The sequence below is a fragment of the Nostoc sp. DedQUE07 genome, assembly GCF_034530975.2.
In the GTDB taxonomy this organism is placed as follows: domain Bacteria; phylum Cyanobacteriota; class Cyanobacteriia; order Cyanobacteriales; family Nostocaceae; genus Nostoc.
In genome coordinates this window covers 1-57671 of the sequence record NZ_JAVRCC020000018.1, presented here as the reverse complement: position 1 = coordinate 57671, position 57671 = coordinate 1, and the positions used below count along the sequence as shown (strand labels likewise).

Annotated in this window: 49 protein-coding genes (1 of these 49 running past the window's edge); 20 read left to right on the top strand and 29 right to left on the bottom strand. The window is 40.7% G+C overall.

Annotated features, from left to right (window positions below; genetic code table 11):
- The 14 genes from RMZ95_RS15955 to RMZ95_RS15890 form a co-directional block, all read right to left on the bottom strand.
- Positions 1-1229 carry the 5' portion of a polysaccharide biosynthesis tyrosine autokinase gene (locus tag RMZ95_RS15955; RefSeq protein WP_322673810.1) on the bottom strand. 1000 nt of this gene lie to the left of the window's left edge, so 1229 of the gene's 2229 nt are visible here — the first part of the coding sequence; the start codon lies at positions 1227-1229; its stop codon lies beyond the left edge, outside the window.
- Between the two features lie 121 nt (positions 1230-1350).
- Entirely contained in the window at positions 1351-2451 is a 1101-nt protein-coding gene (locus tag RMZ95_RS15950) for a glycosyltransferase (protein ID WP_322683737.1), read from the bottom strand.
- A 337-nt stretch (positions 2452-2788) separates the two neighbouring features.
- The gene (locus RMZ95_RS15945) at positions 2789-4102 is read right to left on the bottom strand and encodes an NAD(P)H-dependent oxidoreductase (RefSeq protein WP_322683736.1); all 1314 of its coding nucleotides are present in this window, start codon (positions 4100-4102) and stop codon (positions 2789-2791) included.
- 337 nt (positions 4103-4439) lie between these two features.
- Positions 4440-4997, bottom strand: coding sequence for a dTDP-4-dehydrorhamnose 3,5-epimerase (gene rfbC, locus RMZ95_RS15940; RefSeq protein ID WP_322683735.1), 558 nt, complete (start codon positions 4995-4997; stop codon positions 4440-4442).
- 91 nt (positions 4998-5088) lie between these two features.
- Positions 5089-5934 carry a phytanoyl-CoA dioxygenase family protein gene (locus tag RMZ95_RS15935; protein WP_322683734.1) on the bottom strand — a complete coding sequence of 282 codons (846 nt, stop codon included), beginning with the start codon at positions 5932-5934 and terminating at the stop codon, positions 5089-5091.
- Positions 5935-5955: 21 nt separating this feature from the next.
- A complete protein-coding gene (locus tag RMZ95_RS15930; protein WP_322683733.1) occupies positions 5956-6798 on the bottom strand; it encodes a phytanoyl-CoA dioxygenase in 843 nt (280 codons plus the stop codon).
- A 50-nt stretch (positions 6799-6848) separates the two neighbouring features.
- The gene (locus tag RMZ95_RS15925; RefSeq protein WP_322683732.1) at positions 6849-7856 is read right to left on the bottom strand and encodes a glycosyltransferase; all 1008 of its coding nucleotides are present in this window, start codon (positions 7854-7856) and stop codon (positions 6849-6851) included.
- A 37-nt stretch (positions 7857-7893) separates the two neighbouring features.
- The gene (locus RMZ95_RS15920) at positions 7894-8847 is read right to left on the bottom strand and encodes a glycosyltransferase family 2 protein (protein ID WP_322683731.1); all 954 of its coding nucleotides are present in this window, start codon (positions 8845-8847) and stop codon (positions 7894-7896) included.
- A 221-nt stretch (positions 8848-9068) separates the two neighbouring features.
- Positions 9069-10097 (bottom strand): SDR family oxidoreductase, encoded by a 1029-nt coding sequence (locus tag RMZ95_RS15915; RefSeq protein WP_322683730.1) that lies wholly within the window; start codon positions 10095-10097, stop codon positions 9069-9071.
- A gap of 539 nt (positions 10098-10636) precedes the next feature.
- Positions 10637-11851: an L-2-hydroxyglutarate oxidase gene (lhgO, locus tag RMZ95_RS15910; RefSeq protein ID WP_322683729.1), complete on the bottom strand. Its 1215-nt coding sequence runs from the start codon at positions 11849-11851 to the stop codon at positions 10637-10639.
- A gap of 149 nt (positions 11852-12000) precedes the next feature.
- Positions 12001-12774: a glucose-1-phosphate cytidylyltransferase gene (gene rfbF, locus RMZ95_RS15905; RefSeq protein ID WP_094351583.1), complete on the bottom strand. Its 774-nt coding sequence runs from the start codon at positions 12772-12774 to the stop codon at positions 12001-12003.
- Positions 12775-13228: 454 nt separating this feature from the next.
- Positions 13229-15394 carry a tetratricopeptide repeat protein gene (locus RMZ95_RS15900; protein WP_322673800.1) on the bottom strand — a complete coding sequence of 722 codons (2166 nt, stop codon included), beginning with the start codon at positions 15392-15394 and terminating at the stop codon, positions 13229-13231.
- A gap of 57 nt (positions 15395-15451) precedes the next feature.
- Entirely contained in the window at positions 15452-16234 is a 783-nt protein-coding gene (locus RMZ95_RS15895) for a PP2C family serine/threonine-protein phosphatase (protein WP_322683728.1), read from the bottom strand.
- 51 nt (positions 16235-16285) lie between these two features.
- On the bottom strand, positions 16286-16960 hold the full coding sequence (locus RMZ95_RS15890) for a vWA domain-containing protein (RefSeq protein ID WP_322660910.1): 675 nt from the start codon (positions 16958-16960) through the stop codon (positions 16286-16288).
- Positions 16961-17707: 747 nt separating this feature from the next.
- Here RMZ95_RS15890 and RMZ95_RS15885 point away from each other — a divergent pair.
- Positions 17708-19093, top strand: a complete 1386-nt coding sequence (locus tag RMZ95_RS15885) for a response regulator (protein WP_322673798.1) — start codon at positions 17708-17710, stop codon at positions 19091-19093.
- A 438-nt stretch (positions 19094-19531) separates the two neighbouring features.
- Here RMZ95_RS15885 and RMZ95_RS15880 read toward each other — a convergent pair whose 3' ends face one another.
- Complete coding sequence (locus RMZ95_RS15880) at positions 19532-20896, bottom strand: hypothetical protein (RefSeq protein WP_409882771.1); 1365 nt, start codon at positions 20894-20896, stop codon at positions 19532-19534.
- A gap of 360 nt (positions 20897-21256) precedes the next feature.
- The gene (locus RMZ95_RS15875; protein ID WP_322683726.1) at positions 21257-21436 is read right to left on the bottom strand and encodes a hypothetical protein; all 180 of its coding nucleotides are present in this window, start codon (positions 21434-21436) and stop codon (positions 21257-21259) included.
- Positions 21437-21743: 307 nt separating this feature from the next.
- On the opposite strand from RMZ95_RS15875, the gene RMZ95_RS15870 reads away from it, so the two are divergent.
- The 6 genes from RMZ95_RS15870 to RMZ95_RS15845 all read left to right on the top strand — a co-directional run bounded on the left by RMZ95_RS15870 (position 21744) and on the right by RMZ95_RS15845 (position 26891).
- Positions 21744-21887: a hypothetical protein gene (locus RMZ95_RS15870; protein ID WP_322660902.1), complete on the top strand. Its 144-nt coding sequence runs from the start codon at positions 21744-21746 to the stop codon at positions 21885-21887.
- Positions 21888-21994: 107 nt separating this feature from the next.
- Complete coding sequence (locus RMZ95_RS15865) at positions 21995-22492, top strand: hypothetical protein (RefSeq protein ID WP_322683725.1); 498 nt, start codon at positions 21995-21997, stop codon at positions 22490-22492.
- Between the two features lie 331 nt (positions 22493-22823).
- Positions 22824-25274, top strand: coding sequence for a phenylalanine--tRNA ligase subunit beta (gene pheT, locus RMZ95_RS15860; RefSeq protein ID WP_322683724.1), 2451 nt, complete (start codon positions 22824-22826; stop codon positions 25272-25274).
- 283 nt (positions 25275-25557) lie between these two features.
- Positions 25558-25827 carry a YciI family protein gene (locus tag RMZ95_RS15855; protein ID WP_289799149.1) on the top strand — a complete coding sequence of 90 codons (270 nt, stop codon included), beginning with the start codon at positions 25558-25560 and terminating at the stop codon, positions 25825-25827.
- Positions 25828-25855: 28 nt separating this feature from the next.
- Complete coding sequence (locus RMZ95_RS15850) at positions 25856-26116, top strand: hypothetical protein (RefSeq protein WP_409882768.1); 261 nt, start codon at positions 25856-25858, stop codon at positions 26114-26116.
- A complete protein-coding gene (locus RMZ95_RS15845) occupies positions 26097-26891 on the top strand; it encodes a Tab2/Atab2 family RNA-binding protein (RefSeq protein WP_322683723.1) in 795 nt (264 codons plus the stop codon). Before RMZ95_RS15850 ends, RMZ95_RS15845 begins: the two co-directional genes overlap by 20 nt.
- Positions 26892-26993: 102 nt before the next feature.
- Here RMZ95_RS15845 and RMZ95_RS15840 read toward each other — a convergent pair whose 3' ends face one another.
- Complete coding sequence (locus tag RMZ95_RS15840; RefSeq protein ID WP_322683722.1) at positions 26994-27893, bottom strand: aspartoacylase; 900 nt, start codon at positions 27891-27893, stop codon at positions 26994-26996.
- Between the two features lie 199 nt (positions 27894-28092).
- Here RMZ95_RS15840 and RMZ95_RS15835 point away from each other — a divergent pair, with 199 nt between their 5' ends.
- The 3 genes from RMZ95_RS15835 (at position 28093) to RMZ95_RS15825 (ending at position 30538) form a co-directional block, all read left to right on the top strand.
- On the top strand, positions 28093-29274 hold the full coding sequence (locus RMZ95_RS15835; protein ID WP_322683721.1) for an AGE family epimerase/isomerase: 1182 nt from the start codon (positions 28093-28095) through the stop codon (positions 29272-29274).
- Positions 29275-29329: 55 nt separating this feature from the next.
- Positions 29330-29917, top strand: coding sequence for a Uma2 family endonuclease (locus RMZ95_RS15830; protein WP_322683720.1), 588 nt, complete (start codon positions 29330-29332; stop codon positions 29915-29917).
- Positions 29918-30055: 138 nt separating this feature from the next.
- Positions 30056-30538 carry a cupin domain-containing protein gene (locus tag RMZ95_RS15825; RefSeq protein WP_322683719.1) on the top strand — a complete coding sequence of 161 codons (483 nt, stop codon included), beginning with the start codon at positions 30056-30058 and terminating at the stop codon, positions 30536-30538.
- Between the two features lie 46 nt (positions 30539-30584).
- Here the strand turns inward: RMZ95_RS15825 and RMZ95_RS15820 are convergent, their stop codons facing one another.
- From RMZ95_RS15820 to RMZ95_RS15810, 3 genes are all read right to left on the bottom strand, one after another.
- Entirely contained in the window at positions 30585-31913 is a 1329-nt protein-coding gene (locus RMZ95_RS15820) for an ATP-binding protein (protein ID WP_322683718.1), read from the bottom strand.
- A 94-nt stretch (positions 31914-32007) separates the two neighbouring features.
- Complete coding sequence (locus RMZ95_RS15815; protein WP_322683717.1) at positions 32008-33345, bottom strand: tellurite resistance TerB C-terminal domain-containing protein; 1338 nt, start codon at positions 33343-33345, stop codon at positions 32008-32010.
- Between the two features lie 296 nt (positions 33346-33641).
- A complete protein-coding gene (locus RMZ95_RS15810; RefSeq protein WP_322683716.1) occupies positions 33642-34991 on the bottom strand; it encodes an ATP-binding protein in 1350 nt (449 codons plus the stop codon).
- An 87-nt stretch (positions 34992-35078) separates the two neighbouring features.
- On the opposite strand from RMZ95_RS15810, the gene RMZ95_RS15805 reads away from it, so the two are divergent.
- Positions 35079-35399, top strand: coding sequence for a TMEM14 family protein (locus RMZ95_RS15805; RefSeq protein WP_322683715.1), 321 nt, complete (start codon positions 35079-35081; stop codon positions 35397-35399).
- Positions 35400-36041: 642 nt separating this feature from the next.
- On the opposite strand, the gene RMZ95_RS15800 is transcribed toward RMZ95_RS15805, so the two are convergent.
- Entirely contained in the window at positions 36042-36686 is a 645-nt protein-coding gene (locus RMZ95_RS15800) for a hypothetical protein (RefSeq protein ID WP_322683714.1), read from the bottom strand.
- An 82-nt stretch (positions 36687-36768) separates the two neighbouring features.
- Positions 36769-37005 carry a DNA-directed RNA polymerase subunit omega gene (locus RMZ95_RS15795; protein ID WP_094351515.1) on the bottom strand — a complete coding sequence of 79 codons (237 nt, stop codon included), beginning with the start codon at positions 37003-37005 and terminating at the stop codon, positions 36769-36771.
- A 150-nt stretch (positions 37006-37155) separates the two neighbouring features.
- Between RMZ95_RS15795 and RMZ95_RS15790 the strand changes: the two genes are divergently transcribed.
- Entirely contained in the window at positions 37156-37575 is a 420-nt protein-coding gene (locus tag RMZ95_RS15790; RefSeq protein WP_322683713.1) for a fasciclin domain-containing protein, read from the top strand.
- Positions 37576-37666: 91 nt separating this feature from the next.
- On the opposite strand, the gene RMZ95_RS15785 is transcribed toward RMZ95_RS15790, so the two are convergent.
- The gene (locus RMZ95_RS15785) at positions 37667-39130 is read right to left on the bottom strand and encodes a glycoside hydrolase family 13 protein (protein ID WP_322683712.1); all 1464 of its coding nucleotides are present in this window, start codon (positions 39128-39130) and stop codon (positions 37667-37669) included.
- A gap of 632 nt (positions 39131-39762) precedes the next feature.
- Here RMZ95_RS15785 and RMZ95_RS15780 point away from each other — a divergent pair.
- Both RMZ95_RS15780 and RMZ95_RS15775 read left to right on the top strand, forming a co-directional pair.
- Positions 39763-41490, top strand: a complete 1728-nt coding sequence (locus RMZ95_RS15780; RefSeq protein WP_322683711.1) for a S8 family peptidase — start codon at positions 39763-39765, stop codon at positions 41488-41490.
- A gap of 114 nt (positions 41491-41604) precedes the next feature.
- Positions 41605-41904, top strand: coding sequence for a hypothetical protein (locus RMZ95_RS15775; RefSeq protein WP_322673780.1), 300 nt, complete (start codon positions 41605-41607; stop codon positions 41902-41904).
- A gap of 43 nt (positions 41905-41947) precedes the next feature.
- Here RMZ95_RS15775 and RMZ95_RS15770 read toward each other — a convergent pair whose 3' ends face one another.
- Complete coding sequence (locus RMZ95_RS15770; RefSeq protein WP_322673779.1) at positions 41948-42319, bottom strand: CU044_2847 family protein; 372 nt, start codon at positions 42317-42319, stop codon at positions 41948-41950.
- Between the two features lie 146 nt (positions 42320-42465).
- On the opposite strand from RMZ95_RS15770, the gene RMZ95_RS15765 reads away from it, so the two are divergent.
- The gene (locus tag RMZ95_RS15765; RefSeq protein WP_322683710.1) at positions 42466-46026 is read left to right on the top strand and encodes a caspase family protein; all 3561 of its coding nucleotides are present in this window, start codon (positions 42466-42468) and stop codon (positions 46024-46026) included.
- 224 nt (positions 46027-46250) lie between these two features.
- Here RMZ95_RS15765 and RMZ95_RS15760 read toward each other — a convergent pair whose 3' ends face one another.
- Positions 46251-47396, bottom strand: coding sequence for a C1 family peptidase (locus RMZ95_RS15760; protein ID WP_322683709.1), 1146 nt, complete (start codon positions 47394-47396; stop codon positions 46251-46253).
- 650 nt (positions 47397-48046) lie between these two features.
- On the opposite strand from RMZ95_RS15760, the gene RMZ95_RS15755 reads away from it, so the two are divergent.
- From RMZ95_RS15755 to RMZ95_RS15745, 3 genes are all read left to right on the top strand, one after another.
- Positions 48047-49336 (top strand): glucose-1-phosphate adenylyltransferase, encoded by a 1290-nt coding sequence (locus RMZ95_RS15755; protein ID WP_322683708.1) that lies wholly within the window; start codon positions 48047-48049, stop codon positions 49334-49336.
- A gap of 71 nt (positions 49337-49407) precedes the next feature.
- On the top strand, positions 49408-49977 hold the full coding sequence (locus tag RMZ95_RS15750) for an AAA family ATPase (RefSeq protein WP_322673775.1): 570 nt from the start codon (positions 49408-49410) through the stop codon (positions 49975-49977).
- Positions 49978-50097: 120 nt separating this feature from the next.
- Positions 50098-51111, top strand: coding sequence for a DnaJ C-terminal domain-containing protein (locus RMZ95_RS15745; protein WP_322683707.1), 1014 nt, complete (start codon positions 50098-50100; stop codon positions 51109-51111).
- A 767-nt stretch (positions 51112-51878) separates the two neighbouring features.
- Here RMZ95_RS15745 and dprA read toward each other — a convergent pair.
- Entirely contained in the window at positions 51879-52994 is a 1116-nt protein-coding gene (gene dprA, locus RMZ95_RS15740) for a DNA-processing protein DprA (protein ID WP_322683706.1), read from the bottom strand.
- Between the two features lie 200 nt (positions 52995-53194).
- On the opposite strand from dprA, the gene RMZ95_RS15735 reads away from it, so the two are divergent.
- Positions 53195-54331, top strand: coding sequence for an alpha/beta hydrolase (locus RMZ95_RS15735; RefSeq protein WP_322683705.1), 1137 nt, complete (start codon positions 53195-53197; stop codon positions 54329-54331).
- A 284-nt stretch (positions 54332-54615) separates the two neighbouring features.
- On the opposite strand, the gene RMZ95_RS15730 is transcribed toward RMZ95_RS15735, so the two are convergent.
- From RMZ95_RS15730 to RMZ95_RS15720, 3 genes are all read right to left on the bottom strand, one after another.
- Positions 54616-55305 carry an ElyC/SanA/YdcF family protein gene (locus tag RMZ95_RS15730; RefSeq protein WP_322673771.1) on the bottom strand — a complete coding sequence of 230 codons (690 nt, stop codon included), beginning with the start codon at positions 55303-55305 and terminating at the stop codon, positions 54616-54618.
- Positions 55305-55961 (bottom strand): DUF2301 domain-containing membrane protein, encoded by a 657-nt coding sequence (locus RMZ95_RS15725; RefSeq protein WP_322673770.1) that lies wholly within the window; start codon positions 55959-55961, stop codon positions 55305-55307. Before RMZ95_RS15725 ends, RMZ95_RS15730 begins: the two co-directional genes overlap by 1 nt.
- Before the next feature lie 330 nt (positions 55962-56291).
- A complete protein-coding gene (locus RMZ95_RS15720) occupies positions 56292-57095 on the bottom strand; it encodes an SAM-dependent chlorinase/fluorinase (RefSeq protein ID WP_322683704.1) in 804 nt (267 codons plus the stop codon).
- 109 nt (positions 57096-57204) lie between these two features.
- On the opposite strand from RMZ95_RS15720, the gene RMZ95_RS15715 reads away from it, so the two are divergent.
- On the top strand, positions 57205-57360 hold the full coding sequence (locus RMZ95_RS15715; protein WP_322667452.1) for a hypothetical protein: 156 nt from the start codon (positions 57205-57207) through the stop codon (positions 57358-57360).
- Positions 57361-57671: the final 311 nt, after the last annotated feature.

Below are 57671 nucleotides of genomic sequence, written 5' to 3'. Positions count from 1 at the left end.
AGCTGCTCTAACCTTTCACGGCTAAATTGCAGCTGCGGTAGCATCCGATTGTAATAAGCCAACAGAGGCGGGAAGCGTTTTATTTCCAAACGTAGCTCGTTTTCTTTCTGAGCCAAAGTTTGGTCGCGAGCAGTTAAAGCAACTATAGTTGTCTGCGTTTCTACTAACTGGCCAGCAAGGCTGAGATCGATTTGGCCCAGCTGTCCTTTTTCGAGAAGAGAGTCTCCATTCGTGAATGCACCAGCAGATTTTCCGCCTAAAGTTCTTCCTACCTCTTGTTGCAATAATTCCTTCTGGCCCTGAAGCTGTTCTTTGAGCTTTTGCACGCTCGGAGTTTGATCTGTAAAGCGTAAGCGTTCTTGTGCTAGTGCCAATTCGCTTTTTTGGATTTCGTTTAGTAAGCCTTGATAGCGAGTAGACTGACTCAAACGAGAAGCAACTAGAGCATTTTGGGGAGAACGATTAAGTTGTTCTTCTAAAGATTTTTGGCGTGCTAAAGCTTCTCCATACTGAGCGCGAGTTGTCTGTCTTTCTTGGGAAAGATTATTCAAAGCTGTTTCAATTGCTTTGGCCTGTGACTCTGGATCGATTAAGTTCTGATTTCTACGAAATCTTTGTAAATTTGTCTCAGATGCGTTTACTTCTTCACTAGCTTTACTTAACTGTTCCCTGATGATTTGTAGACCTTTTTGTAAACGCGAAGTCTGTTGTTGTTTGTTATATTCCAGATAAACTTGTCGAATTGCATCCAAAACTTTTTGGGTTTTTTCAGGATCTCCAGCAGTATATTCAACTTGAAATATTTTAGTAGCGACATTATCTTCTTTGCTCCTGATTTGAGTTAAGACCAAAGAAGCTTTAATTTCAGCTGAAGTTATATCTGGATAATTAGACTGAAGTTTATCAACTGCTTTTTGGATGAGTCCCGAACCTTGCATCAAGTTAAGCTGAGTGGCAGTATCTATGACTACGTTAGAGTCAGTAAACTGATTGTCTACCCCCGCGCCACCTTCCGTTTTACCTTGATAGTTAGGTTCTACTAGCAATTGCATAGAACTTTTATAAGTAGGCTTTGTTTTTACAGTTACTATGCTGGCAATAGCAATAGAACTAATTAATACTGCTAAGAACCAAGGAAATCGCCGCACAAATACGGCAAACATCTGCCCGTAACTTGGTTCATTTTCAGAAGCTGGAGCTAGATGAGGATTTAGACTAGTTTGAACCACTTTTATATCCTTGTCTTCAAGACTTACGCTAAGAGATTCTCCGAAAAATACCTATTTTTTTAGAACTGCCAATGAGGAGAGAGCAAATAAATAGGTAATCTGATAGTGGAAAATTCAGAAATCAAATGAATAATTGCTGCACGCCACAAGCTTGATTGATAATTTGCTCAACCTTGCCAAAGAATGCATTTTCTGAAAAGTTTGCTACTGCATGATTGCGGATGCGATCGTAATCCCAAGAAATGCCGTTGGCTTCTAGTAATGCAACTTGTAAAGATTCTGGTGTTTGTCTTTTGAAAAAGACTCCTGTTTCACCTGGTATTTGAGTATCTAATACTCCACCCGCTCCATAAGCAATAACTGGTGTACCGCTAGCGTTAGCCTCAACTGGAACTAATCCGTAATCTTCTAAGGCTGCGACAATAATAGACTTGGCTTTGGAAAACAAGTCTTTGCGGGTTCTATCACTTACGTGTCCCAAGAACACAATATTTTGTAATGCTTTGGATTTTAACCGTGCTAGTTCTGGCCCGTCACCAGATATTAATAGCCGCCACCCCAACCAATTAAAAGCTTCGACTATTATATCAAGTCGCTTATAACCGATCATCCGGGCGGAGGCCAGATAATATTCATCTTTTATATCTGAAAAAACAAATTTACTAGTATCAATTGGATAGTTCACCATCATTGCCTTTTTGCCATAAATTTTTTCAATTCGGCGGGCAACAACACTAGAATTAGCAATGTAAAGGTCAGGCTCCTGTGCATATTTCAAGTCTACCTTTCTCATGACTTGAAATACTTGTTCGATTAAAGGAGCAAAATATCTATAGTCCCCGTACTCTCTTAAATAAGTTGCTGTATCCCATAAGAAACGGGTGACGTTATGACAAAAACAAATATGGTGGGCATTAGGATTTTTTCGTACTGCTTTGGCGAAGCTGGTGCTACTACTAATAATTAAATCGTAGTTTTGCAAATCCAAGGCACGAAAGGCAGGAAAATATAGAGGAGCCATCGACCTAAAATATTTTGCTGCACCAGGAATCTTTTGTAAGAAGGTTGTATTAACTATGCGATCGCCTAGATCGATCGTTTTTTGAGGATCGTACAAAGATGTGAAAATATCTGCTTCGGGATAGCGCTTACAAAGCAGTTCAAACACACGCTCTGCCCCACCTCGCTGGGTTAAATAATCATGGACGAGAGCAATTTTCATGAAATTTGACCTAAAGTTTCGATCGGGTTTGTTGAAACGCTCCCCAGCAAATTACTATCCTGTCCGCTTAGTTACTCATTAAACCTCAAGAACCCCACCCCGCCAAAGCTATGCTTTGTCTCCCCTCCCCGCCTGCGGGGAGGGGTTGGGGGTGGGGTGCAATGACTGTGGAAATCATAACTAATTACCCGGACTTGATATTACTATCAATAACTTTAGTGTTCAGCAGTATAACTTCCTATCCTCTTGATGAAATTCTGGCGACAAATATATAGGGGCGTACAGCTGTACGCCCCTACAGCTAATTCATTTGTGGCAAATGTTTTGAGAACCGATATTATCCAACTGCTACTAAGATTTTTTCTGGAGCGAAATAGGCATTTTGCTCGGCTCGTAATTGGTCGCAAAGTCTGCCTTCAGGTAATTCTACATCCTCATAAGTGAGGACTCGATCTTTAGAAATATCTCGTTTGAGGCGGCACCCTTCAGCCAAACCCATTGGTAGAAGATTTTGCTGTTGGACGATATCGGAATTTTCACATTGTCCGTAGGTCATGTAGTAGCCGATGCCATCTAAGGTTTCTCCTGCTTTCAGGTCGATTTTGGCGGTGGTGACAACATCTACTAGCGGGCCTGCTAGTGGAGACATAACGGCATCACCAAATAAAACAGCACGCGCTACGGACAAGGGAACTTCAAAATGACAGAGGTGATAAGGAGTATAGAAGCTGTAAAGCGGGCCTTCGCCTAATTTGTATAAGTTGAGATAGTGGCGTTGCTTGGGGTCGTCGTGAGTGGCAAATACGTATACGCCTGGGCCTGGTTTTGCTCCAACTACATAATCGACGATGCCGCCCAGTTCTTTGAGTTGTTCAACATCATATAACTGAGTCATTTCATCGACATGACCGCTGAAGTCATATCCTAACATTCCCCGTTTGGCGACTTTCATGCCTGTGGCATTGGCAACGATCGCTTGCTCGAAGGAAATTTTGCTTCCGTCGGCGAAGCTAGTCACCATGTGGGGCTTTTGACCCCAACGTTTAGCAAATCCTTCTTGGGTAGTGGGATTGCGATAGGGGTCTTGGAGTCCTTTAATGTTACCGCACAATAAGGGAGTTAAACCAATGCTTTTTACAAAGCGATAAAGGTTCATTTGTACCCCTGGCTGATCGCCATCACAAGCGCTGAGAATCACACCTGCTTTGTCGGCATAGACTTTCAGGATGGGGCCAATGGTACCATCGAGTTCGGCATTCATCATAATCACATGTTTGCGGTGGGCGATCGCTTCCATAACAATCTGAGCGCCAAATTCCACTGCACCCGTGACTTCGATTAATGCATCGATGCCTTCAGCCCGACACAGTAACTTAGCGTCTTCTGTGACTGCATACTTACCGTTAGCGATCGCATCTTCTAATTCGCTGATAGTTGCAACAACTTGAATATCTTCAATTCCTGCTTCCGAATAAGCTTGTTTAGCTGCACCAATCTGACGATTAGAGATAGCAACTAACTCCATTCCTGGCACTGAATTGACAATTTGGTTGGCAATTCCTCGACCCATAAAACCAGCACCGATCATTCCCACCTTGATAGGATTTCCTGCTGCTGCACGGGCTTGTAAGGCGCGATCGATAATAATCATGAACTAAACTCCTTTTTGGAACTGTTTGTTGTGTTACAAATTCTCGATAATTTTGCACTTAATAATTCGTTACGGCTAAACATTAAGTACATTTTCATTAATGACAGCTACTAACTGTTTTTTTTGCTAGATGTTATAGTTGGCAGTCATTAGTCATTTGTTCTTTGTAATCACAAATGACAAAGGACGACCATAACAAAAATTTTCACAATCTCATTTAGGATCGCTATATATAGCAACAGTCAAGGTGGTTAGGACATCAACAGACGATAAAACTTAGACACAAAAAGGCTTTTCACCCAGTCCCCAGTCCCCAGTTCCCAGTCCCTTGCTATAGTTATCTGGAAGCTGTACCGCCAACAGTCATCATTCTCAACAAAGGCCAATTTAAATCTTTCTCGGAGATTTCAGTCACATCTAGAGGCCAATCAATGTTAAAAAATGGGTCGTCATAGCGTAAACCTCTTTCATATCCTGGGGTGTAAAATTCACCCACTTGATATACAACTTCAGTCTCATCGGTGAGTGCTTGATAGCCATGAGCAAACATTTCTGGAACATACAAAGCGCGGCGATTTTCTGGGGTTAGCTCTACACCAATGTGTGATAAGAAGCTAGGAGATTCAGGACGCATATCAATAATTACGTCGTAGATTGCGCCTTTAGTACAGCGAATTAATTTTGTTTCTGCTGCTGGTAGAATTTGATAGTGCATTCCCCGGATAGTGCCTTTTTTGTAATTAAAAGACAGGTTACATTGGGCAACTGTTGGCTTTAATCCATGTGCTGCAAATTCTTGAGCGCAGAAAGACCGAGCGAAAAAACCACGATGATCTGGCTTTTCTTCTAAATCAATGATGAATGCGTCTTTGAGTGCAGTTTGAGTGAAGAGCATGAATGAATAACCTTGAGAAGAATATTGAGGACAACAAAACTTGTTACAAACCTCATCAAAAATAGTTTTGAGTGGGTTTTTAGATTAACAATTAGCTTGCTTGGACTGAACTATATGGTACTAACTTTGGTTGGGGAAAAGTATTGTCTCGATATTGAGTACAAACTTCTGGACGATCCGGAGAAGTAGATGTGTAGCACGAGAATAAAGTTAGCCTATCTTCAGTGCGTGATGTACCGTGATGTATGGCTTTTTTGGGATCGACAATAATGACTGTTCCTGCCGATCCTATACAAGATTTCCAAGCCTCTTTCGGGATAATTTCATTTAGTTCTTCATCGGTGATACCTAAATGACCAGATTGCCAAAGCTTGTAGTAAGTACGGTAATAGTTTAATTTAAATAAAGAGGTTAAAGAGGCTGGGATATATTCAAATGGCCCGTGCTTTTCTTCAACATCATTTAAGTAAATAATGATTTTGATCATGCGGCGGTCTTCTGCATCTTTATGCCATAGTTGTGTACCAAACTGATTTTTATTAGGGAAATCTTTGCGGAGATGTACACCATGAAAAATGATTGGCAGACCAATGTAGTTTTCAATGATGTTTAGGAGCCTTTTTTCGCTTCCCCAAGTAGCAAATTCAGGTAAATATGTAACTGTGTAAACTTGGGGAAATTGTTCCTTTGAATCGTCATGATTGCCAGATTCCATTTGGGACGAATAACCATAAGCTGCCTTGAGCAATTCTGCTGTTGAATCGAATCCCAATTCAGCAAGTGTGGTAATATGAATACCATCACATTTAAGGTCATCAAGAATTTTGCGATCGCCTGCTTCTAGTGAAGGCAAATTAGCAGCGTGTTTTAAAAGTGCTAATCTGTAAACTAATTCAGATCCCAATGAAGATATTTTGCGTTTAATCTTGAGCAGCATGACATGACTACCTTTAATAGACTATCGGCTATTTTCTACTTGCTGCCTTAACTCTGCTCTGGGATAAGTATCATCCCAGTATTGGGTGCAGAGTTCTGGTCTTTCAGGAGGGTTAGCGGTGTAACAAAAGAATAGTGTTGAGCGTTCTTCTGTGCGGACTGTGCCGTGATGCAAAGCATTTTTCGTATCTACAATAATGACAGTACCTGCTGGCCCTGGGCAGGATTTCCAAGCTGATTTGGGGATGACTGGTTTTACTTTTTCATCATCAATGCCCATATAACCTGACTTCCAAAGTTTGTAGTAAAGCTGAATATAATTCCAACTAAACAAGGAAGTTAAAGAGCGGGGAATGTATTCAAAAGGCCCAGTTTTTTCTTCGACATCATTCAAGTAAATAAAGATTTTGATAATCCGGTGGTCTTCAGCATCGCTGTGCCATAGCAGTGTGCCAAACTGATGTTTGCTAGGGAAATCTTTACGTAAATGTACACCATGAAAAGCAATAGGCAGACCAATATAATTTTCGATCAAATTGAGAAGTCTTTTCTCCATTGCCCAGGCATAAAATGCTGGTAAACCTGTAACCGTGTAAATTTGTGGTAACTTTTCATCTAGATGGTCGTTGTTGGGATTTTCCATCTGAGACAATTGCTGATAAGCAGCTTTGAGCAGTTCGGAGCTAGAGTCGAAGCCTAAATCTGCCAGTGTTGTGACACAAACACCGTCTTTTTTGAGAGCTTTGAGAATGTTGCGATCGCGCCCTTCCAATGCTGGCAAATTTCTGCTATGCTTCCAACGAGCTACATAATATTCAAAGTCAGCAGATAATGTAGATAATTTGCGTTTAATTAAATTAAACATATGGGAAACTCTTTCTAATTTCAATGTCGATTTATCAGTAATTTAGTAGCTTATGGCTTATAGCTCCGTATTTCTTGAGCAGGTATTTCACTTGATTCTGCTAAACTAAATTCTTTAGAAATCATCACGTCAAAAGCACATAAACCGACTAAAGCCAAAAATGGGACTACTGTCTTAATGGCAGACATAGGCCATCTTCTTAAAGCACCTAAGAAAACTCTCAAGTTGACTTCTTTACCATTTTGCAAAAGCATCCGCCTACAAAACTGCTTAGAATATCCACTTTGCTCCAATTTCAAAATTACTTCGGGTATGTGTTTGTATTGCATTAACAGTGCAGATTTTGGTTCTTTCTGCCAATAACTCACACCCACAACACATTCCAAATAAGTCTCTTTCGTGACAATTACACGACCATTAGCAGCACAATACCCGGCTAAATATGCTAAAGATATCCAGTTATTCTCAGCATCTTGCCAATTTTGTAGAGCGTGTTTCACTAAATCAGTGCGGTAGATTGTCGCAGTCAGAAAAATAACTGCTCCGATACTTTTTGAGAAACAATGCTCAAATATAGCTTTACCATCACCATCACCATCTTCACTATCTATATCAAACCAGCGATTACCAACAATTGTTGGTGGATGAACTGGTTCGCCAGTAATTTGGTTACGACCGGAAAAGTTGAGAAACAATAATGATAAATCTTCATATTGCTTAAGTTTGCTAATTACATAAGCAATGGCTCTATCTTGGATTGGGTCATCATCACCAATCGTCCAAACATATTTTGTTGTAGTAGAATTTAGGCAATACATAATATTTTTGACGACGCCTAAATTTTGAGGATTTTTATTTGATTTAAATGGGATATTACTAAGTATCATTTGCCATTTTTTAATCGTATCCTGAGTATTGTCTGTTGAACAATTATCAGAAACTAAAATTTCACAATCATCTTCAAAACCTTTAATAGCTTGAGCTAGCCATGCTAACTGTTTATCTAGCAATTCAGCACGGTTATAAGTCGGTATAGCAATGGTGAGTAATTTCTGCATGGTAAAAATAGTAGTTAATAAATTGATATATGAATGGTTACAGGTTAGTTTCTAGCTGTTTGGGTGGAAAAAGAATTGTCCAAGCTGATATGCTTAACAAACGTAGGTAAGGAATAAATATCTTGATTGTCAATAAAGGCCAACGTTTTAAAGCACCTAATAAGATTTTCAAGTCAGTTTTTTGATGGAAATTCTGCCAAATCATTTCCTGACAAAATTTATGAGGATATCCTACTTTTAGTAGTTTTATATAAACTTCAGGTATGTATGCATATCGCATTTTAAAGTTCCATGTCGGGTCGAGATCCAAAAGACTAGCACCCATAGTACATTCTAAATAAGTGTCTTTCGTGACGATGACACTCCCATGAGCAGCACAAAATGCAGTCCAATATGCTTGAGATGCCCAATTATTAGTAGCAGACGGCCATTCTTGTAAAGCGCGTTGCACTAGATTTGTGCGATAAATTGCTGCTGATATAAAAAGTACACCACCAAAATTTTCATACAGATAACTTTGAAATACAGTTTTACCATCAACTTTTAATTCGTCGTTATCACTATTCAACCAGCGTTCGACAACAAGTTGACCTGTTTGTTTTTGGCGACCAGAGAAGTTTAAAAACATTAGTGCTAAATCTGAATGTTTTTTTAGTGTTGTTAACACATAATCTAGGGTTCTATCTTGAATTGGATCGTCATCACCAATTGTCCAAATATATTTACTAGTTGGAGCTTTTAAGCAACAAGCAATATTACTCATTACACCAATATTTTCACTATTTTTATTTGATGTAAATGTGACATTACTAAGAATTGTCTGCCACTTATTAATAATTTGTTGAGTATTATCTGTAGAACAATTATCAGAAATAAATATTTCACAGTCAGACTCAAACCCTTTAATAGATTTGGCTAACCAAGCAAGTTGTTTATCTAAAATCTGGGCACGATTGAATGTAGGAATTGCGATAGTCAGCAATTTATTCATCTTCTGCTTTGTTTCTTTAGCTTTTTCTCAAAATGTAGCGATGCAGTCTAGCGGCAATTTATTTAGCTTTCAGATGGCTAACTCGATTACTAATGCTAAGGTGAGCGCCATAAAATTTAACTTGTTGATTGCAAATAATTTGATGGATGGAATAAGTCCGAATCAAATAGTATTGATTCGGAAGCTTAGATTGTTTTTCCGTTGCGGCTAGGCAACTTGAGCTATTTTTTATTCCAGAAGAAATCTTTGTCAATTTGCTCTGTCCGAATTAGATACTCTAGCTGTTTTAAACGAGTAAATCCTCTAAACAAGAAAGTATCTTCAGCCATGTGTATTTGACTGAATAAATCAAATAGCTGCTGGGCACCAAGTCGGGCATTCCAATCACATTTAAATCCAGGTAGGATTGTGTTGATTTTCTCGAAGGATACGCGATAGCTGCGGTTATCTGCGCCGTTGTCACCAAAGGATAGTTTGCAATCTGGGAAAACATCAGCAATAATTTCCGCGATTTCTTTAACGCGATAGTTGTTTGCTGTATCTCCCACGTTGAAGATTTGCTTATGTACAATGTCTCGTGGTGCTTCTAAGGTGCAAACTATTGCTTTGCAAATATCCAATGCGTGGACTAATGGCCGCCAAGGTGTGCCATCACTAATCATTTTGATTTCTTTGCTAGTCCATGCCAACCCTGCTAAGTTGTTTAAAACAATATCGAAGCGCATTCTGGGAGAAGCACCAAAGGCTGTTGCATTCCGCATAAAGGTGGGAGAGAAGTCATCGTCAGCGAGTGGTCTGACATCTCTTTCCACAAGAGTTTTACATTCTGCGTAGGCTGTTTGGGGATTAACTGCGGATTCTTCTGTGACATCACCTGCGGTAGCAACACCGTAGACACTGCACGAAGACATATATACAAAACGGCGCACACCCATAGCCTTAGCTAGGCTAGCTAGACGAACTGAACCTACATGATTAATTTCGTAGGTAATATTGGGCGCTAATTGCCCGGCTGGGTCGTTGGAGAGTTCCGCCATGTGAACTATGGCTTCAATACCTTCCAAATCATCAGGGGTGATGTTGCGGATATCTTTGTTGAGGGTTTTGGGTGTCACTCCACTAGGGTTGTAAAGCCAACCAACTTTATAAAAGCCGGTATCTAGACCAATAACTTCATGTCCTCGTTCGATTAACAGAGGTGGTAATAACGAACCTAGATAGCCTTCTGTTCCAGTTACTAATATTTTCATTGTGGTTAATTCCTTTGTATTGTGTTGATAAGTTAAATTCTTCGTTTAGTAGGGACGCACAGATATTCGCCCTATAGGGTGTTGCATCTAAGAAGGAACCGCTATATTTTTCGTTGGTATGCAATAACTTGACCTCACTTCCATTCCTCTCTCCTAAGAGGAGAGAGGCTTTGAATCTTACTCCCATTCCCTTGTAGGGAAGGGGTTGGGGGTTAGGTCATTGGACTAAAACCAGAAGCGCTATGTATACGGCTAACAGTTATTACATAGTTGCCGACTAGCCCATTGGGTAGCAGGACTCTATAGCGGTTCTTACAGCAGTTTTCATGTATTTGAACCACATCTGTTGTAGGGGCGCAAGGCCTTACGCCCCTACCGCGTGGTCTATTTACTTGAAAATAGCTGTAATTGATGCACTATACTTTTTTCTTGAGAGATGGGTATCTTACCCGTCTCTTGTATTTCCAGGCTGGAAAAGATGCCGACTATACAAGATTCATCCTTTTATTCAGCAGTCCCGGAAATAACAACTATGATATCTATGCAGTGACTACACTCTCTAGATGCGAAAGTTGGGGAATTTCTGCTACAAGTGCTTTGCCGATTTCTAGAGAGGATGTGGCAGCAGGAGAAGGAGCATTGCAAACATGAATGGAGTTTTGACCGGAAACAATCAAAAAGTCGTCTACAAGCTTGCCATCGTTCATTAAGGCTTGAGCGCGAACTCCTGCATGGGTGGGAACTAAGTCTTCTGCTTGCACTTCGGGAATTAGTTTTTGTAAACTTCTGGTGAAGGCTGCTTTGCTAAAAGAACGAATGATTTCTTGGATGCCTTCATCAGCGTGTTTAGCTGCTAACTTCCAGAAGCCGGGATAGGTGATGACTTCTAGGAAATCGCGCACGTCAAAGTCGGTTTTTTTGTAGCCTTCGCGTTTGAGGGATAGAACTGCGTTTGGCCCTGCATGGACGCTACCATCAATCATCCGGGTAAAGTGGACACCCAAGAAGGGGAAATCTGGATTGGGTACTGGATAAATTAATGTCTTGACTAGATAGCGTTTTTCTGGGGTGAGTTCGTAGTATTCTCCCCGGAATGGGACAATTTTGGCTTGGGGTTCAACTTGACCTAGTTTGGCGGTGCGATCGCTATGCAATCCAGTACAATTAATTACAAAGCGGGTTTCAAAGCTACCCTTGTTTGTTTGCAGTACCTGATTTTTATCACTTGGAGAGATTTTCAGGACTTTTGTATTCAGGTGCAAATCTCCACCCTGCTGTTGAATTAGCTGGGCATATTTCAAACAAACTTGCTTGTAATTAACAATACCAGTTGAGGATACCCGAATTCCACCTACACATCTTACGTGAGGTTCAATTTCTTTGACTTCTTCGGGGCTAATTCTCTTAACTTCTATGCCATTGTCTAAGCCGCGTTGGTAGAGATTTTCTAAGCGTGGTAGTTCTTGTTCTTCAGTTGCAACAATTACCTTACCACAAACTTCATGTTCAATTCCATGCTCTTGGCAGAATTCTACCATTGAACGAGAACCATCACGACAAAATTTAGCTTTGAAACTCCCTGGCTTATAGTAAATACCAGAATGAATTACCCCGCTATTATTGCCAGTTTGGTGAAATGCCCATTGACTCTCTTTTTCTAGTACTAAAATCCGCGCATTGGGATAGCGTTTTCCTAAAGCCAACGCTGTTGAGAGTCCAACTATTCCCCCACCTATAATCGCAAAATCATACATTAGTATTATCGCACTTCAAATTACAGTAAATCTATAAAGTCATTTGTCATTTGTCATTTGTTATTTGACTCCTGACTCCTGTACAGACGCGATTAATCGTGTCTTTACTCCTAACTTTTGTACAGACGCGATTAATCGCGTCTCTACTTTTACCATACCTTCCAAGGAGCTTGGTTGTTTTTCCACAGCCCTTCGAGATAGTTTTTATCACGTAAAGTATCCATCGGTTGCCAAAACCCATCATGTCTGAAAGCTGATAGCTGTTCCATATCAGCTAGCTTTTCTAATGGCTCTTGTTCCCACACTGTAGAGTCATCAGCAATTAAGTTGATTACTTCTGGTTCTAACACAAAATAACCGCCATTAATCCAAGCTCCATCACCTTCAGGTTTTTCCCGAAAGCTGGTGATTTTGGTTTGCTCATATCCTAAAGAAATAGCACCAAAACGTCCAGCTGGTTGAACGGCTGTGAGTGTTCCTAAGCTATTTTGTTCTTTATGAAATTTAACTAGCTCGGTGATATTAATATTACTGACACCATCGCCATAAGTAAAGCAAAAAGTCTCATTACCAAGATGTTCGCTGATTCGCTTTAAGCGTCCGCCTGTCATTGTATTATCACCCGTATTTACTAAGGTGACGCGCCAGGGTTCTGCATAACCAGAATGCACGTTCATCTGGTTAAAGCGCATGTCGAAGGTAACATCTGACATGTGTAAGAAGTAGTTAGCAAAATACTCTTTAATGATGTAACCTTTGTAACCACAACAAATAATAAAGTCATTAATGCCGTGGGCAGAATATGTTTTCATTATGTGCCAGAGAATTGGCTTACCACCAATCTCAACCATCGGCTTGGGTCTAACACTGGTTTCTTCACTGAGGCGTGTACCAAGACCTCCAGCCAAAATCACCGCTTTCATGCAATTACCTCGGAGATTTGTAGGGATATGATTATTCGACTTTTTCGAGATGAAGAGGATGCACTTCAAGGGAGAGAAATGTATTTCTGATTTCTGTTTCTCCGTCAATAATCTAACTGTAATTTCCGATGAAATTATAAAGGTAAGATAAATTAAAATCTTTTCTATATAAAAGCTCTATGAATATAGCAAGGGACTGGGGACTGGTGACACTTCGACAAGCTCAGTGCATCGCTGGGGATTGGGTGAAAAGTCTTGTTGTGTCTAAGTTTTATCATCTGTTAATGTCCTAACCACGAAGGCTTGTGCTATATCTATAAATACAGAAATAAATTACTCAATGCAATAAAAATATTACCTATAAAATAACTAGGATTAGCTGGCGCTAACCCTAGTCATGCTTGATTTTTTAAATCAAAACCAACAATATGTTAGTAACAAAACTTACTTGTTTCTAGTTAGTTTTTTCGATGTTACTTGAGCCTTGGAATAAAGGGTCACATTTGTTTTCGATGACTACACACATATTACTGAGTGCTTGTTGATAATTATCCATGTCATCTTGCTCAAGAAATATTTTGGCAGATGCCTGTATATCTTCGACAGCTTTCGCTTGGTTTTTGTTAGCTTCACTACCGCCATATTGTGCCAGTTCATAGCGAACCATACCTCGTTTGAGATATGCTTTTGCTAGTTTAGGGCTGAGAGTTAATGCTTGGTTAAAGTCAGCGATCGCTTGATTATATTCTTGCTGATAATTACTGCTATATTGAGCAATTTGATAATAGACAACACCCCGCTGGAAGTAAGCTTCGGCTTTGGAGACATTAAGTTGTATGGCTTGAGTAAAATCTGCGATCGCTTTTTTGTAAGCTTGTTGAGATTCACCGCTGTATTTAGCCATTTGGGCGCGGACAATCCCTCGTCTGACATAAGCTTCAATTTCATTATTATCCAGACCAATGGCTCGATTATAGTCTGCGATCGCTAGATTATATTCTCGATCGGGATCGTTGCTATATTCGGCGAGCATATAGCGGGCATTGCCCCGATTTACCAGAGCTTTGGTTTGATTGGGATTGATTTTCAGAGCTTGGCTATAATCTGTAACTGCTCCTTCGTAGTCTTTCAGGTTATAGCGGGCATTACCACGATTTACAATTGCTCTAGCATGTGTCGGTTCTTGTTCAATTGCTTGGCTAAAATTGACAATTGCTTTGTCATAGTCTCGCTCTTTATAAGCAATATAACCTTGCTGATAGGAATCAGCGAAGCTGAGTTTATTATTTGGCTGGGTAGACTTGATTGTTTGTTGGGTGTAAGCATTTTGGGAAACTAACGGCTGAGTAAATTTAATCATTACGTCTGCATATCCCAATAAACCAAAACCCAGCAAACAACAAATAATCGGGTACAACTTTGACTTTTTGGAAGGTTTGTATGAACCGCTGGGAGTCATTACTGGCTGCCAGTAATTAGCTAGCTGCGGTGACATGGCTCGCTGGGGAAAATGCGGTGTCTGATTGTAGCGTTTTCTCGCTTTGACTCGCGGTTGGAGATGTTCTCTAGCTTCTATAGCCCGATGTGATGGAAAGGGGTCGCGTCCACCTAATCGCACGGTACGTTCGCACCACGGACAGCTACGCATGTGGTTGTTGTAGCGATGCTGGGGATTTGTTGTGCAGGTAATCAGGGAATCTTCGGCTTCAGCGATGGCTGAGAGCCAAGTCTGGGCACTGGGGCGTAGTTGTGGGTTGTTATGACCCTCTTCAAAACAACGGACAAATAATTCCTGTAAGCTGGGATGGAGAATTTCCCAAGGGGGGGCAATGGGTGTCGGCAGGTAGGGTACGTAACGCTTTTGGCTGTAAGTGAAATGACCAGACGCAATGCGTGCTTCGTAAGGTGGTGGCTCAATCGCACCTTGAAAAATCCCCGAAAATGGGTGAGTGCCTTCCATTAAGAGTTGGAATACTAGCACCCCTAATCCAAATAAATCGTGAGAAATTTCGCGATCGTGCTGGGCAAAAGTTTTATTCTGTAGTTCTGGTGGAGTAAACTCTGGTTTACCCACTGGGCAGCGATAAACAACATCGCTGTTTGGGTCGGTTACTTGGAAAGAGTCTGTGTCTATCAAAGTCACCAGTGCTGTATCACTGACGAGGATATTAGACTCGTTCACATCACCAATGCAATATCCACTAGCGTGCAAAGCGGCAAAAGCTGCCGCCAAGTTTCGAGCCGTGCGGAGCAGGTACTGATAGTTGAATAGAGGGCAATGTTGCCGACGAGTTCTGGGGTTGTAAAAGTCGATGATTGGACGCATCCCCTGAATACGTGGCATCAAAAACCCCAGGATGCTATTTTTGCCATCTGCTGCCCGCAATAAATCCTCTGGCCAAGCGATAGAGATATGCCCTAAACTCGCCGTAGGGTTTTCTGGCGGGTTGGCAAGCATCGCCTGGAGTTTCTCAGCATGGGCAACGGTTGGCTTGTGGTAAATCTTCGCCACCAAGTCGTTATCGGCTGGCACTGCATAAACGCAAGCTTCACCGCCACGTCCCAAACTGACATTGAGACTGAGGATTTCTTTTCTGGGGGAACAACGTAGTACCTGCATAATGAAATTACCGCTAACGGAAGTTATTGTAAGATGTGAAACCTGTAGATTTGTTGCTCATGAGTCGTTGAATGCAGCTATAATGAGTGTTAAGTCATCATCAGTGCGTTGCGTAATCCGCTCTGAGCGTAAAAATTTTACCAATTGCTCCTTCGCTTCTGTCTTATCCTCGGTATTGGCGACAAATTCAAACAGCGGAAAAAAGAATGGTTTGTGAGGTTCGCCAACAACCATATTCAAAGCCAGCATTTGTAATCCGTCGGTGATGATACCAACGTTTACTATGTCTGTGCGCCATAATCTCATTTGTGCTGTATCTAAGGCATTGGGTGAAGTTAAAAAAGTGGTTTCGTTGATGTATTCACCACTGTCAGGCATCGTCAGTGCCAATAGGTTGCCCAGACTATCTTTAGCCACTGCCAAACCATCGCCTATCTGAACTACAGCTACAACTTCTGGTGTGGCAACCAGCATAATTAAGGTAGTTGCTAAATCTTGAGGCTGTTTGTCACAAGTAGCTGCCTCATCTTCCACAGCTTTTTTGGCGGCGAATATGGCATCATTTAAGAGCGATCGCACCAATGTATCATCAGTCAAACTTTTTCGGGTCAGCCCCTTGGTAGAAATGTTTTCGATTGCTGTCTCCACAGCAACCATCGCTCCCACTTTCCCAAGGCTAGCAGAACCCGCGCCATCTGCTGCGGCCGCCACTAAAACATTATCTGACAATATTTGCCAGTGATGAGCATCCTGACATAATTGATTGTTTTTTAAGTGACTTGTACCACATACAGACGCAGCCACAATCCGCCATTGAGCAATCTGTTTTGATATGTTCATAAATTTTTTTTCAAGCAGCTAGCTGTGTAAACATCAAGCTGCGATTTTTCATTAAACAGTCCCCCAACCAATTGGCGGTAGTGCTACCTGTTCGTCTACTTGAGAATGAGAAACAGCCGACATACTAGTTGACAGCCAGACAAACATCTCGATAAAATTTAATCCTTTAAGTTTTAAGGGAGTACGTACAGTTATTTGATTTAAACGCGTCATATTCGCATTTTCTACTCCAACTGTAAAGAATGCTACCCGCTTGTTCGCCTCGTCTCCCTGTAGACGCTGGGATGCTTGCTCTACCACTTGCTCTAATTCACCTTGGGGTTCTCCATCGGTAATCATAAATACCCAAGGACGATAGTAAGCAATCCCGTTGGCACGATACTGAGATTTCCGCTCTTGAATTATGTCCAAAGCTTTATGAATTCCTGCACCCATTGTAGTCAAGCCTTGGGCTGTCAAAATCGGCGGATTGAATTGATCGGCAGTCACAAAGTCTTGTACTACATTGATATTACTATCAAAAGTGACGATCGCCACTTCCACGCGTCTCGCGGCTAAGGAATTTTTGACTAGTTCATCCTTTAAGCTTAGTAAACCTTGATTTAAAGCCTCAATCGGCTCTCCTTGCATCGACCCAGATGTGTCTAATAAAAGTACACAAGGACAACGGGGTTCTGGGTTCTCAGCAAATTCTACTACTTCATCAAGTCTTAATGTATCATGCATAACTTTTTGTGTTATGTTAAAGTCCAAAGCTTTATTTCCCTTTGCTCAGAGTATATAGTTCCAATCGCCGAGGCGACTACAGAATATAGTATCTATTGGTAGATGCTCTAATCTTTATTAAACAAATTATTTTCATGAAGTTCTCTATATATTTTAGATGAACTTGAGTACAGCTTAGTTTAGCAAAAAAGAGTTTATCAAAACCCAGCATTACCTGTTGTAATGTATCTACCAAAAATTTATATCCATTAAACCTACAGTACAATAAATACGTAAACTTTTTTAGATAAGTTTTTAAAGATTTTATGTAGAAGAATCGTTTCTTTAAGGAAAAGTAATTAACCATAATTAAACTTGTTAACTCTATAAGTATATCAGTGTAACTACGCAAGTTTGGAATTAAATTTGCTTTTTGAAGTGAGTGCGCATAAATAAACGTCATTATTAAGGTCTTCACTCAAGAGTTGTCAGTAGCTAGTAAAATCCAGAATTAACCAACATCTACTGATAATCTCGCTATGATAGATGCTTACCCTTATTCATACCTACTTGTTTTTTGAGATAGATTAAGTAAAACGTGCTAAATGTAACAAAGGATTTATAAACCTTACAATTTTTAATGTATGTACATATTTTCAAATAAATAATTTGTGGTTAGAAAAATATTACAAAGAAGAGAATACTTTATAGCTCATATTTTCAATCTACAAATGTTCGCTTGTTGATTCCGCAAAAAACTTGAAAAATATGAATAACTCAGGTACATTCACCAAACTACGTCCTCTAAGTTTGTTAAGACAATTATCTAATTGTTCAGACAGTACTTGTTTACAAGTATTGAGTAACTCAGTTTATTGGTCGATTTACTTAGAACAGGGCAAAATAACTTACGCTACCCATTCCGTGGAACCCTTCGATCGATTAGAACGCCATTTGCGACGCCTCAGCCAGCAAATTCCACTCCTGACTAATGAGGTTCGCTCTCAAGTACGGCTGATGTTTGAACCTGACTCACACAGTCAGTTAATCAAAGATGACACTAATTCGAGAAGCCACCCTCCTGAGTATCAGGCTATATCCTGGCTTGTTAGTCAACAACATCTACATTCTACACAAGCAGCAGTACTGGTTCAAGAATTAGTTAAAGAGATAATTGAATCATTTTTGCTCATCAAAGAAGGTACTTATGAATTAACAGAACCAATTGAGAGAATGCCAAAAATTTGTCGGCTAGGTGTCGAAAAAATTCTAGAGTATTGCCAAGTAAGATTACAGAATTGGCAGGCTTTTATACCTAAAATTTCTTCTGCATATCAACGTCCATATCTATTGATTAATAGCAAGTTTGATGACCAAGATTTACCAAACCTACAGCCAGATTTAATTAACTGGATGAAGGGTTTTAGCCTGTGTCATCTGGCTGTAATTTTGAATCAAGATGAAATTCAACTAGCTCGCAATTTATACCCTTACATCCTTAAGGGTGCGATTATCCTTCATGAACCCGATCCACCTTATGATAAGTTACCAAAGATTTTTGAGGAGCAATCGCTTTTCTCAAAATTGATTTCAGGGTTAGTTGACACGAAACAAGAACTAAGTAACACTGTCAATTCTTACCAAAATATTCCTGAAGAGAAAATAGTGCCTGTTCAGCGATTACCACAGATTTCTACTCCTTCCAAAGAAAACTTTCAGGAACCAACAATATCAAATAACATAAATTCTGCTTCTCCAAGAGTAACGGCTGCTACTGTGACAGTAAAAAAAGTCCACAAAATCGTTTCTGTAGATGATAGCCCTACAATTCTTAAAGAAATCAGTTATTTCTTAGAAAATGAAAATTTTTCTGTAGTGACTATTAACGATCCAGTGAAAGCAGTTTTGTCAATTATAAGGCACAAACCGGATTTAATTTTGTTGGATTTAAACATGCTAGGAATTGATGGCTATGAGTTGTGCCGGATTATACGAAATAATTCCTTATTTCAAAATACTCCGATTATCTTTGTCACTGGGAATAAAGGAATCGTAGACAAAGTAAAAGCGAAATTAGTTGGGGCATCTGGATATCTGACTAAACCGTTTACTCGCGCCGAATTACTGAAAATAGTCTTTATGCATTTGACTTAAATTAACTACCTTACCCATTACATTTCAAAGAGTAATACTTCTGGGTTAATTACAGATTAGACTTACGCAAAAAGTGTTAAAAAGCTTAATTTATCGAACTGCCAAGAACGCCAATAACGTCAAGAATCGTAGAGTTTGCGTAAGTCCTAACAGATTGAAATTCTTGAAGTACTATAGCAATCCGAATTGAAACGTGAGAAAATACTGAGATTAAAAGTGGGTGTTTTAAAGCCTTTCAGCGATTTTCTCTCTCACGAATGATTTAGGATTGCTATAGAAGGTTGATTCTTGCGCCGCTCAATGAGAGCAATGTCAACTGCAAAGCTTAACCCAGAAGTATTGTATTCAAAATGTAATCAACTCAAGTTGGTAAAAAGGGCCATTGCCACAATAGACAGGCTTACCGATGCAAAACTGGCTCCTGTCTGCTACAAACTTTTAGGCTATGGTAGAGAAATCATAATTTGGGTTGTTGTAGCCTGGATTTGATATGGCGGATGTTACAAGGTCAGAACTGCTGAGTAAACTGCTGACATCAGTTCCTATATTTTGGCTAGGCTTAGTACTACCTAGTGATATCAGTTCGCCACTAACAGAGAAATTCCAGCCTTCATTACCAACGAGTGTTTTGTCATCACCACTGGCTTCAATCCGGTTTCCAAGAAGATTGCTGTTAGTTACATTGGCAGTGTTGCCACTACCAAGGATATCGTTTTTACTACCAGGTAGTGTATTGGCATTACCAAGAATGTCGTTGTTATTGCCTAAGTTCCAGTTACCGTTACCGTTGGTTGTGCTCTCGTTACCAAAGCCCCAGTTGCCATTACCTTCGGTTTTGCCGCCATCACCGTAGTTCCAGTTACCGTTACCGTTGGTTGTGTTACCGCTACCAAAATTCCAGTTACCATTACCGTCGGTTGTGTTGTTACTACCATATAGCCAGTTACCGTTACCTTGACCACTGTTGCCGGTAGCATTTGCACCATCTAATTTTTGAATATCAGCTATCCAGTTGTCGCTCTTATAAGGTACAGGTTGACCGTTGCCAGTTTCAGGTAGGTTGCTACCACTTTCCTTGGAGGGCGGAGTGCTGCCAAATGGTAAGTTACCAGGAAGGTTGCCGCTACCACCAGATGCGTTACCAGCAGATGCGCCACCAGTAAAGGGGTTGCCGCTACCACCAGATGCATTACCACCAGATGCGCCACCAGCAGATGCATTACCACCAGATGCATTACCACCAGATGCGCCACCAGCAGATGCATTACCACCAGATGCATTACCACCAGATGCGCCACCAGCAGATGCATTACCACCAGATGCGTTCCCACCAGATGCGCCACCAGCAAAGGGGTTGTCGCTACCACCACCTAATGCACTAATATCACCGCCAAGGACTCCGATGAGTTGATTGAACGGATTATTGGTATCAGTTAAAGCCCGCTCGTCAAGTGGTCGCTCGTAATTATATTTGTACTTTCCATCTTCACTGGTTGTGGATGAGTTACCACCACCGATGAAGGAAGTGAAAGGATTACTACCGCTAGCAGCACCACCAAAGCCATCGCTACCAGAGCCACTGCCACCAAAGCCACCGCTACCGGGGCCACCGCCACCAGAGACACTGCTACCGGAGGCACTGCTACCGGAGGCACTGCCACCGAAGCCACCGCTACCATCTAAACTGCTGCCATCGCTAGACTGCCATTTGCCATCACTGAAAGAAAAATTGCTATTACCAGTTAAATTGTTACTAGTACTTTGTGACCCAGTTGTTTGATTGCTATTGCCAGAAGTTGCCATTAGAATTAAACTCCTATTACTCAAACTGAAATACCTCTATCAAGAGGAAGATTAACGACATGAATGAAAGCATTTTTTTTACTTTTATTTTCAATAAAAATTACTAATAAAAACAGCAATCACCACATTTAGTAAAAGTATATAAAATCAGATTTACATTTAAAATGAACAAAATTTCGATTGGATTGCCTATTCTTTAGATTGGATTGTCTATTCTTTCGATATTGTTGAGATAAATTTCAGCAAATTGTCCGATAATCCTGATAGTGAATGCTTTAGAGGCAGTTTGTACAGTAATTTGTTCGGCTCAAAGAGGGGCAAATTTATCTCTTTGGAGTTCGACAACACAATGCAATATAATTACACTACAAAAAAGAGAAAAATGTAATTTTTGTAGTCTATTGAGTGAGAAAATATTACTTGTGAGGTTTTATCGAGTTTTAAAGATTCAAGTTCTGCGATCGCTCTAGCGATCGCATCTAAATTACTCGCGATCGCAACCAATGTTAAGAACCAACCAGAAAAATCAGCATTTCTCATTTGATTTATTTTCCAAGTCTCAAAGCCATATCTCCGATGGGCTACGCCTTGTGAAATCGCGATCGTTGCTCATTTCAATAAGCTGGGCTTGTTGAGAATAGAGAAAAAATAATGTCCCTTTTACATAATGTAATAATTGCTAAACTATGCACTAATAGTGCTAGAAAGTAAAACTAGAGTGAATCCTCAAGATAAATCAAGCAACGAATTGTTGGAAAAGCGCTGTTGAAGTTTTTGAAATCAGAAAAAAGCTTGTGTATTTAGATTGCTCGATTTATGGTATTTTAGCTCAAGCGTGAGAAACCAAATGGTTCTCAATCGTAATGGTTATCCAAGAAGCAATGTCTACGACGGGCGCTTCCTGAGCGCACCCGTACCCCTCCGGGGAAGCAAGCTAGCAAGAGCGTCTCCGATAGGAGAAGGGCTGCGCCTACGCACAAAAGTTAGCTAATTGCGTTTTATCTTTTAAAGCTTCACTCTAGCAGAACATAGAACAATTTATCAGCCTGCTTTCTGGCTCAACTAATAATAAAATTTCCTAATTATGGAGTATAAAAAATGAAAAGTGTAGTAAGCGTAGCAGTGATATTAACATTGATTGGTGGAGCAAATTGTCTTCCTAGCTATGGAATATTATCAAATATCAAGCCTTCAAGCATAGAAGTTAAATCAATTGCTCAAGGGAATCATCAACAATTGATGGCTAGAGTTGGAACTACTTTAAATACTCCATTTTATCTGAGATATGGAAGGACAGCCTACCTCCCCACTGACAATATTGAAATCAAATTTTCAAAAGTTATCCAGGATTCTCGGTGCCCTTCTGATGTAACTTGTATTTGGCAAGGGCAAGTTATTATTGGATTAGACATCATAAAAAATGGTCAGCAAGTTTCAACATTAACGCTAACCCTTGTCCCAGGTCGTGATGCTTTACCAATTCAATTTTTAGATAAGTATTCGGTGACATTGATAGGGGTTTCCCCATACCCAAATAGCAAAAAGGCGATCGCGCTTAAAGACTACATTGCTAAAATTGTTGTTAGTAAAAATTAGATGACTAAATAATTCGTAATTCGTAATTCGTAATTCGTAATTCGTAATACTCGCCTTTGGTGAGAAGCAAGCTACGTAATTCGTAATTCGTAATTAAAAAAGTTAGACTGAATCTGGATTTTCAGCTTGACATCTGTAGCCGGATTTTGGATAATCGGTATTTCTTCCCTGCGTAGATATATTCTCAGTATTTACTTATTTTTACATTGCTTGTCTAACGTAGTAGGATTGTTCAAGTGAAAGGGTGTGCCTTGCGGGGCGAGTAGCCATCGATCGCTAGCAGGCACCCTAAAATAAGAGCAAAAGACGATTCCTAAAACAAGCACACTCCATGCGTATTTCTCTAAATTGGCTGCGCGAACTAGTAGAGATAAAACTTAGTCCAGAAGAATTAGCCGAAACCCTGACAATGGCGGGGTTTGAGGTTGAAGAGATTGAAGACCGCCGCACTTGGGCAAATGGCGTAGTGATTGGCAAAGTGCTTGAGCGTCAACCCCATCCCAACGCCGATAAATTGAGTGTTTGCCAAGTGGATATCGGTACAGGTGAAACTTTAAATATTGTCTGTGGCGCTGCCAATGTGAAGGCAGATATCTATGTACCTGTGGCAACTACGGGTACTTACTTACCCAAAATAGATTTAAAAATTAAACCTGCAAAACTACGTGGTGTCCCATCTCAGGGCATGATTTGTTCTTTAAAGGAACTCGGTTTGCCTACCGATGTAGACGGAATCCACATTTTTACCCAGGAAAATTTACCATTGGGTAGTGATGTCCGGCCGTTGTTGGGTTTAGATGATGTAATTTTAGACCTGACGGCAACTGCAAATCGCGCTGATGCTCTGAGTATGGTAGGTGTAGCCAGAGAAGTAGCCGCTTTAACGGGTGGAAAGTTGAGCATTCCTGAACCTGCTGAAGTATCTATTCCCAAAAATGCTGGAAATTTAGCTTTAAAAATTGCCGATACCCAAGCTTGTCCTGCATACATCGGTACGGTAATTGAACAGGTGAAAATTGCTCCGTCTCCCGAATGGTTGCAACAGCGTTTGCGGGCGGCTGGGGTACGTCCTATCAGTAATGTGGTGGACATTACTAACTACGTTTTGTTGGAATGGGGACAACCACTGCACGCCTTTGATGGCGATCGCCTAAAATCTGTTGCAGGTGGTGAAAATTTAAGCATCGGCGTTCGCTTTGTCAATAATGGAGAATCCCTCAAAACCCTAGATGGACAAACTCGCACCCTAGCATCCCAAAATTTGTTAATCACCGCTAACGAAAAACCTGTTGCATTGGCGGGAGTTATGGGTGGGGAAGAAACAGAAGTCCATCAAGGTACTCAAAGCCTAGTTTTAGAAGCAGCTTTATTTGATTCCGTGGCAATTCGCCGTTCTTCGAGGAGTGTAGGGTTAAGAAGTGAGGCTTCTGGCAGATACGAACGGGGAGTTAATCGGGCTGAGTTGGAAATAGCCAATCGCCGCGCCTTATCCTTAATTAGCGAATTAGCCAGTGGAATTATTGTCCAGCAAGAAATTGCCGACACCCGCCCCGATCCGTCTACTTGGAGTCGTTCTATCGCCCTGCGTTTAGAGCGAGTTAATCAGATATTGGGGCCGATAGATTTAGGAGAAGATACAGGCGAACTCCAAGGACAAGATGTTGAGCGCATCCTGACTGCATTGGGATGTCAGTTAACTTCTTCAGGAGAAGATAGCAGCCATCAACCTAGATGGTCAGTTTCCGTACCACCCTATCGTTACCGCGACTTAGAGCGCGAAATTGATTTAATTGAAGAAATCGCCCGTCTCTATGGTTACAACAAATTCTGCGATACTTTACCAGAAAAAGCGGAAGCTGGTTATCTGCCTTTAGATGAGGAAGTGATTCGCAAATTACGAGCTTTCCTGCGGGCTGAAGGATTGACAGAATTAATTCACTATTCTTTAGTCAAACCAGGAGAAGACAGAAATATAGTACTGTCCAATCCCTTATTTGTCGAATATTCAGCGCTGCGAACCGATTTGATTTCTGGGTTAATTGATGCTTTTCAATACAATTTAGAGCAGGGTAATGGTGCGCTGAACGGCTTTGAAATCGGGCAAATTTTCTGGCAAGAAGAAGACGGTTTGCAAGAAACAGAAGCCTTGGCGGGAATTATGGGAGGGGATATTTCCGTTGGCAGATGGTCAAAAAGTGGACGCGAAGAACCCATCACCTGGTTTGAAGCCAAAGGCATTTTAGAAAGTGTATTTCGGCAACTTAGCTTGCAAATCGAATTTCAACCCGATCGCCGCGACGATCGCTTACATCCAGGACGCACTGCTTCCCTGTGGATTCGGGGTAACAGACTAGGGATTTTTGGACAACTCCATCCCCAACTGCGACGAGAAAAAGGTTTACCAGATTCCGTTTATGTCTTTCAATTGGATCTAGATGTGCTTTTAGATTCTCTGGGAGAAGATGAAATTCTCGTCTCCAGATTCCAGCCTTATTCTACATATCCAGCTAGCGATCGCGACATTGCCTTTTTCGCACCCGTGAAAATATCAGTTGTCGAAATTGAAAAAGTAATTACCAAAGCTGGTAAAGATTTGCTCGAATCGGTGGAATTATTTGATGAATATCGGGGCGAAAACGTCCCCGAAGGACAACGGAGTTTAGCATTCCGCTTAATTTATCGGGCTAGCGATCGTACTCTGACTGAGGCTGAAGTCGAACCAGTACATAATAAAGTCCGCGAAGCTTTGGTGGAAAAATTCGGTGTTAACTTGAGAAGTTAGTCATTTGTCATTTGCTAGGAGTGAGAAATTAATAATATCAAGTCCGGGTAATTAGTTTGATTTCCACAATTATTACACCCCACCCCCAACCCCTCCCCGCAGGCGGGGAGGGGAGACAAAGCGTAGCTTTGGCGGGGTGGGGTTCTTGAAGTTTAATAAGTAACCAAGCGAACATGATATAATTCCTCACTCCCCGATGCACTGGCTGCAAAATCTAAAATCCAAAATCTAAAACTTGTACTGAGCGAAGTCGAAGTATCCAAAATCCAAAATAGTCTTAACCATGCCTAAATATGTACTCTGGGGAACTTACTGCGAAGACGTTATCGAAAAACGCGCCCCCTATCGTCAAGCTCATTTAGACGGATTAGCAAAACAGAAAGAATCCGGTGTGCTGATTACTATCGGCCCCACCAAGGATGTTACAAAAGTTTTTGGGATTTACGAAGCCGAAGACGAAGCCACTGTGCGCCAGTTAATTGAAAACGATCCTTACTGGAAAAATGGCATCTGGACTGAATATTCAGTCAAAGAATGGATTCAGGCTTTATAAATTGGTGTTGGGCATTGGGCATGGGAAGATGAGCTTGAATGTTGAACCTTTGAACTCGGAAGTTGAACCTCTGAACTCGGAAATTATACTTTTGAACTCGGAAGTTGTACCTCTGAACTCGGAAGTTGCACCTTTGAACTCGGAAGTTGCACCTTTGAACTCGGAAGTTGAACCTCTGAACTCGGAAGTTGAACCTCTGAACTTAAAACTTTCAGCTATTTCTCCCATCTCCCCATGCCCAATGCCCCATGCCCCATCCCCCCATAATTATGAAAACTTGGCAGGTTGATTTTTATCGTCGTCCCTCACAAGATGCGTCTGGACAAATTTTATGGGAATTGTTGATTTGTGACGCAACTCGCAGCTTTGAATATGAAGCCACCTGTCTCCAGTCAGCAGCAAATTCTAATTGGGTTGCGACTCAACTTGAGCTAGCTGCTGGTGAAAAATTGCCAGATGTAATTCAGGTGTTTCGTCCTCAGTCTCTAAACTTAATTGAGGCGGCTGGACGCAATTTAAGTATAAATGTCGAACCTACCCGCCACACCTTGGCGTTAAAGCAGTGGTTAGAAGAAAAGCAATATCCCTCAACCCTGGATAAACCACCCCCAACACCATTACCAGAAAACCTTTGGGGAGAACAATGGCGTTTTGCAAGTTTAGCTGCTAGTGATGTAGAAACGAGATTTAGCGATCGCCCTATTCCCATTTTGCACGTTCCAGAACATTTCAAACCCATCAATTTAGGTTTGGCATCAACAGTTCCCGTTCCTGGTGTAGTAATTTATGGGGGACGGCAATCAATGCGCCTAGCACGGTGGTTGCAGCAAGCCCGTGCCGTCAGCTTGAACTACATTTCTGGCGCACCGGATGGCTTAATATTAGAAGCTAGCTTGGTAGATAGGTGGATTGTTGCCACATTTGAAGATCCAGAAGTTACCACAGCAGCCCAAGCATTTGAACAACGTAAAAAGCATTGCCGAGGATTGCATTTTTTGTTAGTTCAACCCGATGATTCTGGTATGACTTATAGCGGCTTTTGGTTATTGCAAGCAGAAAATTGATATTAATTGCCAAAAATATTTGTCTGTAGTTCTGGGATTTGTGGTTTAGAGGTGTTAGAGAATAAAAATAGAGATAAAAGTTAGGCAAAGGCGATGAATAAATCAAACTATTTCTTCCTGTTTTTGACTTAAATACATCGCAATTCCTTTCTCGTAGTAAGCTGCTTCATTAATAAAAATAGGATAAACAGTAGACGCTCCCTCATAGAAAATATCTTTTCCTTCAAAAGTCAAAAACATTGGATCGCCTGGATGCAAAGGTTCATAATCCCTAAACTGAAGCTGGGGGTGAATCATGGCTTGAATTTCCCCACGTAGGCGCAGCCCACCGTAGGCATCGCTTCTCGGATAATCGATAGTCTGAATGTATTTATAAAGTGTAAGGTGATTGCTTGTCTGCGGAATATTACCCTGATTGCACCTTTCAAAATAATCTAAAACTGCATAAATAAGCTGTTCTGTCTCCTGAAATAATTTGGCGTTTAAAACATTTTGAGCTACAGCACCAACTTCTATAACAAAACCCAATTCGCACAAAGAACGGAGAAAACCATTTTCTTTGGATTCCTGATTAATAAAGACTTTCACCAAAGGATTGATAGAACTTAAATAAGCGCCTAACCGGAGCAAGAAAGGATGCATATCACAAAAAATCAGACTTAACCCCATATTGGCAGTTGTGCTATGCAAATCAACAATTACATCTACAAAGGGCTGATTTTGCGGTTGCAATATCTGTTGAATTGCTTTTGCCCGCATATCTTCATAACTTAAGAGTTGGGGATTTTGTAAACCTTGATTAGTGAAACAACGATTTAAATCTTTTTCAATGTATCGTTTGCCTTCTTCAATAGCTTTGAGATTGCCAAGTAATGCCAGAGTTTCAAAACTTGCCCTGTTAATTAAATTAGGATATTGCTGAAACTTTTTGACTAAATGTACTCCTGTTAGCTCATTACCGTGGTTTCCTCCAACGATCGCAACTCGTTCAATCTGACTCATAACAACCTCATCTCTAAAAAACTACCCTACGGTTATTGAGAATGGTGCAAGATCCAAGATAGAAGTATAACTTCTGTTGACTAAATCTTGTAAAAGCCTGACATAATGTCTACGAAGGGCTACGCCTACGCTCCATATTAGAGCCAAAATATGATAACTGTTAAGCTGTTAGATTTAGTACAAAAAGAGAAGCAAATTTATGGAGAAGGACTTTCAAGCGAACGCTGAACTTTACAAAAACGCCCTCCTCAACGACGTACTCCCCTTTTGGGAAAAATATTCTCTCGATTGGCAGCAAGGCGGCTATTTTACCTGCCTCGATCGCGAAGGCAAAATTTATGATACAGACAAATTCATCTGGCTGCAAAACCGCCAGGTGTGGACTTTTTCCATGCTTTACAACCAGCTAGAAAAGCGCGAAAATTGGCTAAAAATTGCTAGCAACGGTGCTAATTTTCTCGCCCAACATGGCAGAGATAGCGATGGTAACTGGTACTTTGCCCTCACTCGTGAAGGGAAACCATTAGTTCACCCTTACAATATCTTTTCTGATTGCTTTGCAGCGATGGCATTTAGTCAATATGCACTCGCTGGCGGCGAAGAATGGGCAAAGGATGTAGCAATGCAAGCTTATAACAACGTATTACGCCGCAAAGATAACCCCAAGGGCAAATATAATAAAACTTATCCCGGCACACGCCCGATGAAATCATTGGCTGTACCGATGATTTTAGCCAACCTGACTCTAGAAATGGAATGGTTGCTACCAAAGGAAACACTAGAGAATGTCCTCGCTGAGACAGTCCGCGAAGTGATGACGGATTTTCTCGACCAAGAACGAAGACTAATGTACGAAAACGTTGCTCCTGACGGTTCTCATATCGATAGTTTTGAGGGACGGGTGATTAATCCAGGTCACGGGATCGAAGCGATGTGGTTTATCATGGACATCGCGCGTCGGAAAAATGACACCAAAACTATTAACCAAGCCGTTGATGTAGTGCTAAATATTCTGAATTTTGCTTGGGATAACGAGTACGGCGGATTGTATTACTTTATGGATGCAGATGGTCATCCTCCACAACAACTAGAATGGGATCAAAAGCTGTGGTGGGTTCACCTAGAGTCATTGGTTGCATTAGCGATGGGTTATCGGCTGACAGGGCGTGAGGTGTGTTGGGAATCGTATCAAAAGATGCACGATTACGCCTGGTCACACTTTGCTGATTCCGAGTATGGTGAATGGTTTGGCTACCTGAATCGGCGTGGGGAAGTATTGTTGAACCTCAAAGGCGGCAAATGGAAAGGATGTTTTCACGTACCGCGTGCATTGTATCTTTGTTGGCAGCAATTTGAAGCATTGCAAAACCTGGGGCGGTAAACAACGCAGTCAGTTTAATCTTTGCTAGTGACAAGTACTCTTGGAAAGATGTCTCATGAATGCTGTAACACCTAAGCGATTTACGATCGCAGAATACCATCAATTGATTGAACTCGGATTTCTGACAGAGAGCGATCGTATTGAATTGATTCGAGGGGAACTGATTCAAATGACAGCAAAGGGAACGCCTCATACAGTTTGTAGTTCTATCCTATGCCGTCAATTGGATCGGCTTCTAGGCGATGGAGCAGTCATCCGGGGACAAGATCCCATCACCCTTCCTAATCAAAGTGAGCCTGAGCCGGATGTTGTCATTGCACGAGGAAGAGATGAAGATTATCTCGCTCATCATCCCTATCCAGAAGATATTTTGTTAGCGATTGAAATTTCAGATAAAACCATAGATTACGACCAAATAATCAAGTTGTCTTTGTATGCAGAAGCTGGAATTTATCATTACTGGATTGTGAATTTACCGGCTCGTCAACTTGAGCGTCATAGCCAGCCATATCAAAACGCTCAAAATAAGTTTAGCTATCTCAGCAAACAGATTTATTTACCGAATCAATCAGTAGATATTCCTGGATTTGAAGATGCATTATTAGACTTGAATCGGTTGTTTCCAGAGAGTGCTAGGGAATGATTTTGTTGGTGCGATGCCTACGGCGGGCTACGCCTACGCGTAAAAAAGTGTTCTATTCTCTAAAACACGTTTAAATACTGATACCTTATGCTTTAAATGATTTAATTAAAGGTATTGCCCAAACAAAAAACTTTTAATATGAGAAAACTGTCTTTGATTCTCCCCTTTGCTATCCTAGCTTTTGGCAATGTAGTTGTTAAAAGCCAAGAAATCTCCTCACCCAATACTTACACTCAATCTGTTACCCGTGAAGTTTTAGCGAGTGGTTATCCTACTCAAGATAAAAAGCAGATTCTTGAGCTTGTACGCTATACCATCGCACCAAGAGCAAAACTCCCTACTCATACTCATCCAGGAATGCAGATTGAACGAGTAGAGGTGGGAACTTTAACTTATACTGTTGTGCAAGGAGAAGCGAAAGTAACGAAAGCTAACGGCACAGAATTGATTCTTCAAAAAGCGAAAACTATACAGCTTACAGTGGGAGATTCTTTAGTTGAATCTGCCGGAATGGTTCATTATGCAGAAAACCAAACAAACAAGCCGATTATTCTGTTGTCTGCTTCTCTATTTAATGCTAATCAACCAAAAGCTATTTTAACCAATCCTGAAAACAGATAAATTTTTCAATCAGCTTGTTCTTCTGGCTCGATGTCTTCATTACTAATTACAAACTAAATTCGGCTGCGCCATCCTCATCCTCATCTGTATCCTTACCCATAGCAGTAGGTTTAAATTTAGAGCCATGAATTAATTCACCAAACGCAATTTCTGGATTTTGGTGAAGAATATTCAGCACACTCATAAAATCTCGCACAATTTCCCCTGGTGTGAGTAATGCTTCTGCACCCAAGCGACTAATAATTTCTTGCACAAACTCCTTCAACTCACGATTTGTCAAAGTCTGTTCATACCCAAAATTGAGTGCATGAATCTCAGCTAAACGTTGCAAAAGCGTCAAGATTTCTGCTTCACTCAACGGATTTAGGCGAATCACTGGCCCTAAATGTTCCTGAACATTAGCTTGTGCAGCAAAACGACTTTCTTTGGTGCGTCTTTGCCAAGCTTGGTCTGCAAAAAGTCCTCGTTTGGGGTCTTCTAAAAACTTGGTTGTTCCACCAACGACAATACCAAGATGTTCTGCTTTGCATTGCATAGTATCGTTAAACATTGCCAGCAGTCGATTATAATTCTTTTCCCGCGTGACTGTAGTAGATATTTGATATAAATGTACGGCTTCATCAACTAAAATTAATAGTCCTTTATAACCAATTTCAGCCACAAATTTCGCAAACAGTTTTATATAATCATACCAACTATCATCATCAATAATAATGCGCACTCCTAAAGCAGCTTTTGCCTCAACTTTAGTAGTAAATTCTCCTCGCAACCAGCGCATCGCCGCATTTTTTAAATTATCATCATCCATTCGGTAGCCACGCCAATAAGCGATAATCACGCTACCAAAATCAAAACCGTGAACTAAATCTTCAATATACTGAACCACTTCCCTAATTTTCGATTCAACTTGGTCATCAAAACCATCGTCATTGGGACGCATTTCAGTTTCTTTAACCACTTCTTGTTGAATTTTATTAATCCATCCTTCTAAAATCGAGACTAAAGCACCACCATCAGGACGAGTTTTTGTAGCGAGGTGGCTCATTAATTCTCGGTAGGTAGCAACACCTTCATTGTTGCTTCCAGCTAATCGCCGTTCGGGAGATAAATCAGCATCAGCTACTACAAAACCTTGCTCCATCGCTCGATTACGAATTAGTTGTAATAAAAAACTTTTCCCAGAACCGTAGTTACCAATTATGAAGCGAAATGCTGCGACACCTTCTGCAATATCATCGAGATTTTGTAATAGGCTTGTTAGTTCTTTTTCTCGACCTACTGCGATATATTCAACTCCCACTCTTGGTACTACCCCCGCACCAAGGGAATTGATTAAAGCAGTGGAGATTTTCTTCGAGATTTTGAACTTTGCCATGTATTACACTTCACTTGATTCTAAACGCAGAAGCACGCGGTAAGTAAGTAAGGGATATCATCTTACTACTAAATCTTACGACGGCAATAACAATTTAATTTGACGAAGTATGTCTGGTCATGAGACCTTCATACATCGCAATCATTTTTTTGACATCTGTTATATGCTCCTGATAAACTTTTGGACTTTCGGAATCAGAATTGATTATTAATTCCCCAATAGTATCATTTGCACGTTCATTTATAGAATCGATTAATAAATTTGGCATAGTGATATTTGCTTCAGCAATTTTTTTAATAGCACTATTGGGATTATCTTGTTCAACTATAGCTTTTAATACTTGTAACTCATGTTTTGGAATATTTCCGAGAAAATTAGTCCATTCTTCAGAGATATTTTCTGATGTCTCTACTTCCGAATTTTCAATTACATCTGAAGATTCAATTATTTCGGAAAATGGAAACAACTCAATATCATCTTCTTGGGAATTATCCGACAAAGGCTCTGGATTCAAGGTTTCTACTTGTTGTAGTAATTCCCATACTTGATTTTGTAATGAGTCTCGTTCTTCTTGCAATAATGAAACTTGGCCTTGTAATTGCTGTAATTCGGCTTTGTGTTCTGCGAGTTGGGTTTGTGAATAATTAAGAATAGCTTGCATATTTTCTCTTTCGGTTTTCGTTGCTACCAGCAATTGATTACTTTGGGTTGTCTCAACTTCTAGCTCTTGAATTGCAATTCGCAGTTCGTATAATTTTTCTTCTAATTGGGGTTTGAGTCTGCCTAAAAGAGTTAAATTACTTTCAATTTCTTGTTTCTCGTGTTGTAGCTCGGAAATTTGACTTTGCAACTGAGCGATTTCAGCGCGAGATACATTACAATTTGACTCTAAACGGCGCTTTTCTGCGGTGAGAATAGAAAAAGCATTGTTCAATTCAGTTTGATTATTCTGCAAATTATTAATTTCAAGTTGCAGGCTATTAACTTCTGTTTCTAATTGCTTCTTTTGTCCGGCAAATGCTCTTAATTCTCGATGTAAACTATCTCTTTGGCTACGACTTTCTATAACTTGATTTTGCAGCTGTTGTGATTCAGCATATAGTAAATTATGATGTTCTTCAATTTGATTTATTTCTCTGACAACACGAGCCTTTAATTCCTCCATATCTTTAATTCGCTTGCGGAGCGAACCTAAAACAAACATTTCATAATTTCTACGCCGCTTGTCTATAAATAATGCTGTTGTATGGATAGTAACGGCAGTAATTACACCTGTGAGAAAGGCTTTATTAAAATCCCAGCTTGGGACAAGGCTAAGACCAAAACTCACACTAAAGGCAACTATCACTAGTATAAATCTATTGCCGATCGTTACTGATTGCATATTGCTGGTTTTTAGCGTAATTAAATTATCTGAATAAGTAGCTTTCATAGTAATTTATAATTCGTAATGACGCTCTCTACGAGACGCTAAAAGCGTAGCTTGCTTCTCTGAAAGAGTACGTGGACTCGCTACCGCTACGCTAACGTAACTCGTAATTAAACAACACATATACATAAAATACTTAATGTAAGTGGTTTGTAATTTATTGTTCTGTTTGTTATTCAAGATATTTTTCCCAGATTTGGGATCGTAATTGTTATGAAATCTTTAATTTTAGTTAATATTGCATAACATTGTTCTGTAATTTACAAAAAAGCGCAATCATTAATGAAATAATTTTAATGTTAAGTGTTGGATATATTTTTATTTGCATGAAAAATTGTTAAATCTGCTTTTAAAAAATCAACAAACTGCCGTGCTGTACGTCCAGAACGACCATTATGACGAGTTGCCCATTGTAATGCCTGAAATTCTAAATCTTCTTGGGTAATATTAATTTCAGCTTGTGCCACTAGATGTTGTACAATTTTTAAATAAGTTTTCTGATTGGCTGGTTCAAAAGTTAAGGTTAAACCAAAGCGATCGCTAAACGAAAGCTTCTCCTGCATCGTATCCCAGGCATGGATTTCCTCGTTATCCTTTGGTGCAGGTCTATCCACAAAAAACTCCCGAATCAAGTGGCGGCGATTGGAAGTAGCATACACAACTACATTTTGCGGCCGTGCCGTTAAATTACCTTCTAAAACTACCTTGAGGGCTTTAAAGGCATCATCATCTTCTTCAAATGAAAGGTCATCGACAAAGATAATAAATTTTTGTGACACACCCCGTAAATGTTCCACGATTTCTGGTAAGTCTTTTAAATCAGATTTTGCCACTTCCAATAAGCGGAGGCTACGCTCGCTATATTCATTCAACAAAGATTTCACTAAAGAAGATTTGCCAGAACCGCGACTACCGTAAAGTAATACATGCAGTGCCATCTCTCCTGATAATAAAAACTCTGTATTTTTCAGCAAAGCATCTTTTTGAGATTCGTAACCGACAAGCGAACTCAGTTTAACCGGGTCAGAATATTTAATACCGATAAACTGCCCAGATTGCCAGCGTAAAGCGCGATATTCTGCAAATAAACCAGAGCCACATTGCTGATAATAAGCTGCTAACTCTTCTACAGCATCACCCCAATTATCTAACTCTTGTAGATATGTAATGAATTTTGTCTCTACTCCTAGCAAGTCTTGCTCTTTATACCACACTACTGGTGAAATCGGCATGTGAGCTACGTTTTGTACCCACTCGCTCAAAGAAGCGCTGCTACACTCATAAAGACTTTGCAATACTTGTAAATCATGCTGAACTGCTGTTATTAAAGCTGGGGGCAAATCTTCAAATTCTTGCACTCCCGCCAGCCTTGTAAAAGGATTCTCACAAAAGAGAATTTGAGTAATTAAATAGTCTTCCCAGTTTTGATTTCTAGCAGCCAAAGCGTAAAAGTAATTGCCGTAAGCTTGGAGACAACCCCGTGCATCGGTGTCAGTGTAACGTATAGCTTGCAACAGTTCCAGAAATGCTATCCCGACTTCGCCTTGCAGAACAGATTGGTACAGTAAAAGTGAGGCTGCTTGGCGCTGGAGATATTGAATCTTTGTATATGAAGAAGTACTTGCCATTGGCATCGCTTGATTATCCATAAATCAACTGTGTGGTATAGCTAGATAGCTATGGTAAATTGTCTGCTGACCCTGGCAGTAAAGTCAAAGTCTACATAGGTTTTAACAATGAATTTAAGTATAATTGCTGCTTTTGCCTACGGTATATTAGCGATTGTTGGTGGGGTTATTGGCTACATTCAAGCTACAAGTAAGGTTTCACTCTTAAGCGGTAGCATTAGCGGTTTATTACTAATACTTGCCGCTTACTTTCAACTCCAAGGACAAACTTGGGGTGCGATTTTAGCAGTGTTAGTTACTGCTGTTTTAGTAGTTTTATTTGCATTGAGACTGGCAAAAACACGCAAGTTTATGCCTGCGGGATTAATGACAATTTTGGGTATGTTGGCATTGGCGGTGATGGTGAATCAATTTGTGGCTTTAAGGTAGCATTAGTCTCTCAGCAATAACCACCCTCCTGTTTTTTTTGGTGTGGCATGAGTTTCTCTGCTTTGAATTATATTAGTACATTTATATTACTGTGACTTGTTACCTTTGCCTAATAACTTCTAGCATTCTCAATGAGTTATAGCGATTTCTGTCTAAATAAACGTGAATTCGACGGCTTATATAGTGTCCTTTAATTCGCTCAATCAAAAAGACCTCTCCCTGATTTTACTTGGCAAAATCGTCCCTCTCCGACTCGGAGAGGGACAGCCTTGAACTTTAGGTCAAGGCAGGGAGAGGTTTATCGAACTCACGTTAAATAAGGTAAACGGGTAGAGGCGCACAGTACCTTTATCAAGGTGAGTCAAATTGTTGGCAAATATAGCTGAGTGCTGAATGAAAAGGGTGTAGGGGATAGGGTGTGGGGTGTGGGGAACCCCATACTTAAAAGCAGGGGTTTCAAAACGGACGCTGTATATCTTGCACATACGTGTCACTACATACATCTTTTGATTTTTTCCATATTTAAAAACAGGGGATTGTACCCGTTGGGTGCGGGAGAACGTTCTTTATCTAATACCTGCAACCCCACACCCCACACCCTTCTCGGTCAAAACCGAGTTGTTTCAAAACAAGGAAAATTTATCATTTTAGGAGTTCGGCACCTCCTCGTTGTAGTGGCTGTGGGGTAGTTGATGTAGTCGGACTGGGTGCGGTATTGGAATTAGGAGATAGGGTATTTTGGGAAGCAGGATTAAATATATTGACTAAGACTTGTACTAGGGCATCTCGTTGGCTGCGGGTGAGACTTTTGATAGCTTTGCGATCGCCTTCTATCGGATTTTCCCGTAGTGAGTCATTCCCTGGATAGGTAGTATCATACATAATTTCGTTCACACCCAGGTAATCAGCTAAAGTCAACTTCCAATCTAAGCGATAAATGGGGGCCCGCCCTTTGGTATAAATGTGATATCTAATTAGGCGATTTGCTAAAGTGTTGTTTTCGGCAACTTTCCCATTTTCTTTACTGATATACTTATTTTCCCGTGGAAAATCTGGCAATTGTTGATACACCAGCTGCCAAACATCGCTAGGCGTGATTCTCTGGGCAGAAGCAGGTTGGATACTAAATATTCTATGTATTGATTTATCCGCTCCTGAACCTAAAACAATTACACTCACTAGTATTAAGGTAAGTAGTAGTAGTGTTAGCGGTAGCCCGGCGTTTCGCTTGTCCTGAGTTGTGAGTTTTGAGAAAATTGATTTAAATAGAAATTTTTTCTTTTTCATAGAACAATATTTTGGGCGTTGCTGAGTGAAAAGATGAATTTGCCTGATTCAGAATTCAGCACTTACCACTCAGCACTCAATCTTATAGTTCGCCGATAATTTCTGGTTGAGTCAACTCATCGGACATTTCGATTATTGCCCTTAGCACCGGCTTCATCATCGCATCTTCGTTACTTTCAAAGTCTTCGTAACGCCGACGTTTAGCACGATTTGCTACCTGAACCGTAATGCGGTATCGATTTGAGGCTGCACTAATCAGATCCTCAGCACGGTGCATAATCTGAGATTGAGTTGTCTCGAACTTAGAACGCTTTAGCATAATCAGTGGTTCTTGGGGTCATTCTCCAGTGTAACAGTACTAAATCAGTCTACTGCTGTCTGTTAAATCGCCAGCAACCTCTCTATTGATAGAGGCTAAGATATTTTAGTCACTTTATAAGTAACTTGTAGTATTAAATAACGCACCCTCATGGCTGACCTTGTGGAAACTGCGATCGCAGCAGGTAATTTCAATACTCTAATAAAAGCTGCTGAAGCTGGAAATTTCATAGAAACTTTGAAAAGCCCTGGTTCTTTCACGCTCTTTGCACCGACTGACGAAGCTTTTGCTAATCTGCCAGAGGGAACTTTAGACTCATTACTACAAGATATCCCCAAGCTCCAGAAAATTGTGGCGTATCATATCGCTAGTGGGGATGTCAGGTCTGATGATTTGGTACAGATTAACGAGGCAGAGACGCTTGAAGGGTCAATTGTCGCCATTGAATCTGCCGACGGTAAATTTAAGGTAAATAACGCCAATGTCCTAAAAACAGATATTCTGGCAGACAATGGCGTGATCCACGTTATCGATGCGGTGTTGGTGCCTGCAATGGTGGCGGGAAGGTAATGTAATTGGGCATGGGGCATGGCGCATCGGGCATTGGGGCAGAGGAAAAAAACTTACTGCAACTTCTCCCCAGTTCCCCAGTCCCCAATACCTAATCCCCAGTCCCCAAAATGCACCCACTGCGTGCGGGAACAGTCAATGACAACTGCCGATCTCCTTTACTATTCCACTCAACTTCAGCAGTGCCATATAAAGGCTTGTTGGGTTGAGTACGCAAAGTAGCGACATCTGCATTCGCTGTTGCCGAACTTGTGCCAGCGTTGATGGCAATTATTAATTCCTCTGTCCCCAAAGTTCGCGCAAAGATATAAAGTTGTCCTTGAGCATAGAGAACTTGGTAATCACCAGTACGCAAGGCTGGGTAAGTGTGGCGGAGGGCAATTAACTGGTGGTGAGTATTAAAAATTTCTTGATTCCAGTTACTCTCTAAAGGAAAACCACGGCGTGAGTCGGGATCTATTGCACCAGGTAAACCAACTTCATCACCATAGTAGATGCTGGGGGCGCCGGGAAAGGTGAGTAACAGTAGAGTTGACAATTCTATACTGCCTATATCGCCGCCTGCAATGGTCATCAATCGCGCTGTATCGTGACTTGCAAGCAAATTGAGTTGAGTTAGCTGAATTTCCCAAGGGTAAAGTTGCAGTACTTCTTGGATTTTGGTGGCGTACTCGGCAGCAAATAAGGGTGGGTAGGGTTGATAGTCGCGGCTTTGGACTTGTTCTAAGACTACGCGATCGCCTGCTGCAAAGGCAATTGTTGGCCCAGCAAATAGATAATTCATCACGCCGTCAAATTGCGTTCCATCCAACCACTCGCGTGAATCTCCCCAGACTTCGCCCACAATATAAGCTTCGGGATTGATGGCTTTGACGCGATCGCGAAATTCCTGCCAAAAACCAGGAGTTTTTATTTCAAATGGTACATCCAATCGCCAACCATCAATGCCGAATTTAATCCAATATTCGGCAATTTCCATAATGTATTCTCGTACTTCTGGATTATCGTGGTTAAATTCTGGCAAGGCGCGATTTCCCGCCCAGCCTACGTAGTTGGCAGGAAATTCGCCATTGTAAGCCGAAAGGGGCCAACCTTCTATTTTGAACCAATTTACCCAAGGCGAATGGGGGCCATTTTCTAAAACGTCGTGGAAAAAGAAAAAACCCCGGCTAGAATGGTTAAATACCCCATCCAGAACGACTTTGATATTCCGTTGATGGGCTGCATCGAGCAATTCCTTAAAAGCTTCGTTGCCCCCCAGCATTGGGTCAACTTGATAATAATCGTGGGTATGATAGCGATGATTACTGGCGGATTGAAAAATGGGTGTGAAGTAAATCGCGTTAATCCCTAAATTCTGGATGTAGTCTAAATCCTCCATAATCCCCCATAAATCGCCGCCTTTATAGCCCTGGAGAGTTGGCATAGAGTCCCAATCTTCCCAACGGGCTTCTTGCAATAACCGTTTGCGCGGCTGTTTGCTTCTGGCAAAACGATCTGGGAAGATTTGGTAGAAAACAGCGTGCTTCACCCAGTCTGGTGTTTGAATTTGCATGAATAACTCTTTGTATGTTTAGAAGCGATCGTTGCAAATATTAGCTTCTTTATGACTCTTACTTATGATAGAGAATCTGTCATTTCTCAGTAGTCATTAGCGATTTAGCCTTTTTGATGCTGTTTTATACGCAAATGTTATCAGTCTTAATTGGATGAACATCGGGGTTTGATTAGGAGCAGCACCAGAACCCATTCAAAAAGGTGAACGCAGAGATTTATTAAATTTATCTTTTTTACTTATTCCTTAATTCTTCTTAATTTTATTTTATTTACCTTGTCCGTAATGATTTCAGGAGAAACTGGATTAGTTTAATAGCTTCATAAAATTTCCTAGTGACTCCAGTCTTGGGTAAATCTGAGATGCGGCTGCTCAAAAATGTATCACGAGCCACAGAAAATTACGATCGGGGAGACAGAATTCAAAAATATGAGTTATGAATTAGCAATTGTCTTAGGAAGAACTTACCATTTCCTAAGCTTATTTGATGTTATCTATAAAAAAATAGATAACTATAGTCGCATCAAATAATCAAGGCTAAAAAAATACATAGACTGCATTAATGTGAGAGCGACTTATCCTACTAAAATCACTACTTAGTTGACAGCAAATAAATTGAGTTTGAGGTAACAATGAGACACGAAAAACTTTCCCCTGGGCTACTTTTGGCATATCAAGACTATCAAAATGAAGGAGATCGAGCTTTAGTTACACACAAGCGATCGCTTGGCATCATTGCCCACAAAAGCCCGGTTAAGCCTACTAAGAGCGTCGTTTTTATCTACTGCGACCCTGATGCAGACTTAAGTTATCTATCACAATATAATATTGAAGTCAATCAAAACTCCGGGAGTGTGCGGACGGCTTTCTTACCCATAGATAGTTTAGATGTCTTATCTGAAGAAGATGTGATTGTGCGGATTAAGCCATCACGCAAACTTCATTTGAGGATGGACACTGCAATGGGAACAGTCAAACTGCCGGAATTTAAGAATCAAACCGGATTGACTGGTAAAGGAGTAATCATCGGCATTATAGACAGTGGCATCGATCCGAAACACCCCGCCTTTGCTGGACGAATTTTACACATTTGGGATCAAACACTACCAGGGCCAGGAGTCACAGAGGGCGGCTATGGGGCTGAATTTACGGGAGCGCAACTAACAGTTTCTCAGGATACTGGCGGTCATGGTACTCACGTTGCTGGCATTGCCGCCGGTGCTGATGCTAGTTATGGCGGTGTCGCACCAGAAGCGGAATTAGTTGTTGTCAGGTCAGACTTACAGGATGCCCACATTGCAGATGGTGTGCGTTATATTTTCCGAGTTGCTAGGGAGTTGGGACGCCCAGCAGTGGTGAATCTCAGCTTGGGCGGACACGCTGATGCTCATGATGGTAGCGATTCCTTATCTAAAGTTATCGATGCCGAAACTGGGCCTGGAAGAATTGTTTGTTGTGCTGCGGGTAACGAAGGAAACGATAACATTCATGGACAAGCAATCATACCCAGTGGACGCACTCGTGGTATGCGCTTCAATGTTCCTTTGAATCAAGTAGGCATAGTTTGGTTAAACGCTTGGTATGCCAAAGACAGCGAATTGGAAGTATCTGTGCGGAGTCCTAACGGTTTTGTTACTCCCTTCCAAAAAATCATTACTGAAGGTAATGCCGCCCAAGATTACCAGTTACCAGATGCACGGGTGCAATTAGCGACACCAGCACCAGACCAAGCCAACGGCGACCATAATTTCTTTGTGCAAATACGCGGTATTGACCCCTCGCAAGTCATGGGAGGTGTTTGGCAGCTGCGAGTCCGCAACACTTCTTCAACTGACACATGTTTAAATGTGTGGACACTAGATGATAGTTCATCAGTGTTTTTCACAGGTAAAAGTGTGAAAGATGCTTTAAAAATTGGTTCGCCGGGAGCCGCCAGCAGTGCAATTACAGTTGCCGCCTATACTACTAAAACCAAGTACACAGATATTGATGGCCAAGTGCGAGAAATGGGCTTAGAATTGGACACTATTTCGGAATTCAGTAGTGAAGGCCCTCTACGCAATGATGGACAGAAGCCCGATGTAGCAGCACCAGGAGCAATGATTGTTTCGACGCTTTCCGCCGATGCAAATTTTGACCGCTCATCGATGATTAATTCCAAGTTTGTGGTGCAGGCTGGTACGAGTATGGCGACACCGTTTGTAAGTGGGTTAGTAGCACTGCTGTTGCAGCGAGATCCTAGACTCGATCCGGTTGCTGTGAAAGACTTACTACGTAAAAATAGTGCCATTCCCGGCAAACCCGCAGGCACATTTGATGATAAATGGGGTTATGGAGTAATTAACGCTTTGAATCTGTAATTAGACTGAGACTGATGGATATTATTTCTGTACAAGGGTAGGTAACAACAACCTATAAATTTGATAAGTTAGGGTAGACAATTATTGCCTACCCTGTTTACCAAGGAGTTGCTGGTGAATTATCAGAAACTAGATGCCGCTCTTGCGACAGTGCTAAATGATGTTAAAGATTCAGAAGAAACTAGTTTGGCAGTTTTTATCCATACTGAACCAATTTTAAACTCTGCTGCAACTGCTATTTTAGAAAGCTTTGGTGTCAATGGTGTTAGCAGTGGCAAAGATATTTTCACAGCAACACTTTCACCAAATGCCATTTCCCAGTTGTCAGAGCAACCTTGGGTGAAGTATTTGAAGCGATCGCAGCAATTAGGTTTGGTTAATAGGAGAATAAATACACCGAAGTTGGGCGTTTAATCGGCATTGCTTACCCTTATGATGTGTAGATAATTTTTTGCTATTACTGTGAATCAGGTTTTGGTTTTTCTGGAAACTTACACTTCACTTGAATTTCCAGATTACTTTCAGCAGAGCCTTCGGTAATATAAGGAATACCAGCCTTCCCACCCAGCTTAATGCCAAATTTAAGACTTACCTCCTCAATATCCGCAGTATTAAAGTCTTTAAAAGCACTCAGAGCATAGATAGTATAAGAGCGAATCATTTGCCGAGCTTGTTGCATCCGAGCGATCGCATCTGTTCGTACATCTTTGTATTCTATGCCATCATCGTCCTCCTCAATTTCCGAAGTTATTTCGGTGGCTGTGACGTTAATCTCAATCTGCTCAATCTCTCCATCTGCTTGGAAAAATATTTGCTGTACTTCTGACATAAGCTACCTCGATTAAAGTTTTGTAACGTATCTGAATAAATTTCAGCTTGCTTGCAGAAAAATAACAGATGGTGTTGTTGTTAGCAACACAGCCATCATTGTGTCTGTCAAGATTATCCCGCATTTACCAACCCAAGGTGTGTTAAATGGCACGGTACGCGCTTGTTATTGGCATCGCCGAGTATCTCAGCCCATCATTATCGCGTTTGTCAAAGACTACAGATGATGCTGAAGCTGTAGCGCAACTCTTAGAGCAGTATGGTGATTTCCAGTCTGTGCAAAGACTACCTCAGCGCTGGAATAAAGATAAAAACGGCTATGAAATGGCAGCGTCAAAAGTTACTGGCGCTCAACTTGGACAAGATTTGAGAACTTTTTTACTAGAGCAAGCTGCTAATAATGAAGCGCTGATTTATTTTAGCGGACACGGTTTTACTATTTCTGACAATTTAGGGCAACAAAAGGGATATTTGGCAAGTTCAGATTGTCAGATTGAATTTAAAGAAAACGAAAATGTTGAACAAAAATATGGTATTCCTCTGGATAGCCTCAACGATTTAATTCAAGAGTCGCAATTGAGTAGTTTGGTAATGCTACTCGATTGCTGTCATAGCGGCTATTTCTTAGAAAGACAATTAATAGAAAGAACTCTTAACGCTTTCAGTTCGCAAAAAGATTATTACTTAATTACAGCTTGTCGTGGCTTTGAACGCGCCGGACTAATTAAGAGTGAAGAATATAGTATTTTCACAGGTGCAGTTGTTAAGGGATTAGCAATAGAAAATGCAAGTAGTAATAGTAGGCGAATTAGTGGCGATCGCTTGTTTGATTTTGTCAGCAACGAACTTAAAGGTTCCGTACAAGAGCCGATTCGGATGGGTTGGGGACGTTCGATTACTCTGGTTACTTATCCCCAATTAGATATTCCCACAGGCGAAAAAGTTGCTTTCAATCAGGAAAATCCTTATCGGGGACTTTATGCTTTTGAATCAGAACAAGCACAATATTTTTGTGGACGAGATGAAGCAGTTCGCACACTAATTTTGCGTTTAGCAGAGAGTCGATTTTTGGCTGTAATTGGCTATTCAGGTAGTGGTAAATCTTCTTTGGTAAAAGCGGGTTTGTTACCGCAACTAAAAGGCGATCGCCTCCCTGAAAGCAGTCAATGGGCGATCGCATCTTTTACACCAGGAGAACACCCTTTAGGTAAATTGGTTGATATTTTAGCTCGACAACAGCAGCAAAATCAGCCGCATCTATTATTTATCGATCAATTTGAAGAAATATTTACCCTTTGTCAAGACGATGAGGAACGCAAAGCTTTTATCCACTTAATAGCACAGGAAGTAAAAAAGGCTGAGGCAGAAACGCGGATAATTTTGACAATTCGCGGTGATTTCTTAAATCGATGTGCTGACTATTTAGAAATTATTACTCTTATTAATAGCATTCCTCCCACATCATTCATCGTTACACCGATGTCTTTTGCTGAGTTAGAAGAAGCAATTGAAAAACCTGCAAAATTGCATGGTGTAACATTTGAGGATGGTTTAGTTTCGCAAATTTTTGCTGATGTAGTCAACCGTCCTGGTGCATTACCCATACTACAATATGCGCTTAAGGAATTGTGGCGAGTTTGCATTGAAGAACCGGAATCGCCAAAACCACTTTTAACTCATGAAGGCTATGAGGAAATTGGTGGAGTTAAAGGAGCTTTAGACAAACGAGCGACAATTTTGTATCAAAGTTTAACAACTGTAGATCAAGCCTTTGCGCGTTGTTTATTTATGGAATTAGTACAGCTAGGTGAAGCTGGAGAAGTGACGCGGCGGCGTGCTAGCTGGGAGAGATTAGAAGTTGTTGCGGATTCTCCACAACAATTGCAACGGGTTGTAGGATTACTGGCAGGTTCTCAACAACGTTTGATTATCACTGATGAAAAGACGGTTGAAGTTGCTCATGAAGCACTTTTATCAGAGTGGAAATTATTAAATACTTGGATTACTGAAAATCTGGAGAATATTCGTCTCAGTCGTTCTTTAGAGGAAGATTGCCAGGAATGGCAACAAAGATTTAATAAATCGGATGAAGCACTATTGACAGGTGCAAAATTGGCTGTAATTTCTGAATGGGTGAATAAGACTCAGCCAAGACTTACGCCATTGGAATCAGAATTTTTGCATAAAAGTTTGGAGAGACGCGACAGAGAAATTCAAGCTCAATTAGAACAAGAACGCCAATTGCGAGAAGCGGCTGAAGCCAGAGCCAAGGCAGAAGAAGAAAAAGTTAAACAGCAAAAAGCCAAAGTTAAAGCTGAAAGGCAAAGAACCCAGGCGGTTGCAGTGTTAGCAGTTATATCAATTGCATCAGCAGGGTTGTGGGTTAAATCCGAAAAGCATAATGCAGAATTAGTCAAAATGGGAGAAGCAAATACATGGATTAAAGTGTCTCAAACATTACTTGATGCCGATAAGCAACTTGAAGCATTAATGGCAAGTGTACAAGCACTACAGCAACTAAAAAAGGTAGATGGAAAACACACTGAAGAACTCAAGCAACTGCAATCAATAATTTATAAAGTGCAAGAACATAATAGATTAGAAGGTCATCAAGGTTCAGTTTATGGTGTAAGTTTTAGTCCTGATAATAAAATAATTGCATCTGGAGGTGCTGACGGAATTATTAAAATTTGGGATAGCAATGGCAAATTTTTATATAATCTTTCACATCAAAAACAAGCATTTTGGCGTCTGAAATTTAGTCATAATGGTAAATTACTTGCTTCTGCAAGTATTGATGGAATTGTTAAACTTTGGAATATCGGATCGAATAAAAACAAACTCATCAAAACTTTTTCTGGTCATCAAGGGCTTGTTTATGATATTAGTTTCAGTCATGATGACAAACTAATTGCCTCTGGTGGTAAAGACGGAATTATAAAAATTTGTAATACCGAAGTTCAAAAAAAGCAGCCTAAAGTAGAAAATGAACTAAATATAAAAGATTGTTTTCAAAAACAAGGAAATAATAATGCTAGTGAAAAATATGAAATTCATAGTCTAGACTTTGAGCCTTATGATAAATCAAAAATTGTTTACGGAGGTAGTGATGGTATAATCAGACTTTGGAATGTTAATAAAAGTAATAAATTAGAAATTGTTGGGAATCAGGGCGAGATAGTAACAGTAGTAAGGTTCAGTTCGCAAGCAAATGTACTTGCTTCTGCTAGTAACAAAGGTATGATAAATATTTGGAATCCTAAAATCAGAGTTGACAAACCATTAACGTCTTTCAATAGTAATAATAAAGGCGATGATAATACAATCTATGGGTTAGATTTTTCTTCTGACGGGCATAAACTTGCTTCTGGTGGGAATCATGAAACTATTAAAGTGTGGAATGTAGATAGAGCTATACAAAGTCCTAGTCATAAAGAAGCATTTCTGCTAGAAACTCTAAAAGGACATACTAATGGGGTTAATCAATTAGCATTTAGTCATGATGATAAAACAATAGCATCTTCCAGTGATGATGGAACTGTCAGACTTTGGCTTTGGCAGATTGATGCAAGAAATGATGATACTCCTGATATAGAAAAATTGTTAAACTACAGCTGCAATTTCTTAAATGAATACTTAGGGACGAATAAAAATATACCAGATTGGTTATTCATCCAATCTGGTATGTGCTCAATTATCAAAAAATGAAAATATTCTTATTACGGCTTCTTGTTTTGCGAGGTATAATTCTAATTGTCAACAGAATTTAAACATTTTTGAGAGATAAACAAGCCTCAAACCTATGCAGGGTAAGGGAAATACACCAAATGCTCAAAAATAGCCCAAACCCAGATATATCAACAAACTAACTTAAAGCGATGTCAAAGTTTTTCTATATATAGATTTGAGGCTATTTTTTTGGTATTTTTTGTCTAAGTCCCATTAACAGGAGTAAGCTCAACAGATTTAGGCTTAAGAGTTTGAGGTGGTGGATCTGAAGACTTTTGACTTTTACCTCCTAGTAGAACGCCATCCTTAGCTATCAAGCCAAACTGTCTCTCATCAATCCACTCATTCTTCAGCAATGACCACCAGTCAGTAGCTAACCCCTGTAATACATACTCATAGGGTAGCCAACCATAACCATCTTTACCCCAATCTTCGCCCCAACAATTTCTAATTAAGAAAGCTCCTTGAGTTGGAAAACTTTTGTTATGGTCTTTAATTAACTTATCTTTGGGATGCTCAATTATTTTATTGTCATCATAACCAACGGCAACAACTGCATGGCCCCCCAACATCTTTTCGCCTATAGTAGGATAAGAAATTTTTCCTGTTTTTACAGTTTTCTTATTAAAAATAGAACTATAAGTTGTAAACCCAAACATAATAGGAAGTTCAGCAGTTAAAAAAGCTTTGATTTGAACTAATGCTTGTTTTTTTGAAAGTTGAGGTAAGTCAAGCCTAAAATACTGAAGTGCTTGATAATTCTGAGCATAGGCATAGCAAAAAGCAGGTGGTTCTTCGTCGAAATTCTCAATTTCATAAGGCCAATATTCTTCTGGAAGTATGCCAAAAAGTGCCATTGCTTTCATTGTGAAGCGGGTCGATGCTCCAGTATCTCCAGTTAAGTGCATCAATTTTCGTGCAACTTTGTAGAGAAAGAGGCTGGAGACATCTATATCTTCGCCCATTATCTTTCTTTGAAAATATTCTACTAAGGCAACACCAGCTATTGCAGTGCAAGACTTAAGGTTTCCTTGCTGCTTAATTGGAGAACACCATTGCCGCAAATCTACATGAGAAGGTAAATGTATATTTATTGGATATTGCAAACTTGCCGAACTTTGGTCTGTTGCTTCTTTGAAGGGTAAGAGCAAGCTAGTTTGCTTTTTATCTTCCCTCCCGTTCTTTTGAACCACTGTTCTGTTCTCTATTTGTAACGTGCAATCATTTACTAAAGTTGCTTTTTGGAGTTTAATTCTTTCTTTGTTCTTAGAGTCTTCGATTATATTCTCTAGGCAATAGTCTCTAAAATCTGGACGATCTGGCAACCAACCCATTTTAAAGTTCGGCATATATCTGTTACCCTGTTTTTAAATAAGTTAGAAAGTTAACTTAGAGGATGTTTGAAAAGTATTAGGCAAATAGAATTCCCTAGTACACAAGCAAAGTCCACTTTTCTTGTGGAACGCTACGCGAATGTGGGCTAATTCAAAATTAAGAGTTTTCTAACCCCCAGATGTGGGTTGTGTCTGTGTAGCCTATCCAGTGCGTTGGGCGGTTTTGCCGACTTGAAACACCTAGCGTGCGCCTTCTAGTCGCCAAGGCTAGTAGTAAATTAGACTTTTCAAACATTCTCTTAATAGCTGGCTTTTAGCTAACTGTAAGTGGATACACTATAAAAACAATATTTTACGGATTACACATAGAACTTTTTTAGATTTATTTTTATAACGAGGTTTGTTACAGACGATTTACCTCTTCGCCTTGCAAGCTGTCTCTCACAGAGATAAAATCCTACGTGAGGGCGGTCTAGTTGAAACTTCTTACACTTTTTAGCTCAATTAATACAAATGTTCTATTTTTTCTCCTTATCAGCCGCACTATCCATCACTAGTAGCATTCTGTAAAATTCATCCCAAAGAATCAGACGATCCCCCTTACCTGTGGTGGCAGACAGTCCTAAACTGAGAGTGAGAGTTGAAAGGCAGTCAGGAGAAATTTTGTGAAGAAAGTATTATCAATCATTCTTGGTGGTGGCGCGGGTACTCGGCTTTACCCACTAACCAAACTCCGCGCTAAACCAGCAGTACCAGTGGCGGGTAAGTATCGCTTAATCGATATCCCTGTTAGTAACTGCATAAATTCCGAAATATTCAAAATCTACGTCCTGACACAATTCAACTCAGCTTCCCTGAATCGTCACATCGCCCGTACCTATAACTTTACTGGCTTCAATGAAGGGTTTGTAGAAGTTCTCGCTGCACAACAAACACCAGAAAACCCCAACTGGTTCCAAGGTACAGCCGATGCTGTACGTCAGTACCTGTGGTTAATGGAAGAATGGGATGTGGAAGAATACCTAATTCTCTCAGGCGATCACCTCTACCGCATGGATTATCGCCAGTTTATCCAGCGTCATAAGGAAACGGGGGCTGATATTACTCTCTCAGTCATCCCCATTGATGAGCGCCGCGCCTCAGATTTTGGCTTGATGAAAATTGATGATTCTGGTAGAGTCATCGATTTTAGCGAAAAACCCAAAGGTGAAGCGTTACACCAAATGCAAGTTGATACAAGTGTACTGGGATTATCAAAAGAACAAGCCCAGCAACAGCCTTACATCGCCTCAATGGGGATTTATGTCTTTAAAAAAGATGTTTTGTTCAAGTTGTTGAGAGAAGGTACAGAAAGGACTGATTTCGGCAAAGAAATTATTCCTGATGCCTCTAAAGATTACAACGTTCAAGCTTACCTTTTTGATGACTACTGGGAAGATATTGGAACAATCGAAGCATTTTATCATGCCAATTTAGCCCTAACTCAGCAGCCTCAGCCACCCTTTAGTTTCTACGATGAACACGCACCAATTTATACCCGCGCTCGCTACTTACCTCCAAGTAAACTTTTAGAATGCCAAATCACAGAATCAATTATTGGCGAAGGTTGCATTTTGAAAAATTGCCGCATTCAACATTCAGTTTTGGGAGTGCGATCGCGAATTGAATCTGGTTGTGTGATCGAAGAGTCCCTACTCATGGGTGCAGATTTTTATCAAGCTTTTGTAGAACGCCAATGTAACGTAGAAAAAGGTGACATTCCTGTAGGTATTGGTACTGACTCGATTATTCGCGGTGCTATCATTGATAAAAATGCCAGTATCGGTCACGATGTCAAAATCATCAATAAAGATAACGTGCAAGAAGCTGACCGAGAAAGTCAAGGTTTCTACATCCGTAGTGGCATCGTTGTCGTACTGAAAAATGCTGTAATTCCTGATGGAACTATCATTTGATAGTTAGGAGTTAGGAGTTAGGAGTTATGAGTTAATGACTAAAAATTTTGATAGTTAGGAGTTATGAGTTAATGACTAAAAATTCTGATTACTCCTCACTCATCACTTTTAATTCCTCACTTCTAACTTCTCACTCCTCACTTTTTTTACTGATTGGTCTTCCAGGTAGCGGGAAGTCAACTTTAGCAAAACAATTACTGACAGAATCCCCTGAAATGGCGCTAATTTCTACCGATGCCATTCGGGGGAAATTGTTCGGTTCCCAAGCTGTTCAAGGGCCGTGGCTACTGATTTGGCGCGAAATTGAACGGCAATTTCAGCAAGCTATTTCCACAACTAATACAGCTATTTTTGATGCCACCAATGCCCAGCGCCGCAATCGTCGTGAAGTCATTGCTTTAGCACGTAACTTGGGCTTTACCGACATTGGGGGAATTTGGGTGGATACACCAGTTTGGCTGTGTTTAGCACGGAATAAAAAGCGATCGCGCCAAGTTCCAGAAGAAATTATTTTGCGGATGCACCGTCAACTCCGGGATGCTCCCCCAAGTCGAGGAGAAGGATTAGACAGCCTCAGCCGCTTATCAGAAAAATCGGAGTACGGGAATTGCGATTCCTTGGTGAGCGAGAACCACACTTGATTTTCTATATTTTTTGTTAATTTAAAATCATATTCTTTTGTTTGGCACTATACCAGGCAAATTAAATATCTCATTTTCAAAAATAAACATAACGGGAATTTCTAATTAGGAGGCTGGTAGATGGCTGCAACCGACTTCAAGGACTATTACGCTATTTTGGGAGTCAGCAAGACTGCCAGTTCAGAAGAAATTAAACAAGCCTTTCGTAAACTAGCCCGCAAATATCACCCTGATGTCAACCCAAACAACAAACAGGCAGAAGCACGCTTCAAAGAAGTTAGCGAAGCCTACGAAGTTGTGTCAGACCCAGATAAACGCAAAAAGTACGACCAATTCGGTCAATATTGGAAACAAGCTGGTGAAGGTTTCCCATCTGGTGGTGCTGCTCCCGATATGGGTAACTTTGACTTCAGTCAATATGGCAATTTTGATGAGTTCATTAATGAGTTGCTAGGACGCTTTGGTGGCCCTCCCCCTCGTGGTGGGGCGCGCCAAAATCAGGCACGAAGTCACTCTTACCGCACTTCTCCAGGTACCTCAACTCATTTTAGCAGCAGCTTTAACGATTTTGGGTTTCAAGATGGAGGTGCGGGTACTGGGCAGGATAGCGAAGCTGCGATCGCTCTAACTTTTGCTGAAGCATTTAATGGTGTGAAAAAGCGCTTCAGTTTAGGTAATGAAACAATAGATGTCAATATCCCATCTGGAGCTAAAACTGGTACTCGCCTACGGGTGCGGGGCAAAGGTCAGATTAACCCCATGACTCAACAACGGGGAGATTTATACTTAAAAGTCGAACTTCAGCCGCACACCTTCTTCCAAATGGAAGGCGATAACTTGGTATGCGAAGTGCCAATCACACCAGATGAAGCGACTCTGGGAGCGTCTATTGATGTACCCACTCCCGATGGTTCAGTTAATGTCAAACTACCAGCAGGAGTGCGTTCTGGTCAATCTCTACGTTTACGTGGCAAAGGTTGGCCCCTCTCCAAAGGTGGACGCGGCGATCAGTTGGTGAAAGTGGCGATCGTTCCACCAAAAGACCTCAGCCAACAAGAGCGGGAATATTATGAAAAAATCCGGGCTATACGTACTTATAATCCCCGTAGTCATTTGAACCAATTTAGGCTTTAACAAGCAAAAAGAGAATCCCCATAATTGAAAATCTCGTCATTACTCACATTTTGGTGACAGTTAAAGTATTATGCTAAACCATATCTTGTCTAAAACTTAAGTTCTGTGGCTCAGAGCTACTGTTCACTCAAGTGGACTTAAATCATGTTCGGATAAGTGTTTAACCGAACTTGAGGTGAATTGTTGTTTAGTCCAGTTAAGAGAACTTGAACTATTAGCCTTGGAATTGTATTTTGAGGCACAATAGCAACTAAGCTAAAGATAAAAAGATGTGGGTAACGACAAATAATAAGAATTAAGGGATTTTTTTGCGATCGCCAAAACAAGTAAAATGCAAAAACGCGAAATTAAGGCATCTCTATTCTATATATATTGGCTAGCAATGTAATTTTTTGTTACTTTGCGATCGACAGTAGACATCTTGTAAAAGTAACTTTTGCTTTCCGGTTGGGGTGCATGTTAAAGGTTAAAGGGTAAGGGGAAATTCCATACTTTTACCCTCGCCCCTTATCCCCAGAGTGGACTCAACCTTCCTATTTTCCCCACTTCTGCAATTTTTTTTATATAAAAAAATAAAATTTTTATATTGTTAGGACTTACGCAAGTGTCACAAAACAATCGGATTTGTAGTTTGTAGTAAGCGGTACCCCTTATTTTGAGGACTAAAGTCCTCTCTGCCAGACGCTACGCGAACACTACGAACTGTTATAAATCTGATGATTAAATTGCGAAAAATAAATCTAAATAATGTTGTTATCTTTTAATTCTTAACTTTTTTGATACCGCATACCTGGTAGTTGCGAAATAAAACCCATAAGTTCCAACTGTAACAAAGCACTGGAAACTGAGCCAGCAGCCATACCGGTTTGTTGGACAATAAAATCGAAGGGTAAAGCATCACTTGCGATCGCATTCATTACTGTTTGCAATTCGGGCGATAAAGTTGGCATTAACTGTTGTGGTGCTGTAGAAGTTTCAATTGCATCAATTTGTGGTATTGCTCCTAGCATTGTTAACAGTTCGTCTAGTTCTTTAAGAATGAAAGTTGCTCCCTGACTCAGTAACTTTAAGCATCCTTGGGATGGATAATCGTCAAGTCTTCCAGGTAATGCATAGACATCTCTACCAAATTCATTTGCGTAGGTAGCAGTAATTAAGGCACCAGATTTTAAAGGCGCTTCCATTACCAGAATGGCGCGGCTTAAGCCTGCAATAATGCGGTTGCGACGGGGAAAGTGAGTCCGATCGGGTGGGGTTTTTGTTGGGTACTCACTTACAACTAACCCAGCCGTCAAAATTTGCTTGTACAAATCCCGATTTTTATGCGGATAGATGACATCTACACCAGTTCCCAAAACTGCGATCGTTCGTCCACCTGCTTTCATGGCGGCGATGTGGCTTTCGGTGTCAATTCCCTCTGCCATACCAGAAACGACTGTAAAGCCATTTTTAGCCAAAGCTGTACTAATTTGGCGAGTCCAACGGATACCATATTCTGAGGGTTGGCGGGTTCCGACAATCCCAACCATTGGTTTTTGTCCGAGATTTTCTTGGAGTTCGACTTCACCGCGATAGTACAAAATTGGCGGTGGACTGGGAGTTTCTAGCAATAAACGGGGATAATCTGCATCTGCTGGCGTCCAGAAATGAGAATTTTCCTGCTGGTGCTTGGTAAATAGTTGTTCTGGGTGCAAACGCGATCGCTGTTGTACTACTTTTTCTAATGTCTGAAAACCAAAACCCTCTACTTCTCCTAACTGTACCTTAGTAGCGTTCCAAGCTGTTGCCAGCGTGCCAAAATGCTGTTGCAGCCGTCGCAGTAATACTGGCCCAATTCCCGAAATTTGTGCCCAAGCTAGCCAATATGCACCTTCTTCTACCACCGTTCTATCCTCACGCCACTGGATTGAGTATTCCCAAATTAGGGTTGGCTGTTGATGGAGTAGGGGCGATACTGTTTGGTTAAGGCAAGAGACGCGATAAATCGCCGTCTCTACAAAGACCTCTTTCCCAATTCCCCTTGACTTTTGACTCTTGACTCTTGACTATTAACTATTGACTATCTATCTTCTTATCTTCTGTGATGAAATATTTCTATCGTCTTTTAATCAGCCTATCTGGGTGCTTAATATTTTTACTGGTGCATAGTGGACTTGGTTTGTTGCCTAGTTTGGCAGCCGAAAAAGTTACCGTCAGGTACGGATTGTTTGAGCAATCGATCCCGGTGGCAGATATACGCAACTATGACAAGACACAAAAGGTTTCTGCCGATCTGAAGTCTTTTCTAGATTACCTTAGCGCTAAAGAGAAACAGAAATTTCAAGAAGCCCTTCAGGTGAAAATGTCGCTTGATATTGTGGCTTTAGATAAGTTGATAAACACAGGAATGGGCAAGCAAATTTTATCTTTTGCATCCCAAGCGATCGCTCGTCGCGATCGAGCTAGTATACAAGCACTACGATCGGCCATTATCATCGGAGCAAGATCGCCAGAAGGTCTAGGGATAGCCAGCTTTCTACAAGCTTATCCCAGCGATCGATTAGTTGTTGATGTGTCAAAAATTCAGAAGCTAGTCAGTATGGCAAATTCCTCTTCTAGTTCTGCTGATGCGCCGCCGAAAGATGACGTAAGTTCTTCACCTTTAGGGAAAGTTGCCCTACAATATCAAATACTCGCCGCCCAAGATAAACAGTTCTCAGGTTGCTTATTTGGCGATTCTATTTCGGCTGGACTTGGCAATACCCTTGGGAGTGGTACTTTTAATTTTGGGTTAAATGGTCTGAGTACAATCTCATTACTAGAACAACTGAAAAGTTTAATTCCTACCAAGGTGAAATGCGAAAAAGCCATTATTGCCGTAGGTGGAAATGATGCTTTGTATCAAATTAGTGATGAGTTATTTAGCAAAAATCTCCAAGAAGCGATCGCACTTATCCGCACAATGGGAACTAAAGGGATTTTTCTAATTCCGGCTTTTTATTCGACAGTGGCAGCAAGCTCAGATCCAACAGTAGCAGCCCCACTTAAGAGAGTTGAACAAATTAATGTTCTGATTAATCAAGTGGCTGAAACAGAAAAAGTACCAGTTGCCGCAGCCGGACTAGCACCATTATATGAAAATAATGTTCTTAAAGAAAATTTAACCAGTGATGGCGACCATCTGAATGCAGAAGGTTTGAAAATTTATCGGCAAGCATTATTACAAATCCTGGGTAAGTAGGTCAACCTAATTAATGTGAGTTCGATGAACCTCTCCCGGACAACCTCCCTCTCCCACGGGGAAAGGGAGGAGCAACGAAAAATTACGGTTTTTGCTTTCCTCTGGGTGTCCAAGAGGGGTTGGGGGAGAGGTGCAAAAAAGGGCTTGTCGAACTCACGTTAATTAAACATAAAACGCTCACTAGATAGCTCCCCGATTTATTAAATAAGTTGGGGAATTACGAATTACGTTAGCGTAGCGGTAGCGAGTCTACGAGCGTCATTACGAATTACGAATTATAACTATTAGGCTTTCCAATTCAAAAACCGTGCATAAAGATAAGCTATACCTTCATCAATAACCATCCGCACGCCTTCGCTAGAGTTCCACCATTTGTTTGGATTATAATCTTGTGTTGTCGCAGCAATAACACCAACATTAATTTGAGGGGTAAGTATTTTTTTAAAAAGAAACCAACTCCTACGGGCATGAACGTCCAAGGAAAAAAGATTAATCGATTCTATCTTTAAATTTGAATTGGATAGCCAACGCTCAAATTCCGCAGCAGATGCATAACTACGATCTTTAACCACAAAAGGTGTCGGAACGGCTACTACTTTTTCTGCTTCTAAACCGAGTTTTATGAAGGTGTCAGCTGACACGTCTGCAAAGTTCTTGTATCCGGTAAGATAACTTCCTTTTCCTAATGTACCTCCGGTAGTAATTATTTGATGATAAGAACCGTTTTGAAATTCAGTCAAAGCTTCTTCTATAGCGTAATCTGGTAGCCATCCTTCAACAACTAATACTTCTGCTGATTGGATCGGGGAAGTTACGGCCAGAAATGAGTGTACATGACTAAAAATGAAAAATATTAAATAAACAATCAAAGCGATCGCAATCGCCCACCCTTGAGCCGTAAGTGTCCACATTTCTTGGCGTTTGATTAGTTTGATTTTGGGAAATTTTTGACACCGACGATTTTTTATCCGCATTAAACCTTAGCTAAACGTTGTTCTTTCAAGTAAGTAAACACAGACTTATCTCCAATATCAGCAGGAATTGCTTGGACTGTCTTTCGCAGGGCAAACACTAAAAATAATATTGCCCAAGTTCCTAATAAAATGCTTTCTCCCTGAGTTGGTAAAATTCCTACCAAATGTCCTAACAACAGTAGCGGTACAATTGGGGTTAATACTTTGGTTTCCAGGCGATTGAAGCAAAAAGCCTCTTTAAAATAAATACCTGTTAAAGCTACAAAGATAAAACCAACTCCAAATAAGGTAATTGGCTGATTGTAAATCGCAAGAGCTAAAGGTTCACTACTAGCGATCGCCAGAATCACTGATGCGATACTACCAATCGCCCAAAAAACTTGCAATGCTCGGTGCAGTGATGCCATGTAGATATGGATGGTAAATAAACTTACACCAAGTGCGATGCTAAAACAAGCATATAAAGGTGTCAGTAAACTTACAACAGTGGGGTTATTGTTGAGTAAAATCAAGGCGCTGCCTATGGCAAAGCTCAGTGCTGCTACCATTAATCCAGCGCGATAGATAATTACGCCAGTGCGATCGCTTTGAGTAATTGTAAATTCCCCAAACTGACCTTGATAAACTTCTGGTGCAGAGAGTGTTTGTGTAGTCATAGCTAAGAATATAATTATGATTCTCTAGTAGAGTACAACAGGAAATTGCTCAAGGGTTACTTTTATTATTATGAGCAATAAGGCAACTTCATGTCACCATTCCTAAACTTACATCTTTTAGCAGTTGCTTTCTGGAAATTTTTGTCAAATTGGCACTGCCTACGGTGAATGAAAATGCTTGTTTTTAAGTGGTGTGTAGTTGCCCATCCTCCTTTTTATATCTAGAATTTTCCCCTTTTTTTGACTTGACCACAAATTACCAACAGGCACTTTGCAGCCTGGTAATTTTTCACTGTCTTAACTTTAGCAAGATTCACTGGTCTGATTGTCTTAAAAAAACAACACTTCTAACGGATCTTGTAAATCAATCTGTAATTGTGAGTGAGCATCTCCGCAATTAATGGCAATTTCTACCCAACCGTGACTGCCAACTAAAGCTATTATCTCTCCCACTTTCACCTCACTGTAAGTTTCACAGCCTGATACACTCAATCCTGCAACTTGCACATACCAACTTTTACCTTGCACGTAACTCGCTGGAATGTTACTCACTAAGTTGCCAAAGTGGTCAATATATTGAATGCAACCCACTACACCAGTGGTTGTCTGCTTGCAGTCGCCTATATCCAGGTTTACCAAACTTACTAAATCGATTTCTTGTCCTAGCTGTTTGAGGGGGACACCACTAGCAAGATTAGCTGCCACTGGTGCAAAGATATCCCTACCGTGAAAAGTCTTGCTTGGTTGAGGAGTGCGCCAATAATTAAGATTTGTAAGTTCGACGGCTGCGATCGCCAGACTTTGATTCAGTACCCCGCTGAATATACCATTATCTGGCCCGACCAAAAACCCTTGAGCAAATTCTACTGCGATCGCCCGTCGCTTGGTTCCTACACCTGGATCTACGACTGCCAGATGCACTGTCCCAAGTGGGAAATGGGCATAAGCATTCATCAGGCTAAACCTGGCTGCTTTGATGTCTTGCGGCGGAATTTGGTGGGTTAAATCTACCACCGTCAGTCTGGGGTTGATTTGGGCTATGACTCCCTTCATTATGCCGACATAAACATCGCGATCGCCGAAATCGCTCAGTAAAGTCACAAGGGGTTGTCGATCTATCTGGTTATTAGACATATTTTAGCCAAATTATATAAAAAATATATTTTCTGTAGCAACAGCTACAAAATGTGTGTTATGTTAGGAATACAAGACATAAATTGAAAAACTAAAGCAGGTAATCACTATGAGTCAAAATAGACTACAAAGTTTGAGCAAATCACGAGAAACTCACAGAGCGAATATTCAAAAAAGCCTAGAGCATCGCTTGGAAATAGCTAGAGCAAAAGGCGACGAACAGTTAATCCGTCAACTGGAAGCTGAAATGAGGTATTCCAGCTAAATCAAGTTTTCATTGTTCATAGTTTTGTTGTGCAACCCGCTACGGCGGGTTTTTTGTTTTTATATCATGTCCGCCTAATTAGTTATAATTCCCACATCTGTGCAAAAACCAGGAAACCCTCTTTCTCCCTGCCCCCAGCAAGAACTGCTCCCCTGCCGTCTTAATGATAAGTCTTTAACCGGACACGATATTAGAGGGTTTCCTGGCAACAGCTATAAAAGCTTATCATTACCAAATATAAGTATCGATACTGGCTAGACCCCCATCATTGAAGACGTTGACTAAATCATCTTTCCCATCTGCGTTAAAAT

Coding starts and splice junctions, on each gene's coding strand:
- RMZ95_RS15950 (WP_322683737.1), bottom strand. CDS start 2,451: ATGAAAATTGCTCTCGTCCATGATTATTTAACCCAGCGAGGTGGGGCA.
- RMZ95_RS15945 (WP_322683736.1), bottom strand. CDS start 4,102: ATGATTATTATCGATCGCGCCTTACAAGCCCGTGCAGCAGCAGGAAAT.
- rfbC (WP_322683735.1), bottom strand. CDS start 4,997: ATGCTCTTCACTCAAACTGCACTCAAAGACGCATTCATCATTGATTTA.
- RMZ95_RS15935 (WP_322683734.1), bottom strand. CDS start 5,934: ATGCTGCTCAAGATTAAACGCAAAATATCTTCATTGGGATCTGAATTA.
- RMZ95_RS15930 (WP_322683733.1), bottom strand. CDS start 6,798: ATGTTTAATTTAATTAAACGCAAATTATCTACATTATCTGCTGACTTT.
- RMZ95_RS15925 (WP_322683732.1), bottom strand. CDS start 7,856: ATGCAGAAATTACTCACCATTGCTATACCGACTTATAACCGTGCTGAA.
- RMZ95_RS15920 (WP_322683731.1), bottom strand. CDS start 8,847: ATGAATAAATTGCTGACTATCGCAATTCCTACATTCAATCGTGCCCAG.
- RMZ95_RS15915 (WP_322683730.1), bottom strand. CDS start 10,097: ATGAAAATATTAGTAACTGGAACAGAAGGCTATCTAGGTTCGTTATTA.
- lhgO (WP_322683729.1), bottom strand. CDS start 11,851: ATGTATGATTTTGCGATTATAGGTGGGGGAATAGTTGGACTCTCAACA.
- rfbF (WP_094351583.1), bottom strand. CDS start 12,774: ATGAAAGCGGTGATTTTGGCTGGAGGTCTTGGTACACGCCTCAGTGAA.
- RMZ95_RS15900 (WP_322673800.1), bottom strand. CDS start 15,394: ATGCAGGTACTACGTTGTTCCCCCAGAAAAGAAATCCTCAGTCTCAAT.
- RMZ95_RS15895 (WP_322683728.1), bottom strand. CDS start 16,234: ATGAACATATCAAAACAGATTGCTCAATGGCGGATTGTGGCTGCGTCT.
- RMZ95_RS15890 (WP_322660910.1), bottom strand. CDS start 16,960: ATGCATGATACATTAAGACTTGATGAAGTAGTAGAATTTGCTGAGAAC.
- RMZ95_RS15885 (WP_322673798.1), top strand. CDS start 17,708: ATGAATAACTCAGGTACATTCACCAAACTACGTCCTCTAAGTTTGTTA.
- RMZ95_RS15880 (WP_409882771.1), bottom strand. CDS start 20,896: ATGGCAACTTCTGGCAATAGCAATCAAACAACTGGGTCACAAAGTACT.
- RMZ95_RS15875 (WP_322683726.1), bottom strand. CDS start 21,436: ATGAGAAATGCTGATTTTTCTGGTTGGTTCTTAACATTGGTTGCGATC.
- RMZ95_RS15870 (WP_322660902.1), top strand. CDS start 21,744: ATGGTTCTCAATCGTAATGGTTATCCAAGAAGCAATGTCTACGACGGG.
- RMZ95_RS15865 (WP_322683725.1), top strand. CDS start 21,995: ATGAAAAGTGTAGTAAGCGTAGCAGTGATATTAACATTGATTGGTGGA.
- pheT (WP_322683724.1), top strand. CDS start 22,824: ATGCGTATTTCTCTAAATTGGCTGCGCGAACTAGTAGAGATAAAACTT.
- RMZ95_RS15855 (WP_289799149.1), top strand. CDS start 25,558: ATGCCTAAATATGTACTCTGGGGAACTTACTGCGAAGACGTTATCGAA.
- RMZ95_RS15850 (WP_409882768.1), top strand. CDS start 25,856: ATGAGCTTGAATGTTGAACCTTTGAACTCGGAAGTTGAACCTCTGAAC.
- RMZ95_RS15845 (WP_322683723.1), top strand. CDS start 26,097: ATGAAAACTTGGCAGGTTGATTTTTATCGTCGTCCCTCACAAGATGCG.
- RMZ95_RS15840 (WP_322683722.1), bottom strand. CDS start 27,893: ATGAGTCAGATTGAACGAGTTGCGATCGTTGGAGGAAACCACGGTAAT.
- RMZ95_RS15835 (WP_322683721.1), top strand. CDS start 28,093: ATGGAGAAGGACTTTCAAGCGAACGCTGAACTTTACAAAAACGCCCTC.
- RMZ95_RS15830 (WP_322683720.1), top strand. CDS start 29,330: ATGAATGCTGTAACACCTAAGCGATTTACGATCGCAGAATACCATCAA.
- RMZ95_RS15825 (WP_322683719.1), top strand. CDS start 30,056: ATGAGAAAACTGTCTTTGATTCTCCCCTTTGCTATCCTAGCTTTTGGC.
- RMZ95_RS15820 (WP_322683718.1), bottom strand. CDS start 31,913: ATGGCAAAGTTCAAAATCTCGAAGAAAATCTCCACTGCTTTAATCAAT.
- RMZ95_RS15815 (WP_322683717.1), bottom strand. CDS start 33,345: ATGAAAGCTACTTATTCAGATAATTTAATTACGCTAAAAACCAGCAAT.
- RMZ95_RS15810 (WP_322683716.1), bottom strand. CDS start 34,991: ATGGATAATCAAGCGATGCCAATGGCAAGTACTTCTTCATATACAAAG.
- RMZ95_RS15805 (WP_322683715.1), top strand. CDS start 35,079: ATGAATTTAAGTATAATTGCTGCTTTTGCCTACGGTATATTAGCGATT.
- RMZ95_RS15800 (WP_322683714.1), bottom strand. CDS start 36,686: ATGAAAAAGAAAAAATTTCTATTTAAATCAATTTTCTCAAAACTCACA.
- RMZ95_RS15795 (WP_094351515.1), bottom strand. CDS start 37,005: ATGCTAAAGCGTTCTAAGTTCGAGACAACTCAATCTCAGATTATGCAC.
- RMZ95_RS15790 (WP_322683713.1), top strand. CDS start 37,156: ATGGCTGACCTTGTGGAAACTGCGATCGCAGCAGGTAATTTCAATACT.
- RMZ95_RS15785 (WP_322683712.1), bottom strand. CDS start 39,130: ATGCAAATTCAAACACCAGACTGGGTGAAGCACGCTGTTTTCTACCAA.
- RMZ95_RS15780 (WP_322683711.1), top strand. CDS start 39,763: ATGAGACACGAAAAACTTTCCCCTGGGCTACTTTTGGCATATCAAGAC.
- RMZ95_RS15770 (WP_322673779.1), bottom strand. CDS start 42,319: ATGTCAGAAGTACAGCAAATATTTTTCCAAGCAGATGGAGAGATTGAG.
- RMZ95_RS15765 (WP_322683710.1), top strand. CDS start 42,466: ATGGCACGGTACGCGCTTGTTATTGGCATCGCCGAGTATCTCAGCCCA.
- RMZ95_RS15760 (WP_322683709.1), bottom strand. CDS start 47,396: ATGCCGAACTTTAAAATGGGTTGGTTGCCAGATCGTCCAGATTTTAGA.
- RMZ95_RS15750 (WP_322673775.1), top strand. CDS start 49,408: ATGACTAAAAATTCTGATTACTCCTCACTCATCACTTTTAATTCCTCA.
- RMZ95_RS15745 (WP_322683707.1), top strand. CDS start 50,098: ATGGCTGCAACCGACTTCAAGGACTATTACGCTATTTTGGGAGTCAGC.
- RMZ95_RS15735 (WP_322683705.1), top strand. CDS start 53,195: ATGAAATATTTCTATCGTCTTTTAATCAGCCTATCTGGGTGCTTAATA.
- RMZ95_RS15730 (WP_322673771.1), bottom strand. CDS start 55,305: ATGCGGATAAAAAATCGTCGGTGTCAAAAATTTCCCAAAATCAAACTA.
- RMZ95_RS15725 (WP_322673770.1), bottom strand. CDS start 55,961: ATGACTACACAAACACTCTCTGCACCAGAAGTTTATCAAGGTCAGTTT.
- RMZ95_RS15720 (WP_322683704.1), bottom strand. CDS start 57,095: ATGTCTAATAACCAGATAGATCGACAACCCCTTGTGACTTTACTGAGC.
- RMZ95_RS15715 (WP_322667452.1), top strand. CDS start 57,205: ATGAGTCAAAATAGACTACAAAGTTTGAGCAAATCACGAGAAACTCAC.